Consider the following 55,708-nt stretch of genomic DNA (forward strand, 5'->3'; position numbering starts at 1 on the left):
CGACCGGGACCGACGCCATCGAAGTCGGCGGTACGATGGGAATTACTGAAGAGAACATGAGCGCCGTTATCGAAGCCTGTGCCGAACACGACGTCGCGCTCTATCAGGAGCCCTCGAGCCCCGATGTCGTCGTCGAGGACGACGCGCTGGACGGCTACCTCATTCCGACCGTTTTCAACGCCGGTTCGCCGTTCTGGATCACCGGTGCCCACAAGGAGTGGGTTCGGCTGGACACCGATCTCGACTGGGAAAAAACGGCGACGGAGGCCTACATCGTCTTGAACCCCGATGCGGACGTCGCGACCTACACGGAAGCAGACTGTGATCTTTCGGCGGAAGACGTCGCCTCCTACGCGGAGGTCGCCGAGCGAATGTTCGGACAGGAAATCGTCTACCTCGAGTACTCGGGAACGTTCGGCGAGCCGTCGATCGTCGAAGCGGCGGCTGAGGCGGTCGATGAGTCGACGCTCTTCTACGGCGGCGGAATCGACGGCTACGATTCCGCACACCGGATGGCGACGCACGCCGATGTCGTTGTGGTCGGCAACCTCGCCCACGAGGCGAGCGTCGAGGCGGTTCGTGAAACCGTCGAAGCCGCTAACGACGCGTAGCTCCGGTGTAACACCGCTGGTATCCGGTCGGTTCCGGGTGTTGTACTTACACCGAATCGGCTGGAAGAAGTATCATTGGCCTAAACTGTTTTGCGTGTCGGCCGGAGATGTGCAGTATGAGTCTCCTCGCCGAATTCGAAGTTTCGTCCCCAGACCTTACCCTGGGGCCGACACTCGAGTCGGTCCCGTCGCTCGACGTCGAACTCGAGCGCCAGTACGCGCTCGAACCGGATCAACCGATCCTGTTCTGTTGGATCCGATTCTCGGACGAGACGGACGTCGACCGAATGCTCGAGCGGGATCGAACGATCGCACAATTCTCCCAGCTCGAACGAACCGGTGGACGGGACTTGTACCGGCTCAAACGTAGTCGTGCGGAGCAGACGAAGGTCATCGAAAGCTATCGGCGCTGGGTGTCACTCGGTGCGGAGTTACTCACCGGTCAGACGATGGATGGCCGCTGGGAGCTCGAGATGCGGTTTCCGGACCGAGACTCGTTCACCGAGTACCACGAGTTTCTCGAGCGCCACGGCGTCGAGTTCGACTTGCAACGAATATCCGATGGGGGGCGCGCACGTAAATCTGACAAAACTCTCACGCGATCACAACGAGAAGCGCTGACGCTTGCGAACGAGTACGGGTTCTTTGCGGTTCCTCGCGAAGCGACGCTGAGTGATGTTGCTGGCTCACTCGATATCTCAGAACAGGCCGTCAGCGAACGAATCCGTCGGGGCCAGGCTCGGTTGATCGAGGAGTATCTCGTCTAGAAGCGGTCAGTTCGGCTCATTACAGTTGACCGCCGGTTTCCGGTCACACTGGGACGCGTCTGCGGGACTCACTGCGTTCTCTCGAGTACGTGCTCTCGGAGCGCTGGCAACGCCGCCGTGACGTCTTCGCGACACACGACCGTCGCGGCGTCGTCACACGGCGTCGACTCGAGGTTGACGATTCCGAGCGTTGCCCCGGTCGAACTGGCAGTTCGAGGGAGCGATGCGGCGGGTTCGACGATGAGCGACGAGCCGATTGAGAGAAACACGTCGCTGTCGCTCGCGAGCGTTCGGGCGCGTTGTATCGTCGAGCCTGGAAGCTGCTCGCCGAAGAGGACGACGTCGGGTTTGTACGTCCCGCCACAGTCGCACGTCGGCGGAAGCTCGCCGTCGTCGACTCGGCCGAACGCGTCGTCGCCATCTATACGGCGGTCACACATCGTACAAACCGCGCGCTGTGAATTGCCGTGAAGCTCGAGAAGCGTCGTCGTTTCAGTGCTTTCGGTGGACAATTCGCTGGCGTCGCCGCCGTCGTCTCGATTTGTTTCAGCCGACGAGAGCGCCCGCCCGTGTAGCCCGTCCGTATTTTGGGTGAGAATCGCGTCGAGATATCCCTCCGAACCGAGCGCTGCCAGCGCCTCGTGTGCGACGTTCGGCTCGTAGCCGTCGCCGAACATCACTTCCTGTAACTCGAGGCGGTCCGCCCAGAACCCCGCCGGATCCCGCTGAAATCGGCCGTAAGTAAACTGTCCCTCGTCGAAGTGTTCCCAGACACCGTCGTCGCCCCGAAACGTCGGGACGCCCGAGGGTGCGGAGATTCCGGCACCGGTCAAGGCGACGACCGTCGCGTCACGATCGATTTCGTCGGCGAGTCGCTCGAGGTCGTCCATACCCTGGTTTCACACCGAACGATGAAAATTCGGTCGGGTACGGTGAACAAGAGAGCAGACCGGCATCATCCTCGAGCGCGAACGATGGCGCTTAAGTTTCGGCTCCGAGAATCGGTGGGTATGCAGGACAGAACCTACACTGCCGACGCCGAGCCAGGTGACGACGTTACTGTCGCCGGCTGGGTCCACGAGATCCGAGATCTCGGCGGAATTGCCTTCTTGATCCTTCGGGATGCGACCGGAAAGATCCAGATCAAGTTCGAGAAAGACGAAATGGACGAGGACCTCGTCGAGACGGGCCTGGGCGTCGCTCGAGAGAGCGTCGTCGAGGTCTCCGGTGCCGTCGAAGAAGAGCCGCGCGCGCCGACGGGCGTTGAAGTGACGCCCGAGTCGATCGAGGTCGTTTCGGCCGCGGATCCGGAGCTTCCGCTCGATCCGTCGGGGAAGGTCGACGCCGAAATGTCGACCCGACTCGACAACAGGACCCTCGACCTGCGCAAAGACGAGGTGCAGGCAGTCTTCGAGATTCGCGCGGAGATCCTCCGTGCGACGCGCGAGCAGTTCCGCGAGTTCGACGCGACGGAGATCACCACGCCGAAAATCGTCGCGACGGGAACGGAAGGCGGCACCGAGCTCTTCCCGATCACGTACTTCGGCGAAGAGGCCTTTATGAACCAGTCGCCGCAGCTGTTCAAACAGCTCATCGCCGGCTCCAACGTTGAGCGCGTCTTCGAGATCGGTCCGATCTTCCGCGCCGAAGAGCACAACACGCCGCGGCACCTGAACGAAGCGACCTCGATCGACTTCGAGGGCGCGTTCTGCGACCAGAACGACGCGATGGACGTCGTCGAGGGCGTCGTCAAGGCGGCCTACGAAGCGATTGCAGAAAACTGTCAGGACGAACTCGAGGCGCTCGGTCTCGAAGACGAATTCGGTCTCTCTGACGACGCGTTCCCGCGCATCAGCTACGAGGACGCGATCGAACGGATCAACGCGACGGGCGAACTGGACGAGCAACTCGTCTGGGGAGACGACCTCTCGACGGCGGCCGAGGAGGCCCTCGGCGACGACGTCGGCGGTCACTACTTCATCACTGACTGGCCGAGCGAGATCAAGCCGTTCTACATCAAAGACCACGACGACGATCCGCAGCTCTCGACCGGTTTCGACCTGATGCATCCGCGGATGGAACTCGTATCGGGCGGTCAGCGCGAACACCGACACGAAAACCTCATCGAAGGCTTCGAACAGCAGGGACTCGACCCCGACCAGTTCGAGTACTACACGAAGATGTTCAAGTACGGCATGCCGCCCCACGCCGGCTTCGGCCTCGGCGGCGAGCGGCTGGTCATGACGATTCTGGGCCTCGAGAACATTCGAGAGGCTGTTCTCTTCCCGAGAGATCGCCAACGTCTGAGCCCGTAGGACGAACTCTCTGGGAGCGAACGAAGCAAAGCCCTCGTTCTAGCTGTTGTCGTCGAAGCTGTCGGCGAGGTCTTCCATCACATCCTTAGACTCGAGATAAACCATATGGTTGTCAACGTCATCGGTTACGTCGACACGAGTGAACGTCTCCGGCGGTGATCCGCCCCCGAAGAAGCCACCGCAGTCGGGCTCCATGGCATCCATCAATTCGACGGCGTCGTCGTCCTCGGAGACGAGAACGCGGAATTCCTCGGTAGCAGTAGCGATTCCGTCGTGGTAAATCCCATCCTCGCAGACTGTGGTGCTTGGCGTGCCGGTCCCGAGTGACGCGGCCGTATCGACTGCGTACCCGTCCTCGAGCACATTGAGGGTCTGCATCGTGAGAATTCCTCCAAGAGAGTAGCCCACGATCCGAATCGAGCCGTCCGTGGCGTCGTAGTAGTCTTCGACGAGGGCTGCCAAGTTTTCTGCCGCGTCGGAGGTTTCCGCGCCGATGCCGACCGACGTCGTGCTGAAGACGCCGGCGATAACGGTCGTCTCGTAGCCTGCGCTAGCGAGGCCGTCCTCGAGGCTCTGGCCCTGTTCATCGGCGGTTGAACTGACTCCGCCGCCGTGGAGGTAGATCACTAGTTCGGACTCATCGCTACTGGGAAGTTCGTCTGCGACGCCAAACCCGTCGAGATCGAATTCCTCGACGCCGTCAGAAAACCACTGGGCGGTAGCCGATCCACTCGTCGCCGCCAATCCAGCAACACCAGCGGCGGCCGCTCCAGCGAGTCGCAATGTCGCCCGTCGGTTTTTATCGATCGATTCGTCGGTCGGACTGGCGTGGTCGATTTCATCGGTCATCTCCGAGTGAATCGTCGTTCTGATCGAAAGTGTCTGATTCTACTCTATATTGAATTTTTTAATATACGGGTGATTATTTTCGGTCGACTTCGCTCGTGGGGTGATGACGAGAAGCGGTGCAAGCCGTCGCGGACAGAATGTCAAGAAATCTCAATACCGGATTATGGGACAATTGGTACGAAAAAGGTGTTCCGCGCGGATGGTTAGAAACAGGAGTCTGTAGGGGCTCGTTCGCGAGCTTACCACCAGCCCCAGCCGTTGTCGCCGTCGTCGACATCAACGCCGGCCGCATCGGCAAGGTCGGCACCGACCGCTTCGTCGCCCAGGAATCCAAGGTGACTGCCGACGCTGTCGGTCACGTCAACGTCCGTGTAGTTGTCCGCGATATCGTCGGGGCAGCCGGAACCGTCGGCACCCAGTGCCGCGCCGAAGAAGCCGCCGTAGGCTGTGCCGACGGTCGAATCGTTCTCAGAATGATAGTTCCGGACTTCGTCTGCGTTCTCTTCGATCCCGTCATACCAGTTGTCTCCGAACAGGCCACCGCCGCCGTTACAGACCATGTCACCGTCTGCCGCCGCGCCCAGCGGTGCGACGGTTTCGACCGAGTACCCATCGTCGATGTGGTTGACCGTTTCGAGGACGACCCGGCCGCCCAACGAGTGACCGATAAGCCGGACATCGCCGCCGCCGTCGTCGTAGAAGTCCTCGAGCAGTTCGGCGAGCTCCTCGCCCACTTCCTCGGTTTCACTCTCTGCGGCGGGGAAGTTGATCGTGGTCGCGTCCCACTCGATAGCGACGTATTCGTCCGCCTCGTAGCCGACATCCTCCATGGAGGTCGCGACGTTCGCTGCCTGGCTCGAGACTGTCGAGTCCCCGAACCACCCATGTACGAAGATGAATAGCTCGTCTTCGACGGGGAGAGGGTCGGGAGACCCGCCGCCCCAGATACCGCCGCCGATATCGATTACTTCGATATCCCAACTGGAGACTGCGGCTGCCGAGCCGGATGCGGCCGCGATCCCTGCACCCCCGACGAGCGCCGTTCCGCCGGCTTTGAGCATCGTTCGCCGGGTCGTCTGTCGGTCATCGGTCGATCGATTTCGTCCGTCGGATTCGTTGTCTACCATGAGACAGTTACTATCCCTCATGTTTATTGAATGGGTTTCCGTCTCTATACTGAATACATTTATATGGTGTCTGCTGTCATGCCACATATTGTGTCAATCCAGCGAATCGGCTCGCTCATCGTTCGAGTGCTACTCGATTCGTTCGCTCTCAACCGCATCTCGTAGGTGCTCGATCTTCCCCTCGAGCGCTCGTTCGACGTATCCTTCGAGGCGGTCCGCGGCTTCGAGGTCGGGAACCGCGACGTAGTCCGCGCCGGCGTCGTAGAACGTCTCGGCGTGCTCGCTGTGAATAGCGACGACAGCAACGGGTGCGTCCGTCTCGACGGCAGCGACGGATTCGTTGAGGTCGCGCTGGGGAAGCGTCGAAGCGATCAGTGCGGCCGACTCGAGTGACGCGTGCTCCCGCGTGTTCGGATCGACGACATCGCCGACGACGTACTCGCCACCGGCGTCCTCGACGGCTTCGGCGTGAACCGGATTATCGACGACCACGAGACAGTCGTGGCCGCGCTCGAGGCAGTGCTCGAACAGCACCCGACCGACGGTTTCGAAGCCGATAACCACGACGTGATCCTCGAAGGCCGCCGAGGTTTCGGCGCGGGCACCGCCGACTGTCGGATCGCCGGGAACGATTGCAGCGAGTCGCCGATAGATCGCTTCGTCGTGGTGTGTCGTGTACGACGAGACGAGCATCGTCACGAGCGCCGCCAGAACGATCGCCTCGAACACTGAAGGGGCGATCGTGCCGAGGATGGCGGCCTGAATCGCGATGACGAGGCTGAACTCGCTCAACTGGTCGAGGCGGAGTCCAGTGAGAACGGCGGTCCGCTCGGAAAACCCGCGCCAGCGGAGAATTCCTGCGGTGAGCAACGGATTCACGACGAGGACGACGACGAGTAAGAGCACCGTGTACGTAATCGTCGTGGCGTCCGGAAGCGAAACGAGCGCGCCGACCGTCACGAAGAATATCGGAACGAAAAAGTCCGTGAGATCGTCGACCGTGTCGACGAGTTCCAGCGAGTAGGGGTACTCGTCCGCCACCGCGAGTCCCGCGGCGAACGCGCCGACGGCGATAGAGACGCCGATAGCTTCTGAAACGCCGATTCCGAGTACGACGAACGTAATTCCGACGAGCATGAGCACCTCGGAATCTCCCTCGAACTGGGCAATCAACCGCGAGAATACCCATCGCCGTATCGCGAGTGCGGTCGCAAAGAGCGCGACCGTTCCGACGAGAAGGGTTTCGATTCCCGTCCCGATCACGACCGCCTCGTCCGTTTCTGGGAGATAGACGAACGCGGCGAGCGCGAGGAGAACGACGACGCCCAGAACGTCTTCGACGAAGTGGATCGACTCGCCGAGCCGGTCGGAGGTCGTCCGGAACTCGACGGCGCGCTCGAGATAGCTCACGCCGACGAGCGACGAACTCAACGCCGCGGCGACGGCGAGGTAACCGGCGTTCAACGCCGAAAGGTCGAGTACCACCGCCAGAAGGAACGTGATTCCGCCGACGAGGACCGCCTGTGCGATCGCGGCGAGCGTCCCCACTCTCCCCGTCGTCTCGAGCGTGTCGGCGTCGATCCGGACGCCGAAGAGAAAGACCAGGAAGGCGATTCCCCACTGGGCGAGTTCGAAGATCTGTGACTCGTCGATGAACGCGCCGACGAGGACGCCCGTAAGGAGGTACAGCGGAATCGCGGAGACCGGCAGTCGAGCCGCGAGCAAGACCACGATAGCGGCGACGACGAAGACGACCGTCAGTATCGAGATGAATTCAATCATCGTCCTCACCCCTGATCGACGCTGCGCGCGTCTCGAGACGATCCACGAACGCGTCGTCGTTCTCGAAGTAGTCCTCGAGCAACGAGATGAGGGCGTCTGAGACGAGACTCTGGGTCGCAACGACGTAGTCCGCCCCCTGTTCGTAGAGTCTCTCGACCGTTTCCGGATCGTTGGCCGTGACGATCGTTAGCGGATCCTCGATCGCTCCCCCTCTCGTTTCCTCGAGCAATCGTTTATTGACAGCCGGGCGTTCGGCGACGGAGACGAGGGCGGCCGCGTTTTCGAGGTCAAGTTCCTGTCTCACGTCGGCGTGACGAGCGTCGCCGAAGACGAACTCGATGTCGTCATTCTGATCGGCTTTACCGGTATCCGCGAACTCCTCGATGTACTCGACGGAGCGATCGACCAGAACCACTTCATCGCAGTGGTCTCTCAAGGTGGGTAGTAACCGGTCAGTGAGCGCGTCGACGCCGACGACGACGGCGTGGTTTTCGTGGACGCCGACGCTTGAGTCGATCGTTTCCTCGCGCTCGAATCGCTCGAGATAGGGTTCGACACGATCGTAGATATCCCGGTTGTAGATGATGACGTAGGTCGAGAGCGTCATGGTTACCAGCGCCATCAGACTGAAGAATCCGAGAATGTCGGCCTCGATGAACCCCTGATCGACAGCGAGCGCGCCGAGGACCAACGAGAACTCGCTGACCTGCAGCATCGAAATGGTCCCGAGAAACGAGGTTTCGCTGTCGAACCCCTGGCTCGCGAAGAGGCCGTAGACGATGACGAAGTTTCCGGCCAGCAAGACGGCGCAGGCGATCAGCGCCTCTTGCCAGTAGGCGAGCAGTTGGGCGGTCTCCATCTGGAGCCCGATACTGGCGAAGAAGATGACGATGAAAAAGTCCGTTATCGGCCGCATTCGTTCTTTAATCTCGAGGCTATAGGGAAGCTGTGCGAGCGCGAGCCCCGCGAAGAAGCCGCCGACTTCGACGGTGAGTCCGCCCACTTCGGCGACGTAGATGAACAGGAAAGCCCAGCCGACCGCGACGGTAAAGAGCGTCCGATCGTCGTCGGCGCTGGCTCGGAGAATCGCGGGAAGCACGTACTTGTACGAAAGGTACGTGACGACGCCCACGAGGATCATAAGTCCAGAGACGCGGCCGACGTTCAGGGCGATCGCCTGCGGATCACCCGCGGCCTCGACGCTGAGAATCGCGAGCGCGACGATGAGGTAGATATCCTGAAAGATGAGAACGCCGACGTCGACGCGACCGTATAGCGATTTCAGCTCGTTTTTGCTCGAGAGGACCTTGACGATGATCGGCGTCGCGCCGAAGGTGGTCGCCAGCGCGATGACGAGCGATTCGAACAGCGTAAAGCCGAGGCCGAGCGCGACCGCCGTTGAGAGACACGCCTGCAGGATCGCCTGTCCCACCGCGATCGCACCGACGGGTTTGAGGATATCCTTGACGTTCTCGAACGACATCTCGATCCCGAGCAAGAACAGCAAGAATCCGAGGCCGAGTTCGGCGACGACTTCGATCAACGCGTCTTCGGTTACGACGCCGAAGACGACGGGGCCGACGAGAAGGCCAGTCAGAATGTACGCGACGATCGTCGGCTGTTTGGCCACTCGTGCAACGGTGCTCAAGACCGCGGCTGCGAGCAACAGTATCGCGAAATCGGTCGCGAGTGCGATTGATTCTGCCGACATGCTCTGCAGAGCTCACTCGAGTTCGGGTTCGCGGACGGCGGTCACATCCGCCCCCGCGAAACGGCTCCTAACCCTTCGGCGTTCGCTTCCAAAATTCAATGTACCGACCGTTCGGGTAGCTGATGGAAAAGCCGAGAGCCTGAAGATGCAACCACCGCTCTCGGCACGAGGGAGAGAATCTTTAACGTTATACCTGCCGGGACGAAATCACGGGCATATGCGCGAGGAAGCGACGGCGTTCGTCCCGGGTCACATCACGGGATTTTTCAGCGCACACCCGGACGAAGACCCGACCAGGGCCGGCTCTCGAGGGGCCGGACTCACGCTGACGGACGGCGTCGAGGTAACGGTTACCTCGGCTTCGAAATCGCAGATCATCCTCGACGGCGAACCGATTACCATTGACCCGGTGACGACCGTGCTCGAACACCTCGACGCGTCGGCTCGAGTGGAGGCGCGATCCGATATCCCGCTCGGGTCGGGCTTCGGGGTTTCCGGTGCGATGGCGCTCGGAACCGCACTGGCCGCCAACCAGGTCTTCGACCGGAAGCGGTCTCGAAACGAGCTGGTGACGCTCGCCCACACAACTGAAGTACGGGCTGGAACCGGTCTGGGCGACGTCGTCGCACAGGCACAGGGCGGTATTCCGATTCGCCTCGAGCCGGGGGCACCGGGATCGAACGAGCTCGACGGGATTCCGGCTCGAGCACGCGTCGAATACGTTTCGTTCGGACAGCTATCGACCGCGGACGTCCTCTCTGGTGAGACGGAGACGCTCTCTGTGGCGGGGGAGAAGGCGCTCGAGCGCGTGATCGACGAACCGACGCTCGAGACGTTCATGGACGCCTCGAGCGGATTCGCTCGCGAAGCGGAGTTGCTCACACCGGCGGTGCTCGAGGCCATCGAGGCCGTCGCCGAACGAGGCGGCCGAGCCTCGATGGCGATGCTCGGTGAGACGGTGTTCGCACTCGGGACCGGCCTCTCGGACGCCGGATACGAACCCGACGCGTGTCACACGCACCCCGCGGGAGCAACGCTCAAATAAGACGGCTCATTCGCGGGAATCGGTCGGTTTTTTATCGCCGGTCGCCAGCGAATATTCGTGACCGATCACGAGACCGTCCCCGCCGAGGTCGAGGACGAGGAGGAAATTCCCGAGGATCATCCGAGATATCAGGATCTACTCACGCGCCATCGAATCGAAACGGGCGTCGAGAAGGGAATTACCCACCTGCAGGGAATGCACGCGGAAGGCCGCGGTAGTGCCTTCGATTACCTGCTCGGCGAGGAGACGATTCCGAGCGCCGAAGCCGCCGAGCGTGCGGCGGCCGCACGGCTACTGCTTGCGGATCATCCGGTGCTTTCGATCAACGGAAACGTCGCGGCGCTGGTTCCGGGAGAAATGGTCGACCTCGCGGCTGCCGTCGACGCTGACCTCGAGGTCAATCTGTTCAATCGAACGCCCGAACGGATCGACGCCATCGCGGAGCATCTTCGCGATCACGGTGGCACAGAAATCAAAGGGATCGACGCGGACGCTCGGATCCCGAATCTGGACCACAAACGCGCGAAAGTCGATTCGGACGGAATTTTCGAAGCCGACGTCGTCGTCGTTCCGCTCGAGGACGGCGACCGCGCCGAAGCGCTCGAGGCGATGGGAAAAACTGAGATCGTGATCGATCTCAATCCACTCTCACGTTCCCCACAGGTCGCGGAGATTCCCATCGTCGACAACATCATTCGAGCCGTTCCGAACGTGACCGAGCACGCTCGAGAACTCGAAGGCGCATCGGAGTCTAAACTTCGAGCGATACTCGAAGAGTTCGATCGTGACGCGGCGCTTGAGGCGGCGGAAGAACGGATTCGGTCCGGGTCGCTTTGAGTGTAGCGTGGGAGTACCGATCCCCTCACCGTCTATCGGTAACCGGCGTATCAAAGTACGTACAGATGTCTCCGGACAAGTGGGCCATACAGCGGACGAACCAACGGTTACTATCAGTTTTCACCGCGTATTCGAGCAAAAGCACGCGGTAACTAAGCGTCGGTAGCCGAGAACCGGAAGCATGTCGTTCGACGACCAATTATCGATTGGGGTACTGGTTGGGCCGTATCTCTACGAGTGGCAAGTCGACGCCCTCGAGCGACTTCGAATCGAAAATGGCGTGACGATCCCGTTAGTTGTAGGGGAGACGGGAACGAAGGGCGAAAACGATGCGGAGTCGTGGAACGAAAAAAACCGACTCCGAGTCGGAGATCTAAGACAGTTTCTCGAGGTACTTAAAACGGAAAAAGCGTGGTCACTGGTGCTTGCGGAGCGTAATGTCGCAAAGATAATCGGAACTGAAAAACCGACCTTCCGACGGCATACAGTCGAGGGTCTCGAGTGTTTCGACGACGCAGAATTCGTTCAGTGCTCGCCGGAGACCAACGACGGGTGGGCCGAGTTTCCAGAGGACGTCGTCGCTCGAATTCGTGACTGTTGTGACGTCGTCGTCCGGTTTGGATTCGGACTCGTTCGCGGCAGTATTCTGACGGCACCGCGGTACGGCGTTCTGAGCTTCCACCCCGCCGATATCAGACGGTTTCGGGGGATGGGACCACCGGCGGTCTTTCACGACGGACGGACCGTGACCGGCTCGACGCTGCAACGACTGGACGACTCGATCGACGGCGGGGAGATCGTCGCGTACGCCGATATCGACATCGCCGATTGCGACACGCTTTGGGACGTTTTCGATCGAGTCCTCAGTCGACAACGTGGGCTCCTGATCGAGGGGATTACCAACGTCCGCGATCCCGATTTCGAACCGACCCGACTCACCGACGACGAACTGGGCGAGTTTTACTATCGCAAACAGCGCCACGGACTGGCGTTCTCCGGCCGAGTTCTGTTAAAAAACGTCGTCGGTCGAATCAGGCGACGATTCGGAACGAAATCGCCGTCGGAAACCACAATCGAACAGCCCAGCGGATCTTCGGAGTGAGACCGGTTCCCGTTTCGCGGCGTTCGTTTCGCCGCCTACATGTCGTCCGTGATTCGGGGCGAAACACCGTCTCGTTCGCCGTCGCGATCGTCAACCTTCGACGAGCCGCCGTCGACGAAGGGGAGACGTGATCGGATCCCCGCCGCAAATTCCTCGACCTGGTAATACGAGAGCGAGAGGTACTCGCTGAGCCGGCGCTCGAGTGAGGTGTCGACCTCGTACTCGAGCCCGACGTCGTCTCCGCCGATATCCCCGTCGTACTGGTCGAGCCACTGGCGGGCAAGTTCGACGCCTTTCTCGGCGTCGTAGCCGCGAGCGACGTAGTGGTTGTAGGGATGGCGAATCCACGAGCACTCCCAGTGGGCGTAGACGTCAACGCCGGTCTCGTTCTCGAGATCGTGAAGGACGACGTGAAGCTGATACGAAGCCAGCGGTGACGACCGCCACACCCACGATCCCTCGGCCGTATTGCCGTCCGTGCGGACCTTCAGCGCGGCGATCGGGTTGCGTGAAAAGCCCAGTTCCGCCAGGATCTCCTCGAGGTCGGCCTCCGAACAGTCCGTCGTAAGGACGTACTCCTCAGCGGACGTGTGACTGACCGCGTACCCCCCGAAGGTTCCTTGCAGGAGGTAGTGAATCTGTGGGAGGAAGCTTCTGCGAAACGCGTTGACGACGTCTTCTCGGTACCCCATCTAGTTGCTCGTTCTTCGACGCCGCGGGGGATGAGCGTTGGGCCGGCAGATTCGGACCCGCGTACCGATTAGTTCGAAAAGACGACCTCGCGGATATCGTCGACGCTCGCGCGCCGAACCACGGCACGGACGATATCCTGCACGCCACCGAGGTTTCTCGAGTCGCCGTCGAGGACGAGGAATTTCCCCTTCTTCCCGGGCTCGAGAACGCCGTACTCGAGGTTGGCGATCTCGGCACCGTTGACAGTCGCCATGCGGAGAATCTCTCCTGCGGGAACGTCGGTAAGTTTCGAGAGAAACGCCATCTCGCGAAACATCGACGGCGAGTTGAGCATTACGTTGTCGGTACCGAGTGCCACGGTAGTCCGTTCTAGCAGTTCCGAAACGGGTGGGAGTCCGACTCCGGTCACCAGATTCGAACGCGGACAGACGACGATCGGGACCTCGCTGTCTTCGATCCGCTCGAGGTGAAGCGATCGCGGGTGGACGACGTGGACGAGGAAGTCCGGATCGAGATCGAGCGCCGGATTGATGTCGCTTTCGTCGACCTCGCCGGCGTGAATCCCGAACGGTTTGTCCGCGTTTCGCGTCGCGGTTCGTTCGTGATCGAAAACATCATCGTTCGCGCCGCTAGCGCCGAACCCGTCGCCGGCCTCCATCGCCTCGACGGAGCCGCGAGCGAACGCGAACGCGTCGATATCTGTTCCGGCTGTGGCTTCGCGGAACATCTCTACGCCCTCGACGTCTCCTTCGCGAAAGTCGAGAAATGCGGCGACTCCCGCTCGTTCCATGTACTGTACCGACTGGCTCATCGCGGAGACGAGTTCGTTCCGCGAGGCCTCGCGAAGCAGTTGGTGTTTCAGCCCGTCCGGGGGCGCGACAAGTTCCTCGAGCGACAGTCCGCCACCCGCCTCCTTCGCGATCGAGTCGCCGATGTGCGTGTGGGCGTTCACGAAGGCGGGTATGATGATGTCGTCGCTGTCGACGCGTTCCTGTTCGATCCGATCAATCCGTCCATCGCTATCGACGACGATCCGACCCTCGACGGGTTCGAACTCCCTCCCTCTGAGGATCGTGCCCGTACGTTCCATACCCCCTCTTTCGGTGTCTCCCTCTTGAACCGTTCGCTGACGGTCGAGAGTAAAGTTCAGCGCGTCAAACGCCGTTTGTGGTCGAATTGTCGGATTCAACCCTGTCCTAAAGGACGAGGCTTTCTCCTTGACTTTCCGCAAACAGAACGACCGACACCTTTTGTTCCCCGAATCGCTACGAAGGCGTATGAACCGACGGACGCTCCTGATCGGAGCGGCGACAGTTCCACTCGCCGGTTGTCTCGATTTCGGCGAGGGCGGCGGTTCCGGACTGCCGAGCAGCGGACAACCCGACCTGCTCGACGAACGCGGTGAAATCGAAATCGTCATCGACGGCTCGGAGTTCGATCTCTCACAGGACCGATTTCAGGCCGAACACTCGCAGAATCACTCGTTAGATTTCCACCTCCACGAGTTCGACGACTATTGGTATATTGAAGGTATCGAACGGGTTACGGTCGCTGAAGGAGTCGATCTCCTTCCGTACGTCGAATATACGCAGGAGAACGATAACCGTCGTCTCGTCATCGACGAAACGGAGTACGACGACCGCGAGTCCGACACCGAAATTACGTTTTTCGTCGAGGACGACGAAGTCGATCCGACCGAGTACGAACTCAAGGACGGAGACGAAATTCGCATCGAAATCACGACCGAGTAACTGCCTTTTTGCTCTGTCACTCGCTCGAGTCGCCGACGAACTGATCCAGCGTCGTGTAGATGCTGTTTCGAACGTCGCTGACGAGCGGTCCGTCGATGTCAAGCCCGAGCACGTTCAGCGCCGCGCGGCCGACCTGTTCGCTTGAGGCCGCGGGCGAGTAGACGCCGAGTCGCCATTGAGAGTACTGAGCCGATCGCAGTGCGTCCACGAGCGGCGACTGCTGGCCAAGCGGGCGCACCTCGCCGTTGACCATCACTCGAGACGTCGATTCGGTCATCGACGGCCGACTCGGAACGTCCAGAATGACCGCTTCGGGATCGACATCGGCGTTCTCCGCAACCTCGCGTTCGAACTCGCGGATCGCGTCGTGATCCGATTCGATGATTCCGCCGGGAACGTCGTCGATTTCGGCCCAGACCGCGCGTTTGTAGAGGTTGCGATGATCCAGCCTGCGGGAGAATTCGCTCGTTTCCGAACGCTTTCGCAGGGCGACGATCAGATCGTGATCGTCCATTCGCTGGAGGGTTGCGGCGTCGGTCTCGGTCTGTTCGAGGAGCTGCTCGCCCGCTCGTCTGAGCATTGCCTTGCTGATTCGTGCGACGCTGTGACTGTATACTGTTGGGTTCATTAGCGCGCGCGCGACGAGCAGGCTCTCTGCGGTCTGGACGTTACCTTCCGCGAGAACGAGTTCACCGTCGACGAAGGAGAGTTCGCGCACGAGTCGCCCGTGGTCGATCGTTCCGTACGGGACGCCGGTGTGGTGGGCGTCTCTGACGAGGTAGTCCATCCGGTCCACGTCGAGTTCACCCGAAACCAGTTGGCCGAACCGACCGTCGCCGGCGACGAGATCCGCCACGTTGTCGGGCTCGAGGTCGTGGTCTCGAAGCACGTCCCCGACCGCGCCGTCGGCGAGCAGGCCGTGAACGTCGTCGTGATATCTACCCGTTCGACGGTAGGTCAGCGACTCGAGGTTGTGACTGAACGGTCCGTGTCCAACGTCGTGTAACACCGCCGCGGCCTCGACGCGTTCGGCTTGCTTCCCTTCCACGCCGAGGTGTTCGAGGGCGTTACACGCGAGGTGGTAGACGCCGAGGCTGTGCTCGAAGCGGGTGTGGTTCGCCGAGGGATAGACCAGCGAGACGGTTCCGAGCTGTTTGATCCGTCGGAGCCGCTGGAGCGGCGGCGTATCGATCAGATCGCGTGCGACTCCGTCGATCTGAATGTGATCGTGCACGCTGTCCTTGATAACTTTCATTACCGACGTTTCGGCTGGATGCTACAAAAACTGTTGTACACCCGCGACACGGAAGAACCTGAGTTCTTCGATGCGGTGGCGTTTTGCGTTCGCTTCGGGTGGGGTACTTATCGATCACCACGTCATCTCGTCGGATTCTTCTGCGACGAACAACATCATAGATAATATTCAATACCGATTAAATAGCAAGAGTTAATATAAATTTGTCTAACGATAATAACATGGGCGGAGCTATAGACAGTACTCGGATCGATCGTCGGCGATCGGTTCAATCGGGGTGGATCGTTTCGAGGTGCAAACCCGAAGTTTTACAACTAACATTTCACTACATAAAATCGAATTGATGTCCGTGACGCCTCATCCCGGTTACCCACGGACCGACACGTCCCGTTCCGGGGCCGTCGACGCTCGTGTGCTAAATTCACAGTCGACATCGATGCCGATACGAGGAGTATGGATCCACCAGGGTGAAAACGCGTGATACGAGCCCTTCTCTCTCGGATTGGCTCGATGTCAGTCGTCCTCGTGGGCGTTTCGCTTATCACGTACGCGTTCGTGTTCCTCACGCCCGGCGATCCAGCGTACACGATCCTCAGAGAGCAACAACAGGGCCCCCCATCCGACGCACAGGTCGAAGCGTTTCGCGCCGAACAGGGCCTCGACGAGCCGTTCGTCGTCCAGTACGTATCCTGGCTCGGAGACGCCGTTCAGGGAGACCTCGGCACCTCTTATTACCGATCGGAACCCGTCACGTCGCTGTTGCTCGAGTACCTGCCGAACACGCTCGAGCTCGCCCTCGCCGCGGTGGCGGTTTCGTTGCTGCTGGCGATTCCGACGGGGGTTGCAAGCGCCGTCCACCGGGACACATGGATCGACCGAACCAGCCAAATCGTCGCGCTGACCGGCATTTCGATGCCGAACTTCTGGCTGGGATACCTGCTAATTCTCGTCTGCTCGCTCTGGTTGGGACTTACACCCGTTTCCGGCGCGGGAACGCTCGGTCACCTGGTGTTGCCCGCGATCACCCTCGGGACGGGGATGGCCGCGGTCGTCACACGACTGGTCCGCACGTCGATGCTCGAGGTGCTCGACGCCGAGTACGTCGATACGGCGCGGTCGAAGGGCGTCCGCGAACGCCTCGTGGTGTACAAACACGCCCTGCGAAACGCACTCATTCCGGTCGTGACCATCGTCGGACTGCAGTTCGGGTTTATTCTCAACGGCGCGGTCATCGTCGAAGTCGTCTTCCAGCGTCCCGGACTCGGCACCTTGCTCGTCGACTCCATCTTCATCCGCGACTATCCGATCGTACAGGGCGTTGTCCTGGTGACCGCGGTCGCGTTCGTGGTGACCAACCAACTCGTCGACCTCGCTTACGTCGCGCTCGACCCGCGAATCGAGCCGGGCGGCCGAGGGGTGAGCGCGAATGAGTGAACACACCGCGGGCCGGAGTCAGCCCACCTCGAGGATCTCGGCCGTTCTCGAGCGCGTGCGGCGGTTCGGTCGCTCTCGGGTCGGAACGGCGATGCGGACGAACGGACAGATTCGCCTCGGCGGCGGGATCGTCTGTCTGCTCGGACTCGTCGCGGTCGTCGGACCGATTCTCACACCGTACGATCCGGCGGCCCAGGCGCTCGAAACTCGCCTCCAGGGGCCGTCGCTCGCACACCCGCTCGGAACCGACTCGCTCGGGCGTGACGTTGCGACGCGGCTGGTCCACGGCGCGCGGATTTCGCTCGCGCTCGCCGTCGCAGCCACGGCCGTACGGGTCGTCCTCGGTACGACTATCGGACTGCTCGCGGCCGTCAGCGGCGGGCTAGTCGACACCGCGTTGATGCGACTCGCGGACATTCAGCTCGCGTTCCCGGGACTCGTTCTGGCGCTGGTGATCGCCGGGGCGCTCGGACCCAGCATCCAAAACGTCGTCATCGCCCTCTCGGTAGTCGGATGGGCGACGTACGCGCGGATCGTTCGCGCCAATGCACTCGCCGTCAAGGAGCGGCCGTTTGTGCAATCGGCTCGCCTCTATGGCACGCCGAAACGGCGGATCGTCAGGCGGCACCTGCTCCCGAACGTCGTCAACCCGGTGGTCGTCCTCGCAACGCTCAACCTCGGGACAGTCGTGCTCGCGGCCGCCGGCCTCTCGTTTCTCGGCCTCGGCGCACAACCGCCGACGGCAGAGTGGGGGACGATGATCGCCGGCGGGCGGGACTACCTGCGAGCCGCGCCGTGGCTGATCACGGCACCCGGCGTCGCGATCGCGTTTACCGTCATCGGGTTCAACCTCCTCGGCGACGGCCTACGGGATGCACTGGACACTGACCACATTGACGACGGCAAACGGAGGCGAACCTGAGATGACCGGAACGCTCTCGGTGGAGGACCTGCACGTCAGGTTCCGAACCGAATCCGGCGCAGTCCACGCAGTCAACGGCGCGAGCTTCGAGGTATCTCAGGGCGAGATCGTTGGCCTCGTCGGCGAGAGCGGCTGCGGCAAATCGGTCACCGCGCGCTCGCTCGTCCGCCTCGAGGATCCCGGAGAGATCGTCGACGGGCACGTACGCTTCGACGGACGCGAACTCACGACCGCCGATGAGCGGACGTTGCGAGGGCTTCGAAGCACCGAGCTGGCGATGGTCCCGCAGGATCCGTCGACGGCGCTCAATCCGGCCTACACCGTCGGCGAACAGATCGCCGAGGCGCTTCGAGTTCACCGGAGCCCGGATGACCAGCCGTTTTTCTCGGAACTCGCCATCGGTATCAGCTCGCGGCTTCGCTCTCGAGCGCTCCGGTCGCGGGTTCTCGAGTTGCTGGAGACAGTTGATATTCCCCGTCCCGAGGACCGGATCGACGACTACCCCCACCAGTTCAGCGGCGGCATGCGCCAGCGCGTGTTGCTCGCGATCGCTCTCGCCCGCGACCCGTCGTTGCTGATCGCCGACGAGCCGACGACGGGACTGGACACGACGACGCAAGCGGCGATTTTGGATCGACTGGCCGCCCTCAACGACGCCCGCGACATGGGCATGTTGCTCATCAGTCACGACTTCGGCGTCGTCTCGGAGCTGTGCGATCGCGTCGTCGTCATGTACAACGGAACGGTCGTCGAACGGGGACCGGTCGAGGCGGTCCGCTCGAATCCGACCCATCCCTACACGAAGGCGCTACTGGGTTGTCTGCCACACCGATCCGAACCGCAATCGCGACTGCCGACGGTCGGGGGGTCACCGCCGGATGGATCCGCGCCACCGGACGGCTGTGCCTTCGTCGACCGGTGTCCGTTCGCGACGGGAGATTGCCGCGGGACCGCTCCGCCGGTCGTTCACGTCGCGGACGACCACGACGTCCGGTGTGGCGTTGCCCAAGCGCGCGAGGCGACCCTCGAGTCGACGCTTGCGGCCGACGACGACGGTTCGTTGGACGACCCAGCACCGGCGGGAGATCCGGACGCGAGACAACCGACTCCGGCGACCGTCGTGGACGGCGGGGCCGTCCGAACTGACGAGACGGGCGGCGAGCGGACGGGTGCTCGAGCGGCGGAACCGACGATCGCGAGCGGTCCAGCGGCTACCGCCGAAAAACCGACGGCAACCGCCGGCTACGAAACGACGACGGCCGGAGACGGCGCGACGACGGCCGGAGACGACGCGACGGCCGCCCCCACCTCCGACTCCGGCGACACGTCACCGGTCGTCGAACTCGAGAACGTGCACAAATCCTTCCGCGAGTCCGACGCGCTCCTCGATCGAGTGTTGCCGTTCGGCGCAGACGAAACGGTCGACGCCGTCAGGGGTGTCTCGCTCCAACTTCGCGCGGGAGAGACTCTCGGGCTCGTCGGCGAGAGCGGCTGTGGAAAGTCGACGCTCGCGAAGCTGGTGACTGGCCTCGAGGCGCCGACGGACGGGAGCGTCCACATTCGCGGCGAGGCCGTCGACGGGGTCGACCGACGGACCAGCGAGCAACTCGCGGAGATCGGCGCCGTCTTCCAGAACCCCGGAGCCAGCCTCAACCCGAAGCGGACGGTCGGCGAATCGATCGCCGAGCCATTATTCGAAGCCGGCTGGGACAAACAGCGACGAGCCGATCGGATCGAAACGGTGCTCTCGCTCGTCGATCTCCCTCTCGAATGCGCCGATCGGTACCCGCGACGGCTTTCCGGCGGTCAGCAACAGCGAGTGGCGATCGCCCGTGCGCTCGCGCTCGAGCCGTCGGTGCTCGTCTTGGACGAGCCGACGGCCGCCCTCGACGTCTCGACCCAGGCGACGGTCCTCAATCTCCTTGCTGACCTGCAGGATGATCTCGGGCTCGCGTACCTGTTCATCTCTCACGACCTCGACGTCGTGCGTAACGCCGCCGATCGCGTCGCCGCGATGTACCTGGGACGACTCGTGGAGGTCGGACCGACCGGGCGAACGCTCTCCAAACCGACACATCCCTACACACAGGCGCTTCTGGACTCGATCCCCGGCGATCGATTCGGCGAGGGGTCGTCCGATCTCCGACTCACGGGCGAGCCGCCGAGTACGACCGACCCGCCCGATGGCTGTGCGTTCCACCCTCGCTGTCCCGCCGCCACGCCGGAGTGTTCGTGGATCGACCCCGACCTCGAGTCCGTCTCAGAAGGACAGTCGCGGTGTCTGTACGCACCCGATTGGCGGGACGGTGCGGGCGAGACCGACCAGCATCGAGTGACGGACGAACGGCGATCAACGAGCGAACGACAATCGATACCGCAATCGAGCGTCGATCAACTCTGACCTCGCGAGTACTCACACCGACGCGAAACGAACTCGAAATCGAATACGATGACAGAACGAACACGACCAACGATGAACCGACGTACCGCATTGCAAACGACGATCGGAACGGCCGCGCTCGCGGTCGCTGGCTGCCTCTCGAGCGAGCCGGACGAGGTCGACTTTCGAATCGGTTCCCCGTGGGACATCAACCGAGATCCCCTCGACGGCGGGAGTATGGTTCGGCGGCTCGGAATCGCAGAATCCTTACTCAGTGTCGACTACGAGGCAAACCCCGCACCGGGGATCGCGACCGAGTGGGATCGCCCAGACGACTACCACTGGGAGTTCTCGCTTCGCGAGGACGTAACCTTTCACGACGGCGACTCGCTCGACGTGGAGACCGCGGTCGAATCGCTCGAGCGCACGTTCGACGCGGCTTCGTTTACGGACTTGCCGGTCGAATCGATCGAAGCGACGGACGAGACCACCATCGAAATCGCGACCGAGACGCCGTTTTCGACGCTACCTGCGCATCTGGCCCGAAGCGACGCGTGCATCTTGAACCCCGCGACGTTCGACGATGAGGGGTCGGTTTCGGAACTGATCAGTACGGGACCGTTCGCCGTCGACGAGTTCCGGCCGGGCACCTCGGTAACGACCGTTCGCCACGAGGAGTACTACGGCGAGGTCCCCGAGATCGAATCTGTCCGCTGTGAGATCATCGAGGACGACCAGACTCGGCGGATGAACCTCGAGAACGGCGACATCGACATGGCGCGGATCATGCCCCTCGAGATGGTTGACTCGCTCGAGACGAACGACGATATCGAACTCTACATGCCCGAAATCCCGCGGATACGGTTTCTCACGTTCGACACCGAATCGGAGCCTTTCGACGATGCAGACGTTCGCCGGGCGGTGAACTACGCGATCGATCTCGAGGGGCTCACCGAGTCGATCCTCGCAGGGGTCGACGAGCCCGCAGTTGGACCGTTTTCCGAGGAGATAACCGAGTGGGCGAACCCCGACCTCGAGGGGTACGAACACGACCCAGAACGCGCCCGCGACCTGCTCGCCGATGCCGGGTGGACGGCGGCCGGTTCCGACGACGTTCGAACCCGAGACGGCGAGGCCCTCGAGATCGAGTTCGTCACGTTCGACTCGAGAAGCCTGCCGTTGATCGCGGAGGTGCTTCAGGACGATCTCGCGACGGTCGGATTCGACGTCGACGTCTCGACAGTCGAGTACAACGCGATGCTCGACGAGGTCGGACAGGGGTCGTTTGACGGCTACCTCACCTCGTGGGGAACCTTGCAGTACCCGGACCCGGACCGCATCGCCGAAATGTTCCACTCCACGGATGCCACCCTGTTTCACGGGTACGAAAACGAGCGGGTCGACGAACTCCTCGAGGAAGCGCGCGAACTGACCGACCGGGAGGAACGAGCGGAACGGTACCACGAAGTGCAATCGATCGTCCGCGATGAGGCCCCCGTCGCCTTCCTCACGAACTACACCAACGTCGTGGCGACGGTGCCCGAACTCGAGGGCTATGAACCGCATCCGACGGAAGCGAGCTACGGGCTCGAGACCGTCTCGATGAACGGGGAGTGAGGCCGCGCCGTCCTCGGCGAATGTCCCCTCGCTGTCTTCGGGTTGTGATCCCCGAACAGTCTCACTCGTTGACGAGCAGAAGCTTGCCCTGGAAGTCGCCCGCTTCTCCCGCGCGGTGTGCGTCGGCGACGTCTTCGAAGGCGAATCGCTCGTCGATGTGCGGTTCGACGACGCCGTCGTCGACCAGCGTCGCGATATCAGCGAGTTCGTCCCCGATTCGCTCCTGTCGCTCGCCGAGTAACACGGGAAGGATCACGAGCACGACGCCGAGCTCGAGCGAGCGTTGGTGCATCGCGGAGAGGTCCTGCGTCGAGCTCGATTCCGTCGTTACAACGGTTCCGAACGGCTCTACAGCGTCGAAAGCCGTCTGGAGGTGGTCGTCGCCGATCGGATCGAAGACAACGTCGAAGCCGTCGCCGCCCGCGTGTTCCTCGACGTACGACTCGACGTCGGTCGCGGTGTAGTCGACCGTCGTGTCGGCACCGAACTCTTCGGCGAGAGCGCGTTTTTCTTCGCTCGAGGCCGTCGCGGTCACGTCGGCCCCGAACCAGTCGGCTAACTGGACGCCGATGTGACCGACGCCGCCGGTCGCGCCGTAGACGAGCACCTCGTCCCCGAGATAGACGGTCGACTTGTCCACGAGCATCTCCCAGGCTGTGAGCCCGACGACCGGTAACGCCGCGGCGTCCTCAAGCGGGATCGACGCCGGCGCGTGGGCGAACGTCCCGACGTGGCCGACGACGTAGTCGGCGAGCGAGCCCTGTCGGCCCGCGCCGCCGGGCATGCCGTACACCTCGTCACCTTCTTTGAAGCGAGTGACGTTCGCGCCGACTTCGTCGACGACGCCCGACACGTCACAGTGAAGCGTCGCAGGAAACTCCGGCGCGAAATCGGGAATGGCTCCCTGTCGGATCTTGTAATCGACGGGATTGACGCTCGAGGCAACGACCTCGACGCGAATCTCGTCGGGGCCGGGTTCGGGAACGTCCGTCGTGGTCTTCGTGAAAACGTCCGGATCGCCGTACTCCTCGATCACGTGGGCGGTCATCTCGGAAGACATATCGATTCGACAGTCGGTCGTCGGTCGGGAATATGCGACGCTTGCGGCGATCGAGTGGGGGTGCTCACGACGATCCTACGGCGTCTAGTTGACCCGTTCGACGAACGAAACGAGCGCCTCGACCGCCGTCTCGAACACCGCCTCACCCTGTTCCGCTGTGGCACCGGTCGCGTCTCCGACCGCGCCGTTTTCGCTAAAGCCGTCGGTGAATCGGTGGAGGGTGCCGCCGTCGACCGTGTCGTCCCACTCGAGTGCGTCGCCGACGACGGGTTCGCCGACGTCGTCCGGGCACAGGTGGAGCAAGACGGCAGTCTCGAGTTCGCCCGCGTGACCGACGTGCTCGTCGACGGCGCGCATCCACTCCCAGCGATAGGCCTCGAGGCCGTTCGACGGCGATTCGCTGACCTCTCGAGCGAGGTGTGCGAGCGTGTCTCCGTTCCCGCCGTGGCCGTTGACGAACACGACGGTTTCGACGCTCGAGCCCGACAGCGACGCGACGATGTCCCGAACGTAGCTCCGGAGGGTTTCGGGCGAGACAGAGAGGGTGCCAGGGAAGTGTTCGTGATACGGGGCGACACCCACGGGAAGCGCCGGGAGCACGACCGAGTCGGTGTCGCCTGTCCGGTCTGCTTCGGCGGCAATTGCTCGCGCAACGATCGTATCGGTTCCAACGGGCGCATGCGGTCCGTGTTGTTCCGTGCTCCCGACGGGAAGCAGGGCTATCGTCGGCGCTTTCTCGTCGACCTCCGTCCAGGAACTCGTCTCGAGGTGCATGCGATCACCTTCTCGCGCTGAAACTAAGGGACTGCTATCTCGTCGTCGCACGATGAGCGAGGGTCGCTCCGAATGGTGGCTCTTGGGCCCTACTTGCGGCGTTCTCGAGGCCGCGAGAGGGGAAAAACAGGGAGTGTGTTTCGGAAACGTCGCTTTCGTTACTGCTCGAACCCGCCCTGGAACGTGATCTCCGAAAGTGGTTTGCGGTCGCTCGGATGCTCGCGTTCCTGCAGTTCCTCCGAGAGCGTCTCAGGCGGCGCGCGCTCGCCGACCGCGAACATGGCTTCGACTTCGAACTCCTCTGGGACATCGAGATCTTTGGCGGCCTGCTCGTAATCGAACCCGGCCATCCCGTGGACTGCAAGCCCTCGGCGCGCGCCCTCGAGCGCGAGGTTCTGCCAGGCGGCACCCGTATCGAAGGAGTGGACCGGCGCGGGTTCGCCGTTGTGATCGAACGTCGTCTTCGAGACGACGACGGCGAGGACGCCCGCCTCGGTGGCCCACTGGTTACCCTCGCTCAGGAGGTCGACGAAGGTGTCCCACTCATCGTCCTCTCGAGTCGCGTAGATGAACCGCCAGTGCTGGTTGTTGAACGCCGAGGGTGCCCACCGGGCGGCTTCGAACAGTGGGAGATACTGTGATTCTTCGAGCGTCTCGCCGGTCATCGCCCGCGGAGACCACCGGTTGACAAACAGCGGGTCGATCTCGTGGTCAGGGTCGCGGTGGTCGGCGACTTCGTCGTCGAGTTCTCGGTCAGTAGCAACTGTCTCTTGCATACTCCAGCGTTCGGTCCCCACGTATGTCTGTGTTTTTGGACGGTTGGGTTACCTGGTAACGCTCGTGTCGTCGGTTCGAGTCAACAACTGCCGTGAAATCCGTTCCCAGGCCACTACCAGAGCTCCGTTCGCGGGGATTCGCGGTCGGCGCGCTGACCGCTCGAGCGATGAACGCGCCAAGAAAAACGGGTTTGAACGCGGCGATAACACGCCGTCTAAAATCTAATCGTCCGCAGGCGCAGGCGTCTCGCGTTCAATGTCGATTTCGCCGGCATCGAGCTGTGCTTCGACGTTGCGAGCGGCCTCGACCATGTTCGCCATCTTGCCGTAGGCGACCTCGCGCGGAAGGAGCTTCACGCCGCAGTCCGGCGAGACGACGAGCTGTTCGGGCGGCACGATCTCGAGCCCTTTCTTTATGTTCTCCTCGATCTGCTCGACCGACTCGACTTCCGCAACGTGAACGTCGGTCACGCCGAGTGCGAGATCCGCGGTGAACTCGGGGTCCTTGAAGACATCGAGCTGGTCGTAGTCGCCGTTGGCGAGCTCGAGGTCGAACTCGTCGACGGGGAACTCAAGGATCTCGGGGTAGATCCGGGAGTAGTCGCCGTAACAGACGTGGAGGCCGATGCGAACCTCCTCGGGAATGTCGGCGACGATGTGTTCGAGCGCTTCGCCGACGATAGCGTGATCGTCAGGCGTCGTCGCGAGCGCGGGCTCGTCGATCTGGATGTAGCGAGCGCCGGCGTCGACGAGCTTTTCGATCTCCTCGTTGACGAGGTCGGCAAGCTCGAGCGTGAGATCGTCGTCGTCGTCGTAGGCCTCGTTGAACGACCAGTTCGCGAGGGTGTAGGGTCCCGTGATGGGGACCTTGACGGGGCGGTCGCTGGCCTCGGCGGTGAACTCGTACTCGTCGACGAGCCAGGTTTCGTCGTACTCGACCTCGCTGACGACGCTCGGCTTGTCGAAGTAGTTGTGTCCCCAGACCTTGACCGGACCGTTGAACTCGTAGCCCTCGATACGGTGGGCGAAGAATTCGACCATCTCGTTTCGGCGCATCTCGCCGTCGACGACAACGTCGAGTCCCGCTCGCTCGTGTTCGTTGGTGATGAGGCGGGCGGCGTCGTCTTTGGCTTCCTGATAGTCGCCCTCGTCGAATCCGTGGTCCGGGTCCTGATAGAGCTCTTTTGCGCGGTTGAGCCACTTCGGTTTGGCGTAGCTGCCGACGACCGTCGACAGCAGGAAGTGGTCGTTTTCGTGATCGTCCGGTCGGAACTGGTCTTTGTTCTCGTTCGTGCTCATGCTGCTTTCACCTCGGCGAGATCCGCGGCTTCGGCAAGGATCTCGAGTTTCGCTTCGTGTTTGTTATACGGCAGGTGGAACGTTCCCGTATTCGTGGTCAGGTAGACGGTCTCGAAGTCGGTGACGGGAATCTGGTCGAACACCCAGTCGGTTCGATCTCGAACCGCTTCCGGATCCTCGACGAGCGTGTTCTGGCCGTCGACGAGTCCGAGCGAGATCTCGTCCGTCGCGCCGTACTCCTGAATGTTGTAGAGGTTGTCCTCCTGTTCGGAGACGAAGTCGAAGCCGACCGCGTCGATGTCGGCATCGAGCAGGTGCGCGTAGGTTTTCTCCTCGAGTGCGCCCCAGTAGGGATGGGCGACGACGTTGGCGTCGGTCGCGGCGGCGACCGTGTCGATGGCCTCGCTGGCGCGTTCGTCGAGTCCGTCTTCGGGTGCATCTTCGACGAGCGACGGCTCGAGCAGGTACAGCGTCTCGACCTCCGGGAATGCCTCGACCTCGCCCGCGAGGAAGTCAGCAACCGCGCCGAGGAAGTCGGCTTCGTCGTCGTAGTGTTCGTCGGTCGCGAGCTCGGCCAGTGAGTACGGACCGGGGAGAACCGCCTGTAGATCCGCATCCGGCGCGAGTTCGCTGGTCGCCTCGAGCTCGGATGCGATGTCGCCGGAGAAATCGAGCTCGCCGGAGACGACGGGCTCTCGGTAGAAGTTGTTGTTGTCGTAGTATCGAACGATGCCCCGTGTTTCGACGGCATCGTGGACGGCAAGGGGATGGGCGAGCATATCGTCCCAGCGCAGTTGCCCTTCAACGATGCGGTCGAGCCCGGCATCCTGTTGGGCGTCGACTACTTCGTCTCGAGCGCTTTCGTAAACCGAGGTAACCTCCTCGCTTTCGTCACCGCCGATGAGGTCGTGCTTCTGGTGTCCCTTCAGATCCGAAAGGTCGTCTTTCGCCCAATCGGGGAGCGCAAAGAGCCCCGCCGTGGTCGAAACGTATTCGGTCATGCGTATAGCCGGCTAGGCTATGCCGACGCTTAATATTTTCCATCCACGTTAATACACCACAGTAATTATACAGTGGAAGCCGTCCGAAGCTCGACGCCGTCGGGACAGACAGAAATCGGTGACGAAGGACCTAAGAGGTGAACGCAGACAATGTGAGTCAATGGAGACGACCCATCGGTTGTTCGTCGGCGACTCGCGGGACCTGACCGCCGTCGCTGACGATTCTGTCGAACTCGTCGTCACGTCTCCGCCGTATCCGATGATCGAGATGTGGGACGATCTCTTTACCGACCTCGATCCGGACGTCTCGAGCGCGCTGGATGCGGGTGACGGACAGGCGGCGTTCGATGCGATGCACGCCCAACTCGATCGCGTCTGGGACGAACTCGAGCGGGTGCTCGTCGACGGCGGAATCGCCTGTATCAACGTCGGCGACGCGACCCGCTCGCTCGAGGACAGCTTTCGCGTCTATCCGAATCACGCGCGAGTGACGGAGGCGTTCGAAGAGCGAGGGTTCGACCCGCTCCCCGACGTGCTCTGGCGGAAGCCGGCTAACAGCGCCGCGAAGTTCATGGGAAGCGGCATGATCCCGCCGAACGCGTACGTCACGCTCGAACACGAGTACGTCCTGATCTTTCGCAACGGCGGCGACCGCCGGTCGTTTGAACCCGGCGCGGATCGGCGGTACGAAGCGGCCTACTTCTGGGAGGAACGCAACCGCTGGTTCACCGACGTCTGGACGGAAGTCCGGGGTGAGTTACAGGACCTCGAGAACGTGCCCGAGGACGTTCGAGAACGCTCCGGCGCGTATCCGCTCGAGATACCGTATCGCCTAATATCGATGTATTCGACGTACGGCGACACCGTTCTCGATCCGTTCTGGGGGACCGGAACGACCTCCCTGGCCGCGATCTGTGCCGGCCGTAACTCCGTCGGCTACGAACTCGAGGACGGCTTCCTCGACGTCTTCGACGAACGGGTCGCCGAAATCGGATCCCTCTCGAGGGATATCGGTCGAACGCGCCTTGAACGACACCACGAGTTCGTCGAGCAACGCCGACGAGACGGGGATGACCTTTCCTACGAAGCCGCCAACTACGACGTCCCCGTCATGACGAAGATGGAATCCGAGATTCTGTTCAGAGAGGCCGAGGCGGTACGAGAAACTGACGCGGGGTATCGCGTCGAACACGTTCCGCTCGAAGAATCCGAGTAAGCGCCGGAGCGTTCTCGTCAGCGTTTCACGCTGTGACGACGGCCCCACACTACCGCGACGCGGACTTTTTATACGGTCTCGAGCAAACCACGGCTATGGATATCGACCTGGACCGGTACGACTCGAGGCGATCGACGGTCTACGCGGATCGCGGAATGGTTGCCACGAGCCAACCGTTGGCGGCGCAGGCGGGAGTTTCAGTTCTCCAAGACGGCGGGAACGCGTTCGACGCCGCCGTCGCGACGGCGGCCGCGCTCAACGTCGTCGAGCCCACTTCAACGGGTCTGGGCGGCGACGTCTTCGCGCTCTATCGGACCGCCGACGGGGAGGTCGGCGGCATGCGTTCCTGCGGCGGTGCGCCTGCTGATGCGACCATCGAGAACGTCCGGGCCTCGCTCGAGGAGACGGACGATCGGTCGGCGTACTATCCCGAGTCGAGAGGGTATGCGGTCGACGCGGGCGAGGAGACCGACGACCTCGAGATGCCGTTTCTCGGCCCCCACGCCGTCACTGTTCCCGGGACGGCGCGAGGCTGGGAGGCGACGATCGAGGAGTTCGGCGAGACGTCGCTCGCTCGCGCGCTCGAGCCGGCCATCCACTACGCGACGGAAGGGTACCCCGTCTCCGAAGTGATCTCGTACTACTGGAAGGGTGCCGACGAACTCTTCACTGACGATAACGCTCGCGAAGCGTACCTTTTCGACGGGGAAACGCCCGACGCGGGTCAGACCGTGACGCTCCCGCGTCTCGGCAAGTCGATGCGAACTATCGCGACGGAAGGGGCCGACGCGGTCTATGAGGGCGAGATAGCCGGCGAAATTGCCGAAGAGATACAGCGCCAGGGCGGGTTCATGACTCGCGAGGATCTCGCAGGTTTCGAGCCGGAGTTCGTCGACCCCGTGAGCACGACCTACAACGGCGCGGAGATCTTCGAACTGCCGCCGAACAACCAGGGGCTGATCGCCCTCGAGGCGTTAAATATCGCCGAAGAAATCGGCGCGGGCGAGCACGCCTACGATTCGCCCGAGCGGGTGCACGCGTTCGCCGAAGCGATGAAACTCGCGTTCGTCGATGGTCACCACTACATCACGGATCCGGAATACGAGAAGGTGCCCCCGCTGGCGTCGAAAGCCTACGCCAGCGAGCGCGCCGAAGCCATCCGCGACGACGGGTCGCCGATTCAGGACCCGGCGGTGGGCGTTCCGACTCGAGCGGCCGAAGACGCCGACACCGTTCTGCTGACCGTCGGCGACGAGGACGGAAACCTGGTTTCGTTCATCAACTCCCGCTTCGCCGGCTTCGGGAGCGGAATCGTCGCTGGCGACACCGGCATCGCCCTCCAGAACCGCGGCGCATCGTTCTCGCTCGATAGCGACGATCCGAACAGTCTCGAGCCCGGCAAGCGCCCGTTTCACACGCTGGTTCCGGCTATCGCGAGGCTCGACGAAGACGACTGGGCGGCCTTCGGCGTAATGGGTGGATACATGCAACCACAGGGCCACGTTCAGGTGATTTCGAACGTCGTCGACTACGGGATGACACCGCAACAGGCCCTCGATGCGCCGCGATGGCGATACCGCGAAGACGGCGCGCTCGGCGTCGAGGAACGGTTGCCGAACGGATCGAAACTGGCACGAATCGGCCACGACGTTCGCGTCCTCCCGCCGACGCTGTTCGGCGGCGGACAGGTCGTCAGGTTACGAAACGGGACCCTCGAGGGCGGTACCGAACCGAGAAAGGACGGCGATGTCGCTGGGTATTGATTCCGCTCGGCCGTTCGCATCAACGAGAAACGTGTAGATCTATTGAAAATACGCGAAGCTTTTACTTCCAGAGCACTGACCGCCTGCATGAACAGCGGTCCCGAGGTGGCCAGTCTTTCGCCGATCCGCGTTCTCGTCGTTGGCACACCGGCGTGGACGGAGTCCGTCGCGTCGTCGCTCGAATTCGGTGACGTTTCCGTCGAGGGACCAGTCAGCGACCTCGACGATTCCGACCTAACGGATGTGAACTGCCTACTCACGGACGACCACTCGCTCTTCCCGAACGGAAACGTGCAGTGTCCAACCGTCGTCGCTATCGACGGCGGCGACACCGATCAGGCCGAACGCCTGCTCGAAAGCGGGGCGACAGACGTGATTCGAGGGGATGAAGCGCAGAACGCGGAGCTGTTAGAACATCGAATCCGCCAGGCAATCGACTCTTCGGCGGCGTCATCGCCGTCGGTCGACCGAAATAGATTATGTCGGGAACTGCTCGCTTATACGCGGGAGCCGGTGTTGGTTCTGAACAGGGAACGGCGTCAGATTTTCGTGAGTCCAGCGATCGAGCGGTTCACCGGTACCGGCCCCGAAGCGTGTCGCGGTGAAACGGTCGACGACGTTATCCATCCGGCGGACGTCTCCGACTTCGTCGGCGCCTTCGAGGACGTCCGTGCTGGTGGTCCCGAAACCACGACGACTTGCGAATACCGCTTTTGTCACGCGGACGGATCGTGGCACGTCCACGAGGCCGTCCTCACGAACAAATTCGAGGACGAAACCATCGGCGGCGTCGTCGTGTCGATACGAGACGTCACGGAGAATACGAAAATCGAACAGGAACTCCGCGAATCCTTTGAACGAGTAACGGACGCGTTTTTCGCACTTGACTCGAGCAACAGATTTTCCTACGTGAACGATCGCGCCGAAGAGTTCTTCCAGCGCAACAGGTCCGAAATCGTCGGACGACACTTCCTCGACGTGTTCCCGGAACTCACAAACACCGAGTTCGAAGCACAGGCGCTCGACGTACTCGAGTGTCAAGAGCCGCGGACGGTCGAGGGCTACATCGAACGATATCAGCGGTGGATCGAAGCCCGATTTTACCCCTCCGAATCCGGCCTCTCGGTGTACTTTCAAGATATCACCGAGCGAGTTGACCGCGAACAGACCCTCCTCGAGCGAACCGAGCGACTCGAGACGCTCCTCGAAAACGTCCCGCTAATCGTTTCCGTTCTCGATGACGACGGGAAGTTCACGTTTGCGGAGGGAAGAGCACTCAAAAACCTCGGATTCGACTCCGGCGAAGTTGTCGGCGAATCGTTTTTCGAGACGTTCGAGGAGTATCCGGAGGTCCGTGCGGACGCAAACCAGGCACTCGACGGCAACCCCGTCCATTCGCGAAGAACAGTCGGGGAACGGGTCCTCGAAACGTGGTACCGTCCCGTTTTTGACGAGGAGGAATTGGATCGAGTCATCACCGTCTCGGTCGACGTGACTGAGCGTGCACAGTACGAAGAGACGTTGAGTACCCTGCAGGAGGCGACGAGACACTTGCTCTCCGTCGATTCGAAACAGGAGGCCTGCGAGTACATCGTCGACGTCGCCGACGACGTACTCGACCTCGATACCGTCGTCTTTCGCTTCGACGAACGCGCGAACGAACTTGTCCCCGCAGCGTACGCCTCGGATATCGAAGACTCGGTCGGGATTCCGACACGATTCAAACCGAACGAGAGCATCACCTGGGAAACGTTCGTGACGGGCGAGCCACGATGGTTCGACGACGTTCGAGACTCGCCAGTGGTGTACAACGAATCGACGAACATCAGAAGCGGCCTCTACGTCCCATTCGGCGAGCACGGCGTTCTGGCTGCCGTCTCGACAGAGCACGGTCAGTACGACGAGGAGACGTTCGAACTCGCAAAATTGTTCGGTGCGACCGCCGAAGCCGCACTGGACCGCATCGGTCGAACCCACCGCCTTCGAGAACGCGAACAGGAACTCAAACAGCAGAACATGCGCCTCGAGCGAATAAACCGTGTGAGTCAGTTGCGAGAGGAGATCGAAGAGCACCTGTTACGTTCGAACACGCGAACCGAGATCGAACGCGGAATCTGCGAGCAACTTGTCGAGATGACGGAGTGTTCGTTCGCCTGGATCGGCGAACCCGACCCCGGCGGAAATCACATCGTCCCCCGGACGAACGCCGGACGTGGGGCGGAGTATCTTGAGGAGGTTTCCGCCACGACCGTCGATGATTCGGCGACTGAACCGGCTGGACGGACGGTCCGTTCGGAAACACCGACATACATCGAAAACGTCGCCAGCGAACTCCGGAACGGCGAGTGGCGAACGGCCGCACTGTCTCGCAACTTTCAGTCGGTCTACTCGGTCCCGCTCGTGTACGACGATTTCATGTACGGGGTGTTGACCCTCTACGGAACCCAGTTCGAGGCGTTCGACGAGACGATCAGATCGATGCTCGAAGAACTTAGGGAAACGATCGCATACGCGATCGATACCGTCAAACGAACGAATCCGCTGACCGAAAGCGGCCGAACCGAGATCGAACTCGAGATCGAGGACGGCTCGGTTCTGAACGAGATAGCCGAAACGTTCGACACCAGTGTTTGGCTCGAAGGAGCGATTCCACAGTCCGACGGATCGACGATCGTCTTCGCACGGACGACCAACGTAACCGACCCCGATTGGACGTCCCTCGAGGGAATCAGCGACGTGTCGGTAATTGCGGACGGTGATGATAGTTCGACGATTCAGCTCCGACTGGATACGGAGTTTTTCGGTTCCGTCGTCGAAACGAACGGCGGCGTGTTACGAGAATTCTTCACCGACGAATCGGGAACCCGAGCGACGGTCGATGTCCCCCACTCGGTCGACGTTCGCGAAGTGATATCCGGAATCAATCGACGCGGCTTCGACTCGAGGATGATCGCGAGACACGAGAAGTCTTCGGAGACGCAGCCAGTTCTCGGCGCGAGTTCGCGAAATCTCCTCCTCGAGGAGTTCACCGAGCGACAGCGGGAAGTCGTCCAGACCGCGTACCACGGCGGGTTCTTCGAGTGGCCCCGCCGAACTACCGGCGAAGAAGTCGCGAACTCGCTCGACATTTCATCGCCGGCGTTTCATAAACACGTTCGGTCGACTCAGCAGAAGGTGTTCTCGTCACTATTTGATTCGGAAATTACCTCCGAAGACGGTTAATCAGTTAACCCCCAGCTGAATGAGTCATTATACAGTTAACGGCCAGACTCTTTACGACCACTACCAAAGATGGCGCTGTCTCCGAACAGCGTATGGGGATACGCATATACCATGACCGAAATGACTACACAATCTTCGTTCACAGCAACTGATGAGGAGTACTCCGTACAGTATGATAGACTCGATAACGAACCGCTGAGTGTTGCCGTTGCCGAAGCGGTCGCAACGTTCTGCGGTGAAGATGTCACCGAACTCGAGCCGCTACATTACACTATCAACGCCGACGCACTCGAACGATTGTTCGAGCCACGAGCGGACGGTCTCCGATCGGGCGGATCGGTTACGTTCGAATATAACGGTTGCGTGGTTACAGTAACCGCTGCCGGCGAGATCGCCGTCGAATCGGACACGCTCGAGTGACTCGATTCGGCGCAACTACGCCTTTTCGGGCCAGTCGCTAACCGGTGGCTCGCTCGCCGAAATACATATTTAGTGTGGCGTGGTAACACAGGCCATGACAGAGCGAGAATCACCGACCACGATGAAAGAGATCAGCCACACGCCGCCGACCGGGAACTCGGTTACGAACGTCTGGAAACGAGGGAGCGACAAGTGAATTACTCCTTTCTAGGGCTTCCTGTACCGAACTGACGGGCAATATTTATCCCTCTCAATCACCAAAACAGACATATGAAAGGCGAGATCAAACGTCGACTGAGCCGTGCGCGATACGCAGCGATGGGAGCCGCGGCCGGCGCGGCAATTGGTGGACTGGTAAGCCGGAACGGAGCGAGCACCGGCGGCGCTATCGGCGGCATCGTGGGCGCTGTCGTCGGCGAAAAACGCGTCGCCGCCAGTTCGTTCGTCAACCGGGTCAAAGACCGAAATCAAGAGCAAGTCACGGACTCGAACTGAGCCGATAATCACCGCGTCGACCGCCCATTCGAATCGTTGCTATTCGACCCGTTCCAATCCAGGCGGATCGACGGGCGTGACTCCCTTTTCGTCGACGAATTCCTGCAGAAACGGCGTTCGATTTTCGACCTCGATCGGCGCGTGACTATCAGAGCCGATCGTAAACGCAACGCCATGATCGAGTAGAATCTCGAGAAGCCCCGGACGGGGGTGGACGATCGCGCGATCTCTCAGTGCTCGGCCGGCGTTGATCTCCGGAACCGTTCGAGAGTCGTCGAACGCGCGTGCGATCCGCTCGTACTGATTAATCGTCGCGCGCCCGGCCAGCGGACTGGTTCGCTCGAACAGGTCCAGATGGGCCGCAACGTCGAAAAGCTCCGATTCGATCAACTGGACGAGCGACTCGACGTACTGCTCGACGAGGTCGTCGAGTCCGGCGTCCGACTCGTCGCTGAAGTGAGACGGAACCTGCACGTTTCGACCGGCAAGCTCGTGGACGCTTCCGATCGCATAGTCGAAGTTCGCTTCCTCGAGGAACGATCGAATCTCCGCTTCGTCGTCCGGATGGTAGTCCATCTCGACCGCGTCGTAGACCGCAATCTCTGTCTGTTCTCGCACTCGCTCGATACCACGCCGCCGACGCTCGTAGGTCAAATCGAGGTTGAAGCCGTGTGTCGCACGCATCGACTGCGGACGGTCGCGGGTCGAGATGGTACAGTGATCCGTTACGCCGATTCCCTCGAGACCCGCCGATTCCGCGGCTCGGACCATTTGCAGCAGAAAGGTGCCGTCGGAATAGTTCGAATGCAGATGGAAATCGTGCATACGCCTTCCATCAGCGGCTGGATGTTAGTTCCTTCGTCGTCGTGGATGTGTTGTAGAGTGCTCGAAGCCGATTGTGACACTCGAGTCGAACTCTACGACCTCGATCCGAAGCGGCCGGAACGCTCGTCTCCTCTGCGTCGTCGAAACGCCGTCGATCTATACCAACTCGCCGAGCGCTTCCATCGTCGTCTCGATGTCCTCCTCGGTCGCCCCTCGGACCGATCCGACTCGAACGGCGTCGACGCCGTCGATCTCGCCATACTCCTCGACCCACTCGCGGACCTCTTCCGGTGTTCCTGCGGGCGCGAGTTCGTCGAGCAGGTCGTCGGGAAGCGCCGCCGCCATCGCGTCGGTATCGCGCTCGGCCCAGGCGTCGCGGATATTCGAAACGGCCTCCGAGTAGCCCTGTTCGGCGACGGAATCACCGTAGTACGGGCCGTAGGCACCGAGCATGAACGCGATCGTCGACCGTGCGAGGTGACGTGCGCGCTCGCGATCTTCCGAGGCGATGGCGCGAACGAGCGGGCTCACTCTAATATCCGAGAGAGCTTTCCCGCCGAGTTCAGCGCCGCGTTCGAGGTCCTCGAGTCGGTCCTCGAGCCCGTCGGCAGTGAACATCTGCGGGGCCCAGCCGTCGCCGAATCGACCGGCCATCTCGGTCGCCTTCGGACCGAGCGTCGCGACGTCGATCGGCGGCGGATTTTCGGGCAGGTCGCGCTCGTATTCCAGTCCGCCAATATCGAAAATCTCGCCCTCGTACGCCGGCGTTCCGTTCTCGTAGACCGCCCGGATAATCTCGATCGTTTCGCGGGTGCGCCGGAGCGGCCGGTCGAACTCGACGCCGTGCCATCGTTCGGTGATCGCCGGCGAACTCGGGCCGAGTCCGATTCGGTACCGTCCGTTCGAAACCTCCTGCAGGGTGAGGGCGGTCTGGGCTAACATCGCCGGCGAGCGACCGAACGGGGAGATGACGTCGTTCGTGACGCCGATTTCGTCCGTTCGATCGGCGATGAGCGTCAGCACGGGGACGATATTCCAGCCCGTCGTCTCGCCCATCGTCACGCGGCTGAATCCGAGTTCCTCCGCGAACCGTGCGCGATCGGCTGCGGAACCGGGGTCCTCGTGGTTGCTGAGGATCATCAGGTGGTCGAGTTCCGCGTTCACGGTTCTTCCCTCCGGCCGGCGTTCGCAACTGCTGTTGCCATCATCCGCATTGACATGTTGAATCATTATAAATCTCTCCGTCGGGGAAATATCCTCGTCGGAAAGACCACTGGTACCGGCCGAACGGTTCGACCGGCTCGGTACTGTCGGTTCTTCGGTAGGGCTGAGCGCTAATCATCCCGAGAACGCCGACCGCCGGTTACTGATCGTCCAGAACGTCGTCGCAGATTTGCTTCGCCGCCTCGAGGTGGTTGTAGAGCGCGGTTACCTGCGATTCAATCGAATTCGATCGATCCGGAAGATTCGACACGAGTCGACGGACGGCTTCGATCACCGTGAGAGTTCGCCTCCCGGTACATTCGATCCTGCGAGCAGATATCGAACCCGACCACCTCGCACGAGACGGTGGAAACGTTGATATCGGTCGTGGCCAATGATGGCCTATGTCATACGACTGCTCGTTCCTCGCGGACCTCCGGCTCGAGGACGGCCAGTTCTCGTCCGACGAAAGTCGCCTCGAGAGCCACGCGGCCGATTGGGGTACCCAGGAAACTGATCGCGCGGTTGTTCCCGATGCGGTCGTCTATCCCCGCTCCACCGCCGACGTCTCCGCAGTCCTCGCGGCGGCGTCCGATCGGGGCGTTCCAGTGACCCCATACGCGGCCGGAACCGGTCTCGAGGGCGGTGCCGTTCCCGCGTCGGCCGGGATCAGCCTCGATCTGACGGAAATGGATCGAGTGGCGGACTACCGACCCGAAGATTTTCAGATCGACGTCGAACCGGGGATCATCGGGTCGGCCGTGAACGAGCACGTCGCCGAGGACGGGCTCTTCTTCCCGCCGCTTCCCTCCTCCGGCGACATTTCGACAATCGGCGGCATGATCTCGACCGACGCGAGCGGTATGAAGACCGTCAAGTACGGCGAGATAGCGGACTGGGTGCTCCACCTCGAGGCGGTGCTGGCCGACGGAACCGTGATCGAAGCCGGCTCGAGGGCGGTCAAGACCTCGAGCGGCTACAACTTGAAGGACCTTCTCGTCGGAAGCGAAGGAACCCTAGCCGTGATCACGCAAGCGACGCTCGAACTCGCCGGGCGGCCGGCCCAGGTCCGCGGCGGCCGGGCCATCTTCGAAACGCTCGAGGATGCCACCAGAGCGGTTTCGGACTGCGTTCAGGCGGGCGTCGACGTGGCGAAGATCGAAGTCGTCGACGGGCTGAGCGCGACGATGGCCAACGAGTACTTCGGAACCGAACTCCCCGACGCGCCGATGGTCTTTCTCGAGTTCCACGCGAATCACGGCATCGACGAGGAGGTCGAATTCTGCCGGGCGATCTTCGAAGATCACGACGTGTCCCGTTTCGAGATGAGCGACGACGATGACGAGATGGACGAACTGTGGCAAGTGCGTCGGGAACTTGCCTACGCCGTCGCGACGTACGATCCGGGCCTCGAACCGATCCAGTCAGGGGATGTGACGGTCCCCATCAGCAAGTATCCGGAGATCGTCCGGACGGTCAAACGCCTCGCGGCGGAACACGATCTCCTCGCCCCGTGTTTCGGACACGCTGGCGACGGGAACCTCCACTACACAGTGCTCGTCGATTACGACGATCCGGTCCACCTCGAAACTTGCAAGGACCTCTACGCGGAAGTCGTCAATCGTGCGATCGGCCTCGGCGGCACCGCGACGGGCGAACACGGCGTCGGACTCGGCAAACGAGACTACCTCGAGGACGAACACGGCGGTGCAGCCGTCGACGCGATGAAAGCGATCAAGCGGACGCTCGATCCGGACGGGATCCTTAACCCAGGGAAGATCTTTCCTGACGACGAGAGCCGTCGAGCCGACGATTAATCGGCTCGGAGGCGGCCGTGATTCGGACGCCGAGAACGGGCTGTCAACCCAGCACCTCCCCGAACCAGGTACGTCATCTCGCAGTGGACGGAGACGGCAGTGCAGCTTTGCTGTGGACCTCCCTCGTTACACACTAGAGCTCGGACACCGAAATTTGGCTGCGGTATTATAGGTTCCTCTCTCGTTACTCGTGCTATGGAACTGGCACGACACGGGTCCGGCCTCGAGGCGACGACTCGAGCCTATCTGTCACAAGTCCATCCCGTGTTCATGTTGCCGCCGCTCGCCGCCTCGGTATTCGGCGCGCTTCTCGCCCAGCAGGTCGATCCGGCGCTGGCGGCGATCCACGTGCTCGCAATATTTGCTGCGGTGTACACTGCCCACGTCAAGGACGGCTACGTCGATTTCCACCAGCGGGGTGAAGACGACGACCACCCGCTCACCGAGACGGGGTGTCGGCTCGGACTCGTGGCCTCGACGTCGGTCTTCGTCGGTTGTTGTGTCCTCCTCTGGCTGTTCGTCGGGCCGGTAGCCGTCGCGCTCACCGCACCGACGTGGGTAATCGCGTACCACCACGCCCCGCAACTCGATACGAACCCCGTGACGGCGACGACGGGGTATCCACTGGGAATCGCACTCGCCATCGTCGGCGGGTTCTACGTCCAGACCGCGACGCTAACTCCCGTCGTGGTGGCGTTCGCGCTCGTCTTTCTCACGCTTCTGTCCGGCGTCAAGGTGATCGACGACTCGCAGGACTACGACTATGACCGATCGATTCGGAAACGAACCGTCGCGGTCGTACTCGGCCCCGAACGGGCAACGGCGGTCGCGTACGGACTGATGCTAACGGCACTGCTTGCGGTCGTCGGGTTCGCCGTCGCTCGAGTGTTTCCCCCGACCGCCGTCCTCGCCTCGCTGGCGTTCGGCGTCGTCGCGCTCTTTGCCCGCCGTAGCGGACCGGAAATCGCGACGATGCTCCTCGTTCGCGGTTCCTACGTCTTTCTCGCCGTTCTCGTGGCGGCCGTCTGGTTCGAACCGCTGGCCCGGTTTCTTTGACAGCAGTTCGCTCCGGAAACCGGGTATCTGTTTAGAAAACGACCAGCGCGTACAGGACCGATAGCGAGATACTGAACAGTCCGAGTCCAGCGAGCAGGTAACCGACCCAGCTTCGGCGCATCACTGTCGACAGTTTGTAGCCGAAGTAGGCCGCGAGAAACCCCACGATCGGAATCATGAGCGAGCCGAACGCCGAAAGCGCCGCGCCCCACAGATAGGCCGTGTTTTCCTCGTGTGCACGCTCTAAGTCGTCCATCAGCGATGGCGTTGTGGTTGTCATGTCTCTCGAGGGCCAGTACGATTCCGCCGGATTTAAACTGACCGGTCAGTCAGCAGATCACTGGGTAATGAACGGAACGGAATGTTAACTGAACAGCATCTCGTCGTGGAGAATCCAGGACTCTCCAGTCGGACTCAGTCGGCTGGAATGTTCACGGGGCTATCAAAGCGATTTGATGACTACTCACGGGTCATGACTTTGTACACAACTTAAATGCTGTCTACGAAAGAAACACTCCACTCAATAGACTTATTTATAATTGACATTAATCGACAACCGGAATACATGTCCCTAGTGGCCCCGTTCAGTGCGGTAGTTGTACTGCTTCTGGTGTTCGTCCCGGCGTTTTGGATTATTTCGCGTCTTTTCTTGCGAACGAGCACACCGACTGTCTGGCTCCGAGGATTGCTCGTTGGCCTTTGGGGAGTTGCTGGTGTGTCCTATGCTGTCCTGCTCGCTGTTGGGGCTGGTGATCTTGCGCAGAGCACCGTCGGAACGTACACGCCTATTCCTTCGAAGTCAATCATCGGTGATTTCGTATCCCAACTCGCGATCACTCTCGGTGCTTCCGGAGTAACGCTTGGAACGTACGCCTCGCTCGTTCCAGCGATCCGAGACGTTCGCGAGATTGACCTTCCAATCAGCACCGCACTTCTCCGCCTCGGACGGTATACTATTGCGTTCGCTGTGTTATTCTCAACGGTACTCGTTCTCCTCTTGGGGGCACTCTCGGCCGGAGGGAGCACGATATACTGGGTGTTTCTATTCGCGTTAATTGGTATCGTTCCGTTGACCAACACCTATTTAATCCATCTGTTTCGTCAGACACGTCCGCCCGAGACAGCCGAACGCCAGCGATTGAGCCGTCTATCCGAACAAGCCGGGCTATCCGTCAAAGATGTCGTGATTCTTGATGATGCAGACGAGACGGCAGAAATTCATGTCCGTGGAATACCGACTCGCCGGCAATTATTCGTCTCCGAGCACCTACTAGAGGCGTTCGACGACGAGACGCTTCAAACGATATTCGCAATTCAGGCAGGGAAACTCCGAGTCAATCATCGTGGCATTACGGTGTATCCCCTCCTTGGGTTTCTCGTGGTCGCTGTCGGTGCGCTCCTCTGGGGCTCAGCGAGTGCCGTCACGGCTGTAATACTGTTGGCTCTTCTCATCCCACTCCCGACGCTTTGGGTTGCGCGGCGCGCACTCTATCGCGCCGACGACTACGCAAGCGAAATCGCCGGGACGAAGACGGTCGTAGAATCTCTCGAACGGGTAGCAGACGAACAGAACATCGATATCGTTCGTGGAGGGGTGTTACGCGTAGTCAAATCCCGCCCGCCGCTTGGACGGCGTATCTCTCGGCTGAGGGGCAAATCGTAACATGATACGGTCACTGATGATCCCATCCGCCATGAGCTCAATGAGCTGGTCGGGGATTCGTCTAGTCCGAACGATTAACCGCAGTCGGGACGACACTCCAACTATGGCGACCGAGGAAGGTACAGAGTTCGGTTCCCCGCCCGATGAAGTGATGGACGACATTCGACGAGAACTCGTCCAGCGAGTGGCAGCGGCAGACCGGGACGCGAATCGAGACATATACGACGCGCTCGAAAACGAGTAGGGTGCCACGGTCGCGGTTTTGCGGTCATGGTTTTCGGATTTCTGTATGACGACCTCATGAATCTCTTATAGAGCAAATGAGGAGTATGACAAAAAAACAACATACAGACCGAAGCCTGAAGAACGAGCGTTGAGGTATCCCGGTATGGAGCTCGTGGAAGCTACCGCGAACGACCTTGATGCGCTCGTCAACCGTTGGTACGACCTCGCAAAGGGGATGGAAGAGTACTCCGAAATGAACGAACTCGCCTACTCGGACGTTCACGAGGTCCCCGACGACGGCTTCCGCGCACACTTCGATAGCGAGGACATCACGGACTACCTCATCGTTCACGAAGGCGAGACTATCGGCTTCGTCACTCTCCGCGAGGGTCGTCACCCTTCCCGACAGTACTCAAAGTACCTTCGTATTGTGAACATCGCTATCGACGAAGAAAATCGGAGTCAAGGCCACGGCACGGCGGTAATCGAGCGGGCGAAAGAAGTAGCTCGAGAGGGAGGATGTGATCATCTCAAAGTCTCCTGCGAGTGGCAAAACGAGGGCGCACGCCGGCTCTATCGCAACGCGGACTTCCAGCCGAAGCAAGTCGACTACGCACACCCGCTGGAGTAAATCGAAATGTGCCGATCTATCTGACCGCTCCAAACACTGCTGAAAATAGAGAGGGGGTGGCAACATATTGATGATTAGATCTCACGATCATAAGATGTACAACTGAGTACGCACAGTGTACACAACCTATAATACCCTATTTTGATCTGCCTCGATTTCGCGGTCACTACACGTGCAGATTGATCAAATCGGTGTTTGAGCTTCCCGAAGACATATAGTGATTTACATCAAATATTTGAGTATGAAGCGACGGAAATTCCTTGCTGTCGGTGGTCTCGGTATTGGGTTGGGGTATGCATGGAATAGGTCTCGATCTCCGTCAATCCCCAGTGGTATGACTGTAGATACGCTATACTACGAAGGGAATGTTTTCGATGCGCGTGATGTATTTGGGCCGAGAGAAGAGTCATACACGATCATAGCAGATGAAGAAACGGCGGCCAGCGAATTTAGAGATGTTGAAAAACTATCTAATTTTGCCGAAGCGACCAACTTTGATGAATCATATATTCTTGTTGTTCAAAACGGAATGCGATCAGAAGACGATCTCGAATTAGATTCGATTGAACGCATTGAAGACGGCCTTCAGGTTGCTATTTCTATAGACAAGCCACTTCTCTCCGATCATGATGACCACATTAGACATTCGCTTCTTATTCGTATTGCTGATGAAAAAAGCGTGCCCGATTCAATCGATATCAATATAGACGGCTATTGATGATCGGATTACCCTGCCAAAATCCAATACACTCTGTTAGTCCCTGTATTGTGTCGGACAAATAGTAGATCTTTCCACCCAACTAAAACGAGGTGGCGACTGATTGGAAGGTATTAATTAGTGCTCACGGTCTTGATTAGTGCCTTTGAGTCATGACATTGGACACAACTTATAAATTATATCTTGATCCGAACTGATTTCGCGGTCACTACAGATATGTAATATCCATTTTAGCTTTTCCCCCTTCTCTCGTGTGTAGTTCGTGCCGTTCTAAATGTAAGAATAGTTGGAATAGATGCATTATTATGTATTTTGACTTCTTTATGGCGAGTAATGGGTGACAGCACGGACAGTGAGTCAGAACGGATATTCGGGTATCCACGCCAAACTGTGATACTTGAAGCATTCAGAATCTCCTATGTAATAGGGATTACTGGTGTGACAATAATTCTAGTTTCATTTGGCCTCTACTGGCTTGACTTAGGGGTGCTGGAAGGAATTGACCCAGTGATCAGGGGTACATTGTCGGTGATTATCCCGACAGTACTCGCCTTTGGCTTGTACGTTTATGATCGCCAGCACAAACGGGACTTAATCATCGCTGACGCGGCGTTGCGTGTGGTCCGCCCCATCGCCGCGTTGATTCGTTTTCTCCGGGGAGGGGGACCATAAACAACCAGACTCGATAGCGCTGTTATCTGGTTCCAAAAAATGAGAGGAGTCGTGGAAACTGGCTCACCTGTACTGATTACCGCGCCAAGCTAAAACGCAGAGTATTATTTGTCACAATATCATTAATTAGTAGACACGATCTTAATCACGTCGCCCTCCTCGAGTTCGTGCGTATCCCCAACCTCCCGGCTCGATTTCGCGTCGACGGCGTGGAGGTAGCCGTCGCCGATATCGGAGTGGACCGCGTAGGCGAGGTCGACCGGTGTCGATCCGTCGGGGAGCAAGAACGCGTCGGGTAACACGTTCCCGCTTCCGTCCGACCACTTCGAGGCGTCCTCGACCGGATACGTGGTAAAGTACTCGAGCAGGTCGTAGACCGCGTAGTTCAGGGCACCCTGTACGCCCGTACCGTCCCAGTTGGTCATCGTCTCCGAGAGTTCCTCGAGCGCCTCGCGCTGTGGCTCGTTCGCGTCGTCGCTGATCTCGACCGTCTCGTCACCCGGGTCGTATTCTGCGAGCCCGCCATCGGCGGCCCGTCTGAGTGCGAGTTCGCCCTCCGCGGTCGTCGGTATGACGGGCTTGTCGAGCTCGAGCAGTCGCTCGACGTTTTCTTCGGGCGCGATATCGATCTTGTTCGCCGCGACGACGATCGGTTTCGTGCGCTGGCGAACGTCTCGAGCGAGCGCCTCCCGGTGTTCGTCGGTCCACTGGATCGGGTCGTTGGGATACTCGAGATCGCGGAGAACTCGAGCGACGTCCGTCGGCGTCGCTCCGAAGCCGGTTAGCATGTCGGCGAGTACGTCGTCGATGTCGAAATCCGGCGAGCGGGACTTTCGCTCGACAGACTCCCAGTTTCGGTCGACGATATCCGCCAGCCACAGGTCCATTTCCTCCTCGACGAAGTCGATGTCCTCGAGCGGGTCGTGGTCGCCGATGTCGACCGGTTCGCCCTTCTCGTTCGTGCCGCCGGAGGCGTCGACCACATTGACGATGACGTCGGCGTTCGTCAGCTCGTCGAGGAACTGGTTACCGAGCCCCTTCCCCTCGTGAGCGCCCGGAACCAGCCCGGCGACGTCGAGCAGTTCGATCGGGACGTAGCGCTTGCCGTCCTCGCAGTTGTCGGCGTTACAGCGCTCGTCGCGCTCGAGACACGGACATTGGGTTCGCACGTAGCTCACACCCCGGTTGGCGTCGATAGTCGTAAACGGATAGTTAGCGACGTCGACCTCCGCCATGGTCGCCGCGGTGTAGAACGTGGACTTGCCGGCGTTCGGTTTTCCGGCAAGCGCAATCGAGAGCATACCTACCCGTCGTTCGGTCCGGAAAACTGTCTTTCGGTTCGGGGAGTCGAGCACTGACGTTCGCTCGACGGGGTGCTCCGGCCGGACGAATTCGGCTTCAGATCCACTTTCAGTTGAAGACTCCGAACTCATCACCGTTCCCGCTGAATTGCCAAATATGCAGTACGAAGCGTTCACTGGGAACGTACAGAACCGAGCCCAGCTCGACTCTCGAGAGGCCGCCCTGAGCATCTCGCGAGCGACGTTGACGACGCTCTCCGAACGGATTCAACCCGGCGAAGCGGAGAACCTGGCCGCACAGCTTCCCGAGGAGCTCGGCCGGTTCCTCGAGAAAGTCGACGACGTCGAGCGGTTCGATTTCGACGAGTTCGTCGACCGCGTCGACGAGCGGGACGAAATCGGCGAGGAAGATCCATCGGAGGCGACGTTCCACGCGCAGGTCGTGGTCGACGTCCTCGCAGAAGCGGTGCAAGGAGGCGCACTCGAAGACGTTCGCATGCAACTCCCCGAAGACGACAGCTAGACGCGCTCTTCGAGATCGCCGAGAGCGAGGAGACCCCCGCCTGAGCATCGTCTCTCGAGCGTTCAAAATCGACGAGCCGGTTTACTCGAGGAATCGAGTCTGCGGGTTTCCGTCAGTATCGGGCATCGCACATCGATCTTTCTTTCCGAACCACCGATAACGGCGATCCGCAACGAAATCGTAGGCGAAATCTCGAAGCGCGCGGGGGAGGTATCGAAACGGCGAGAGGAGTCTGTAGACGCCGCCGAGTTTTGCGGCGATCCGGATAACGGCTCCCGATTTTACGAAGGCCTCGTTCCCCTCGATCAGTACCACCGACTCGAGTTCGTCCGTCGGAAGGTCGTGTTCGGCGAGCAAGGTTTTGCCGACATCGGACTGGAGCGACGCGAAATAGAACTGCTCGTCCGTATCTCGAGGCAGGATAAACTGGACGAATTCGTTGCAGAGATTGCAGACGCCGTCGAAGAGGACGATCGGTGCGTCGTCCGGAATCTCCTCACTCATCGGATGGTTGTGATAGCGTTCGGCCGCAATTCAGGATTTCGGTTGGCCGTACCGAGAAAGGGAGTCGAAATGTCGTCGCTCAAGGCACCGCTCGCCGTAGCAGTTCGGTGTTCAGTGACTCGTGGCAGTTCGGTGTTCAGTGACTCGTGGTCGACAACCGACAGCTTGGTCGCTGCTACAGTTCGATCGCCATCATCACTTCGTCGGTGTACTCGCCGTTGAGCTTGTAGTGGTCCTTTCGAATAGCCTCCGTCCCCCAGCCGTGGGACTCGAGGAACTCGATGGCATCTTCGTTGACCGACGGAACGCTCTGATAGACCTTTTCGTAGCCGTTAGCGCCGGCCCACTCGAGACCTCTCGAGAGGAGGTGGGAACCGAGTCCGTGCCCACGGTACTCCTCGAGGACCCCGACGGTGAGCTCTGCGGTGTGGCTCAGTTTGTCCAACTCGGGCGCGTTGAGGTGGACCCAGCCAACGACCTCGTTCTCGACCGTCGCGACGAAGAACATCCGCGACTCGAGTTCGTTGTATCGGAGTAATGCGCTCTCGTGATCGATCTCGTCGGCGACGCTCTCGGCGACGATGTACGTTCGTTCCTCCGCAACCTGACGGATCGCGCCGACGATGCCGGTCAGATCCTCCTGTCTCGCTGGCCGGATGTGGAACTCGAGATCCTCCGTGACGTACTCCTCTCTCGCGCCCGCGTCGATCGTTACCCTGAGCTTGTCGTTGTCGGACTGGAGACGACCGTCCCGTTTCAGTATCGCCACGTGATGGCGAAACCCACCAGCGTCGATGCGAAGCTGGGTACGAACCGTCTCGGGATCGACGGCACCTTTGCGCTCGACGTACTCGTAGATGCGTTTTCGGTCCTCGTGGCCGAACTCGAGTTCTTCACTGAAAGCCATGTTACGCTATAACATCCCAAACTACTTAATGCTTGGTCGACCACTACCAGCGTTATTCTCGGCGGCGAGTGGGTTCGAGGGTGCTTTCAAGTCGAAATCGTTCCCGAGAGACAGCCGTCGTCGGCGCTAGACGTTCTCGGACTCGAGATCGGCGGACCGCTCGTCAGCGACGTCCAGATACTATCGAGGCCCGCGTCGTCCGCCGCCTCTTCGATGTCAATAGTTCGTCGTCAATCTCGACGAGCGAACGATCGCCGTCCGGACGCTTTTGTGCCGTCAGCGATCCAATTCCGACGTCCGTGGACCATGAAACAGGAGTGAGAAGAGAAAACGCCACGACGACGTTCCCGACTGGCAACCAACGGATTGATAATCGCATCGTCGGGACCAGATAGCAATTCAGGCGTGTTATGATCGGAATCGAAGTCGCCGTCGCTGGGTGTGTTCTCGTCGCAACGGTCGGGATCGGGTTGGTCGCCCACGAGTTGTCACACGCGTTGATTTTGCGTCTCGGCAACGTCGAGTACGAGATTTCCTACTTCCCCGCACGGTCGGGAGGGGTTGTCGGTGCGCTGGCCAGTTATCCATGGGCCGTCGTCGAACCGAGCGACGCACCAACCGTGTCGACGCGGGTACTCCGGATCGCCGCACTGTCTCCGTTGGCACTTACGGTTCCAGCAATCGCGCTCACCTCGAGCGGAATCTCCCCGGCCGACGATCCCTTCGTCGCGGCGTTCACCATCGGCGTACTCGCGTGTGCGCTCCCCAGTCCGCAAGATTTCTCCGTCGCCTTCTACGCTCATCGACACGAGCACAAATCCTCGGAAAACCACGGCTCCGACTCCGATATCGAGCCTCCGTACTCGAGGGACCCCGGTCACGGTCAGCGGTCACGATAGGACGGATTCCCGATCCAACTCACCGCGATTTGACCGCCAGTGAGCGACCGCGACGAGTCCGACCGCCGCGAGAACGAGTAGAGTGAGCCAGAACGGTGACGAGAACTCGCCCAGAACTATCGCACCTCCCGAGAGGACACCACAGAGAAGAACGACAGTCCCGTACCGCCGGGGCCACGGGTCCCGAACTGGTTGTTGGCTCTGGACGTCCAGATATGACTCGAGTTGACTCGCGCGGGGACACCGTTCGACAAGTCCACGGTCTTTGTTGTAATCGACAATCTCGTGTTCGTCGAGTTTCGGCAGGTGCGTCTGGTACAACGAGATATACACCCGCTGGCGTTCAGAGGACGTGAGCGACTCGATAGTCGTCTCCTGTTCCCAGGCGGCAACCTGTTCGGCGAGGTTGCGAAGTTCGATCGGACCGTTGCGATCCTGCAGATATCGAAGCACATCACGACGCCGTTGGGTCTGGAGAAGATGAAAGATATCGTCCTTCGGTAACACTGTAGGCTTGTCGTCCGAACCAACCGGCGATACTGGTTCGACCGTCTGCCGTTGTCGACTTTCGTTTTCGCAACCAACACCCATCGGTTATGGTATATGTAGCCTCACCACATAAAACCGCGACTTGTCATATCCTCCAGGAAACGGGGGACGAACGGACGGGTGAGACAACCGCCTGGCGGCGACTCTCGACGGTCTGTATAGCGGTGAAAGACCCAGCGGACCCGTGTTGTTCGGGTCCACAGGGCTTGACAGTGGGGTCGGCCACACAGCCACGAGTGGCCATAAAACGCTGATTGAGCATGAGTGATCCACAGGACACAGGGGATGTGTCCTTCGTCCGCGGCTGGGAACCGCGGTCCACCAGCACTCACAGGGATAGTCGGTAGCCAATACGTTGCATCACGTCGTCGGGGTCACACCGACATGACTACTGTTGTACCGTCCAATATTAAAGCTAACTATGAGGGCAATATGCAACTGATCTCGCTAATAAGTACAGATATTGCAAAATATTCCCAAATAGAAGTCCAAACGCCAAAATACCAACTCATGGAGGGGAGAAACTTGTCCGAGCCGGAAACGATCGACATCCGATCGAGAGTGATCGGTAGCGTGTGAGCCGAGCTATCGTGTCCTGTCCCGACGCCCCCCTACGAGTCAACGACGCTCGATGTACTCGTCGCTCCGAGGAGGCGGTGGCCTCCTCACCACTTTCGGATGGAGAATCAATCAGCAATACTCACCGGTCCATCCCGACCGGAGCCATTCGGTTGGATAATTCAGCGCTGACGAGCGCGGAATGGCTCCGCCGTAACCGTTCAGAGAGGGCCTGATGCGAGATATCGAGTTCCGAAGCCAACTCCTCGAGTGTAACCTGGCGCGGAACATCGAAGTATCCGAGTTCGTGCGCCTTCAGAATCGTCTCGTACTGGATTTCGGTCAACGGTGTCTGGCCGTTCGACGTATCGTTCATGGAGCTGACGCGCGTGACGGTGGCCGCAAACTCGTGTTGTTCGAACAGTGAGTGACACTCCGAGACAGCCTCCCGGTCGTGAAAGAGCAACTTGACGGACCACGTGCCGTCCTGTCCGCTCGCCTCGAGAATCGCGCCGTCGTTTTCCGAGACGATCTTCTGGAACGTCTTGATTCCCTGATTGAACTCGAGTCGGAGTAACCACCGTCCGTCGCTCGCGTCGTCTAACGTTGCGATTACGTCGACCGACGGATCCCGTTCGAGCGCCGATTCGACCCGTTCACGCTCCGGTCCCGAAACGTATACGAGCGGCGGTCCTTCCCCGATCAATCCGCTTACCTGAAACTCGAATGTCTGGACGCGATCGAACGTTCGAGCGAGTCCGAGGCGTTCCGCCGGGACCTCGAGTTCCACCACTGTGGTCATCATCGAAATCCACCACAAACACGTATAGACGAGTTGTGTTAGCGGTAGCCTTGCCCGCCACCATTGCCGACAGACAGTCCCGAGTTGATGAGGCTCAGTTCCAGTGATCAGTCGTGATTCGGAACGGTCAGTTCGCATGACGAAAGCTGGGGACGTGAAGAGTCAGCGCAAGCATAGTCAAGCCAGTTGTATTTGATCGGAGCGAACGAATGTTCAGTTGAGATGTACGATACTATCCTGATCCCGACCGATGGAAGCGACGAGTCGAAAGCGGCCATCGAGCACGGAGTCGCGCTTGCCGATCGACTCGGTGCGACGGTCCACGGCGTGTCGATCGTTCCGGACGGGCCACACGGAGCGATGAAACGGGACGAGATGCGTGCAGACCCCGAAGAAGAGGCACAGGAAGCCATTCAGAACGTCGAAACGACGGCAAAACGCCACGGTGTCGACGTGACGAGTAGCGTCCGTGAAGGCGTCCCCCAGGACGCCGTCCTCGAGTTTGCAGACGAGATCGCGGCTGATATGGTCGTCATCGGAACCGTCGGCCGAACCGGCATTGATCACGTGTTACTCGGGAGCGTGGCGGAAGAAATCGTCCGCAACTCGCCCGTCCCCGTCGTAACGGTTCGACCTGAAGAGTGATCCTCGAGGACGCCGATAGCTTTCTGAACGATGGCAAATTCTCTTTTGTAGGGACGAATACATCCACTGGAAAGCGGCGGACAAACAGCACCAAAGATGGAACACCTACACGTATACGAGTTGGTGAATGTCCGTAACGATGTTCGCTACAGGGGCATAACCATCAATGACAGGCGAATGACGGGCGTCTGGTTATCCCACTCGAAGCCCGATACTTGACTTGATGACCCCTAAGGATTCACTATCACGACGACGAATGATCCAGTATACAGGTGTTGCCGCCGCAACAGCCCTCGTTGCTGGGTGTAACGGCAACGGGAATGGAAATGGGAACGACAACGGGAACGGAAATGGGAACGACAACGGGAACGGAGACGACGTCGCCGAGTGGGAAGGCGTCGACGAAATCGAACTCGAGGGCCATACGTCCGGCTGGGTCGGCGTCTCGCCCGATCCGATCGCCGACGAAGAGAATCCGACGCTGATCCTCTTCGAGGGCCAGGAGTACGACATCACCTGGGAGAACGCCGACGGCGACGAGCACAACCTCGAGCTACGAGACGACGGCGGCGAGGTGGTCGACGACTACGAGACCGACTTCAACTCGAGCGAGGGCGAGTCGGAGACGCTCGAGGGCGTCGAGCCGACCGACGAGATGACGAACTACGTCTGTGAACCCCACGAGAGCACGATGGACGGGGAGATACAGATTGAGCAGAACGGCGGCAACGGCGACGAGGGGAACGGTGACGAAGAAAACGGCGACGAAGAAAACGACCAGTAGCGTTTTCGGTGTTGGGTGCTACCGCCAATCCGACGGTTGCTGTCAATATTTTGGTAGAAGTTAGATCCATAGATAGCCGTTCGTCTCGGAACTGACTACCGTCGACCACGGGTTCCTCCTCGAGAAGCGGTCGCCTTCCATTTAGACTGCACTCTCGCGTGTACATCACCAGAGCGTATCGGCGACTACACGATCTGCTCCGAACACAAGAGTAAGGCCGCCACAGCGTGATCTCGAGACGATGCACTTCGATCACGCGGGGATCGCAACCGACGATGCACAGTCGCTTGCCCAGCTGTACGCTGACCTTTTCGGCCTCGAGATCGCTCACGAAGAGGAGTTCGACGGGTTGAGAGTTATCTTTCTCGAATGTGGTGCCGGTTACTTCGAGCTTCTCGAACCGCTCGAAGAGGGGACGATCGCTCGATACCTCGAGAATCAGGGCTCCGGAATTCATCATCTGGCACTCGAAACCGCCGATCTGGAGGGAGCTCTCGACACCGCGCGCGAGAACGGCGTTACGCTGATCGACGAGGACCCCAGACCGGGTGCGTGGGGGCATTCGGTTGCGTTCCTCCATCCGTCTGATACGGGTGGAATTCTGATCGAACTCGTCGAACACTGACCTCGAGGCACCCCCACGCGAGTAATCGGACTGAACCGAGACTCGTTCGAGAGCGAATCGGAAGAGAGTACTATTATCCGAAGTTTTCGATCAGCGCGTCGTCAGAATCACCGCCCACTTCGTCGATACGTTCCGCGACTGTCGTCACGAAATCGCTGAAGCCGAACACGTAGAACCGTCCGTCATCGAGGTGATCCGCCACGGCTTCTTCGAGTTCCTCGTTGCTATCAGCGTCGACGATACTGACCGCCGCACCCTCCGCTTCGAGCGCCTCGAGTCGATCTCGGTGGGCCGGCTCGTTGTCTTGATAGATCACGCTCGCGTCCTGATCGTGTTTGTGTGCAAATTCGGCGATGGCAACTGCGGGCCCGACACCGGGACCGCCTGCGACCGCGACGACATCCTCGGCCCCTTCGTAGGTTATAGCGCCCATCGGTCCCTCGACGTGTACCGTTTCCCCGCCCTCGAGGTCTGCAAGCCATGGCGAGAGGTCGCCGTCGGGATCGATTCCGACCGTGATTTCGAAGGTGTCGGTGACGGTCGCAGACGACAGCGTGTAATGACGCGCCAGTTCCTCCCCTTCGGGAGCCGCCCGAAGGAGGACGAACTGTCCCGGGAGCGCATCGAACGATTCGGGCGTCTCGAGTTCGATGGCTACCGTCTCGGGTCCGACCTCGCGAACTGCTTCGACACGAACTTCAGTTCCTTCCATGTGAACTTGTTCGATTGTCACCCGAAAAGTCGTTCCGTTCTGCGAGTGTCAATCCGTTCTTGGCGAAAAAATCTTCACTACAATAATCCACAATACTCGCGCAAAAACGGCCTGTAAACCGGTACTACCGGCAACATATCAACGTCAGCTATGGTTAGGCGGTTGGGGTTTCAGAAGGCTTTTCATTTGGTGGGGGCAAGGTGCGACATAACATGGCTGAGGACCTTAATTGGGCAATCGGAGGTGAGGCCGGGGATGGGATCGACTCCACCGGGAAGATCTTTGCTCAGGCGCTCTCCAGGGCAGGACGACACGTGTTCACATCCAAAGACTTCGCGTCCCGAATCCGGGGCGGCTACACCGCCTACAAGATCCGGACGTCAGTCGACCAAGTCCAGAGTGTTGTCGATCGTCTCGATATTCTGGTCGCGTTAACCCAGCGGACCATCGACGAAAACCTCGACGAACTCCACGACGGGAGCGCAGTCATCTACGACGGCGAACGCTCGTGGGACGCGGAGATTCCCGACGACATTACGGCCGTCGACGTGCCGCTCAAGTCGATCGCCGAAGACGCCGGTGGTGCGATCATGCGCAACATCGTCGCGCTCGGTGCCGCGTGTGAAATCACCAACTTCGACGTCGAATACCTCGACGAATCCCTCGAGAAGCGTTTCGGCGGCAAGGGCTCGAAGATCGTCGAGAACAACAAGAAGGCTGCCCGCCTCGGTCAAGAATACGTTCAAGAGAATTACGACTTCGAGGACCTTGAGTACGACCTCGAGACGACGGACAACGACTACGTCCTGCTCAACGGCGACGAAGCCATTGGTATGGGCGCGCTCGCCGCTGGCTGTCGGTTCTACGCGGGATATCCGATCACGCCGGCGACGAACGTTATGGAGTATCTCACCGGACGAATCGAAGAGTACGGGGGTCACGTCGTTCAGGCCGAAGACGAACTCTCGGCCATCAACATGGCGCTTGGAGGGGCTCGAGCCGGCGCGCGATCGATGACGGCAACGTCCGGTCCGGGTATCGACCTCATGACCGAAACGTTCGGGCTAATCGCGACCAGCGAAACGCCGCTCGTCATCGTCGACGTCATGCGCTCCGGTCCCTCGACCGGGATGCCGACCAAACAGGAGCAGGGCGACCTGAACATGACGCTGTACGGCGGCCACGGCGAGATCCCACGGTTCGTCGTCGCACCGACGACGATCGCGGAGTGTTTCTGGAAGACCGTCGAGGCGTTCAACTACGCCGAACAGTACCAGACGCCCGTCTACGTCGTTTCGGATCTGGCGCTTGCAGTCACCGAACAGACGTTCCCGCCTGAGGCCTTCGACATGGACGAGGTCGAGATTGACCGCGGCAAACTCGTCGAGCAGGACGAGGTCGATCAGTGGCTCGACGACGAAGGTCGATTCCGCGCCCACGCCGTCACCGACGACGGCGTCAGCCCGCGGGCCATCCCGGGAACGATCGACGGCGCGCACATGAGTACCGGCCTCGAGCACGACGAACTCGGTCGTCGAACCGAAGAGGAGGGCGAGCGCGTCGAGCAAGTCGATAAGCGAAACCGGAAGGTCGAGACGGCAAAAGAGCAAGAGGAGTGGAACTACCGAGAGTTCGGCGATTCGGATTCGGACAACCTGGTCATCTCCTGGGGCTCGAACGAAGGCGCGCTCGTCGAAGCGCTCGAGTACCTCGAGGAGGAGGGGACCAGCGTCCGAGTCATCTCCGTTCCGTACATTTTCCCGCGGCCGGACCTGACCGAAGAAGTCGAAGCCGCCGACGAGGCAATCGTCGTCGAGTGTAACGCGACGGGACAGTTCGCGGACGTAATCGAACACGACACGCTCACCCGCCTCAAGCGGATAAACAAGTACACGGGCGTGCGCTTCAAGGCGGACGAACTCGCAACAGAGATCACCGACAAACTCTCAGAGGAGGTTCCAGCACAATGAGCTCCGACGTACGATTCACTGACTTTAAATCCGACAAGCAGCCGACGTGGTGTCCCGGATGCGGTGACTTCGGGACGATGAACGGCATGATGAAAGCGCTGGCGAACACCGGCAACGACCCCGACAACACGTTCGTCGTGGCGGGGATCGGCTGTTCGGGCAAGATCGGGACCTACATGCACAGCTACGCGCTGCATGGAGTCCACGGCCGCGCCCTGCCGGTCGGAACCGGCGTCAAGATGGCCCGCCCCGATATTGAAGTAATGGTCGCTGGCGGCGACGGCGACGGCTACTCGATCGGTGCCGGTCACTTCGTCCACGCCGTTCGCCGAAACGTCGACATGACCTACGTGGTCATGGACAACCGCATCTATGGGCTGACGAAGGGCCAGGCCTCGCCGACCTCGCGGTCGGACTTCGAAACGTCGACGACGCCGGAAGGGCCACAACAGCCGCCGGTCAACCCGCTCGCACTCGCACTCGCCTCCGGCGCGACGTTCATCGCCCAATCGTTCAGTTCGGACGCGATGCGCCACGCCGAGATCATCGAGAAGGCGATCGAACACGACGGCTTCGGCTTCGTCAACGTCTTCAGCCCGTGTGTCACCTTCAACGACGTCGACACCTACGACTACTTCCGCGATACGCTCGTCGACCTCAAGGAAGAAGGCCACGACCCAACCGACTACGAAGACGCCAAGGAAGTCATCACCGACGGCGAAAAGGAGTATCAGGGCGTCATGTACCAGAACGATGAGGCGTTACCGTACCACGAACAACACGGCGTCACCGAGGACATGTCCGAGATTCCTGACGGCGCACCCGAGGACGCGATGGATCTCGTTCGCGAGTTCTACTAAGCAACGGACTCGCCGCGAAGCGTCTCAATATTCTTCAATTTCTTTCCCATGATTTCGCTTTTCGGAGCGAAGTGAGCCGATTCGGACGTCCCCCCGGGACGAATAATGTCTGCTATCAGCGATAGTCAAGCAGTCCAGTATCGCAGACGAACGGCGGAAAAGACCGTCCCCTAGACGGGGTGTTCGACCGACTCGAGTAACGACTCGACGTCGTCGCCTTCGTCCTGGAACATCTCAGGATACGTTCCGACGAGGACGATGTAGTCGTCTTCGTGGGAAAACGACGACACCACGAGGTCGATATCGATCTGTTCGTCCTGGTATTCGGTTTGGCCTCGAAGGAGGTCGACATCACGCCCCTCGCCGAGAATCGAGACTGAGAACGTCTCCTCGTGGTCGATATCGTCGATGTTCGCCTGGTCGCTTTCCATTTCGTCCATAAACTCGTCGAGCAACTCTTCGCTGTCCATATCGTCGATCGGGTTAAACGACCGGCCAGCGACGCTCATGTCGGGAATCGAGACGGCGACGAACGCCGTCGCGTCCTCGGATTGACCACGAATATCGACCTCCTTGGAGTAACTCGAGATCCACAGCGACGCCCGAATCTCTCGTTCGACGCCGATCTCGACGGTCTCTTCGAACGTCTCCTCTTCGATTTCGAGTTCCTCGAATCCAGTCTCTTCTAGCGTTTCGTCCGACGGCCCAACCCGTTCGGCGTCGAACTCGAGCGGTCCCTCGCCGCGGACGAAGTCTACACAGCCAGCCGATAGTGCGACCGCACCTGTCACTCCAGTTGCAAGAAAGGCCCTGCGTGAGGAAGTCATTATAGCGAGTATTCGGCAGGAACGCCATATTCGTTACGGCTTGTTCATTCGTGTAGACAATATTGTATTGACACGAAGGGGGTGGACAGGCGACTCGGCAGGCATTCGAGAGAGACACATCAAGAGTTATCGGGATTGGCCCCTCTCTAAGAGACATGACGGAGTTCTCAGACCGGGTCGAGCAGGTGTCGATTAGCGGTATCCGCGA

At 60.4% G+C, this 55,708-nt stretch carries 56 protein-coding genes (2 of these 56 running past the window's edge); 32 read left to right on the forward strand and 24 right to left on the reverse strand.

Annotation, left to right across the window (positions count from 1 at the left end):
- Both ACYQ14_RS17690 and ACYQ14_RS17695 read left to right on the forward strand, forming a co-directional pair.
- On the forward strand, window positions 1–611 hold the 3' portion of the coding sequence (locus tag ACYQ14_RS17690; RefSeq protein ID WP_459889841.1) for a phosphoglycerol geranylgeranyltransferase. It extends 91 nt beyond the left edge of the window; 611 of the gene's 702 nt are visible here — the last part of the coding sequence; the start codon falls outside the window, past its left edge; its stop codon occupies window positions 609–611.
- A gap of 116 nt (window positions 612–727) precedes the next feature.
- Window positions 728–1,378: a helix-turn-helix domain-containing protein gene (locus tag ACYQ14_RS17695; protein WP_459889843.1), complete on the forward strand. Its 651-nt coding sequence runs from the start codon at window positions 728–730 to the stop codon at window positions 1,376–1,378.
- A 68-nt stretch (window positions 1,379–1,446) separates the two neighbouring features.
- Here ACYQ14_RS17695 and ACYQ14_RS17700 read toward each other — a convergent pair whose 3' ends face one another.
- Window positions 1,447–2,268, reverse strand: a complete 822-nt coding sequence (locus ACYQ14_RS17700; protein ID WP_459889845.1) for an SIR2 family NAD-dependent protein deacylase — start codon at window positions 2,266–2,268, stop codon at window positions 1,447–1,449.
- A gap of 120 nt (window positions 2,269–2,388) precedes the next feature.
- Between ACYQ14_RS17700 and aspS the strand changes: the two genes are divergently transcribed.
- Window positions 2,389–3,693 carry an aspartate--tRNA(Asn) ligase gene (gene aspS, locus ACYQ14_RS17705; protein WP_459889847.1) on the forward strand — a complete coding sequence of 435 codons (1,305 nt, stop codon included), beginning with the start codon at window positions 2,389–2,391 and terminating at the stop codon, window positions 3,691–3,693.
- A 39-nt stretch (window positions 3,694–3,732) separates the two neighbouring features.
- On the opposite strand, the gene ACYQ14_RS17710 is transcribed toward aspS, so the two are convergent.
- The 4 genes from ACYQ14_RS17710 to ACYQ14_RS17725 all read right to left on the reverse strand — a co-directional run bounded on the left by ACYQ14_RS17710 (window position 3,733) and on the right by ACYQ14_RS17725 (window position 9,162).
- Window positions 3,733–4,542: a lipase family protein gene (locus ACYQ14_RS17710; protein ID WP_459889849.1), complete on the reverse strand. Its 810-nt coding sequence runs from the start codon at window positions 4,540–4,542 to the stop codon at window positions 3,733–3,735.
- Window positions 4,543–4,781: 239 nt separating this feature from the next.
- Complete coding sequence (locus tag ACYQ14_RS17715) at window positions 4,782–5,669, reverse strand: lipase/acyltransferase domain-containing protein (protein WP_459889851.1); 888 nt, start codon at window positions 5,667–5,669, stop codon at window positions 4,782–4,784.
- A 129-nt stretch (window positions 5,670–5,798) separates the two neighbouring features.
- Window positions 5,799–7,451, reverse strand: coding sequence for a cation:proton antiporter domain-containing protein (locus ACYQ14_RS17720; RefSeq protein WP_459889853.1), 1,653 nt, complete (start codon window positions 7,449–7,451; stop codon window positions 5,799–5,801).
- The gene (locus ACYQ14_RS17725) at window positions 7,444–9,162 is read right to left on the reverse strand and encodes a cation:proton antiporter domain-containing protein (RefSeq protein WP_459889855.1); all 1,719 of its coding nucleotides are present in this window, start codon (window positions 9,160–9,162) and stop codon (window positions 7,444–7,446) included. The genes ACYQ14_RS17720 and ACYQ14_RS17725 overlap by 8 nt, the downstream gene beginning before the upstream one ends.
- Window positions 9,163–9,379: 217 nt before the next feature.
- Between ACYQ14_RS17725 and ACYQ14_RS17730 the strand changes: the two genes are divergently transcribed.
- The 3 genes from ACYQ14_RS17730 to ACYQ14_RS17740 all read left to right on the forward strand — a co-directional run bounded on the left by ACYQ14_RS17730 (window position 9,380) and on the right by ACYQ14_RS17740 (window position 12,146).
- The gene (locus tag ACYQ14_RS17730; RefSeq protein ID WP_459889857.1) at window positions 9,380–10,207 is read left to right on the forward strand and encodes a pantoate kinase; all 828 of its coding nucleotides are present in this window, start codon (window positions 9,380–9,382) and stop codon (window positions 10,205–10,207) included.
- 57 nt (window positions 10,208–10,264) lie between these two features.
- Window positions 10,265–11,044 carry a 4-phosphopantoate--beta-alanine ligase gene (locus ACYQ14_RS17735; protein WP_459889859.1) on the forward strand — a complete coding sequence of 260 codons (780 nt, stop codon included), beginning with the start codon at window positions 10,265–10,267 and terminating at the stop codon, window positions 11,042–11,044.
- A 181-nt stretch (window positions 11,045–11,225) separates the two neighbouring features.
- Window positions 11,226–12,146 carry a formyltransferase family protein gene (locus ACYQ14_RS17740; protein ID WP_459889861.1) on the forward strand — a complete coding sequence of 307 codons (921 nt, stop codon included), beginning with the start codon at window positions 11,226–11,228 and terminating at the stop codon, window positions 12,144–12,146.
- Window positions 12,147–12,181: 35 nt separating this feature from the next.
- Here the strand turns inward: ACYQ14_RS17740 and ACYQ14_RS17745 are convergent, their stop codons facing one another.
- Both ACYQ14_RS17745 and ACYQ14_RS17750 read right to left on the reverse strand, forming a co-directional pair.
- On the reverse strand, window positions 12,182–12,838 hold the full coding sequence (locus tag ACYQ14_RS17745) for a hypothetical protein (protein WP_459889863.1): 657 nt from the start codon (window positions 12,836–12,838) through the stop codon (window positions 12,182–12,184).
- Window positions 12,839–12,906: 68 nt separating this feature from the next.
- Window positions 12,907–13,929, reverse strand: a complete 1,023-nt coding sequence (locus ACYQ14_RS17750) for an amidohydrolase family protein (RefSeq protein ID WP_459889865.1) — start codon at window positions 13,927–13,929, stop codon at window positions 12,907–12,909.
- Window positions 13,930–14,116: 187 nt separating this feature from the next.
- On the opposite strand from ACYQ14_RS17750, the gene ACYQ14_RS17755 reads away from it, so the two are divergent.
- Complete coding sequence (locus ACYQ14_RS17755; protein WP_459889867.1) at window positions 14,117–14,590, forward strand: hypothetical protein; 474 nt, start codon at window positions 14,117–14,119, stop codon at window positions 14,588–14,590.
- A gap of 16 nt (window positions 14,591–14,606) precedes the next feature.
- On the opposite strand, the gene ACYQ14_RS17760 is transcribed toward ACYQ14_RS17755, so the two are convergent.
- On the reverse strand, window positions 14,607–15,845 hold the full coding sequence (locus ACYQ14_RS17760) for an HD domain-containing protein (RefSeq protein WP_459889869.1): 1,239 nt from the start codon (window positions 15,843–15,845) through the stop codon (window positions 14,607–14,609).
- Window positions 15,846–16,322: 477 nt separating this feature from the next.
- Between ACYQ14_RS17760 and nikB the strand changes: the two genes are divergently transcribed.
- The 4 genes from nikB (at window position 16,323) to ACYQ14_RS17780 (ending at window position 22,198) form a co-directional block, all read left to right on the forward strand.
- Window positions 16,323–17,279 carry a nickel ABC transporter permease gene (gene nikB, locus ACYQ14_RS17765; RefSeq protein WP_459889871.1) on the forward strand — a complete coding sequence of 319 codons (957 nt, stop codon included), beginning with the start codon at window positions 16,323–16,325 and terminating at the stop codon, window positions 17,277–17,279.
- Window positions 17,272–18,201, forward strand: a complete 930-nt coding sequence (nikC, locus tag ACYQ14_RS17770; RefSeq protein ID WP_459889873.1) for a nickel transporter permease — start codon at window positions 17,272–17,274, stop codon at window positions 18,199–18,201. Before nikB ends, nikC begins: the two co-directional genes overlap by 8 nt.
- 1 nt (window position 18,202) lies before the next feature.
- Window positions 18,203–20,602, forward strand: coding sequence for a dipeptide ABC transporter ATP-binding protein (locus ACYQ14_RS17775; protein WP_459889875.1), 2,400 nt, complete (start codon window positions 18,203–18,205; stop codon window positions 20,600–20,602).
- A gap of 72 nt (window positions 20,603–20,674) precedes the next feature.
- Complete coding sequence (locus ACYQ14_RS17780) at window positions 20,675–22,198, forward strand: ABC transporter substrate-binding protein (protein WP_459889877.1); 1,524 nt, start codon at window positions 20,675–20,677, stop codon at window positions 22,196–22,198.
- A gap of 61 nt (window positions 22,199–22,259) precedes the next feature.
- Here the strand turns inward: ACYQ14_RS17780 and ACYQ14_RS17785 are convergent, their stop codons facing one another.
- The 5 genes from ACYQ14_RS17785 to ACYQ14_RS17805 all read right to left on the reverse strand — a co-directional run bounded on the left by ACYQ14_RS17785 (window position 22,260) and on the right by ACYQ14_RS17805 (window position 27,108).
- The gene (locus tag ACYQ14_RS17785) at window positions 22,260–23,258 is read right to left on the reverse strand and encodes a zinc-binding dehydrogenase (RefSeq protein ID WP_459889879.1); all 999 of its coding nucleotides are present in this window, start codon (window positions 23,256–23,258) and stop codon (window positions 22,260–22,262) included.
- Window positions 23,259–23,342: 84 nt separating this feature from the next.
- Window positions 23,343–24,032, reverse strand: a complete 690-nt coding sequence (locus tag ACYQ14_RS17790; protein ID WP_459889881.1) for a creatininase family protein — start codon at window positions 24,030–24,032, stop codon at window positions 23,343–23,345.
- 158 nt (window positions 24,033–24,190) lie between these two features.
- On the reverse strand, window positions 24,191–24,808 hold the full coding sequence (locus ACYQ14_RS17795; RefSeq protein WP_459889883.1) for a nitroreductase family protein: 618 nt from the start codon (window positions 24,806–24,808) through the stop codon (window positions 24,191–24,193).
- 222 nt (window positions 24,809–25,030) lie between these two features.
- Window positions 25,031–26,107 (reverse strand): methionine synthase, encoded by a 1,077-nt coding sequence (locus tag ACYQ14_RS17800; protein ID WP_459889886.1) that lies wholly within the window; start codon window positions 26,105–26,107, stop codon window positions 25,031–25,033.
- A complete protein-coding gene (locus ACYQ14_RS17805) occupies window positions 26,104–27,108 on the reverse strand; it encodes a 5-methyltetrahydropteroyltriglutamate--homocysteine methyltransferase (protein ID WP_459889888.1) in 1,005 nt (334 codons plus the stop codon). The genes ACYQ14_RS17800 and ACYQ14_RS17805 overlap by 4 nt, the downstream gene beginning before the upstream one ends.
- A gap of 160 nt (window positions 27,109–27,268) precedes the next feature.
- Here ACYQ14_RS17805 and ACYQ14_RS17810 point away from each other — a divergent pair, with 160 nt between their 5' ends.
- The 6 genes from ACYQ14_RS17810 to ACYQ14_RS17830 all read left to right on the forward strand — a co-directional run bounded on the left by ACYQ14_RS17810 (window position 27,269) and on the right by ACYQ14_RS17830 (window position 34,224).
- The gene (locus tag ACYQ14_RS17810) at window positions 27,269–28,324 is read left to right on the forward strand and encodes a DNA-methyltransferase (RefSeq protein WP_459889890.1); all 1,056 of its coding nucleotides are present in this window, start codon (window positions 27,269–27,271) and stop codon (window positions 28,322–28,324) included.
- Window positions 28,325–28,419: 95 nt separating this feature from the next.
- The gene (locus ACYQ14_RS17815; protein ID WP_459889892.1) at window positions 28,420–30,087 is read left to right on the forward strand and encodes a gamma-glutamyltransferase family protein; all 1,668 of its coding nucleotides are present in this window, start codon (window positions 28,420–28,422) and stop codon (window positions 30,085–30,087) included.
- An 87-nt stretch (window positions 30,088–30,174) separates the two neighbouring features.
- Entirely contained in the window at window positions 30,175–33,309 is a 3,135-nt protein-coding gene (locus ACYQ14_RS17820; protein WP_459889894.1) for a PAS domain S-box protein, read from the forward strand.
- A 111-nt stretch (window positions 33,310–33,420) separates the two neighbouring features.
- Entirely contained in the window at window positions 33,421–33,729 is a 309-nt protein-coding gene (gene ddfA, locus ACYQ14_RS17825; protein ID WP_459889896.1) for a DdfA family disk-determining factor, read from the forward strand.
- 94 nt (window positions 33,730–33,823) lie between these two features.
- Window positions 33,824–33,925, forward strand: coding sequence for a DUF7989 family protein (locus ACYQ14_RS22100; RefSeq protein ID WP_488193332.1), 102 nt, complete (start codon window positions 33,824–33,826; stop codon window positions 33,923–33,925).
- A 74-nt stretch (window positions 33,926–33,999) separates the two neighbouring features.
- Entirely contained in the window at window positions 34,000–34,224 is a 225-nt protein-coding gene (locus ACYQ14_RS17830) for a YMGG-like glycine zipper-containing protein (protein WP_459889898.1), read from the forward strand.
- A gap of 39 nt (window positions 34,225–34,263) precedes the next feature.
- On the opposite strand, the gene ACYQ14_RS17835 is transcribed toward ACYQ14_RS17830, so the two are convergent.
- From ACYQ14_RS17835 to ACYQ14_RS17845, 3 genes are all read right to left on the reverse strand, one after another.
- On the reverse strand, window positions 34,264–35,049 hold the full coding sequence (locus ACYQ14_RS17835; protein WP_459889900.1) for a PHP domain-containing protein: 786 nt from the start codon (window positions 35,047–35,049) through the stop codon (window positions 34,264–34,266).
- A gap of 156 nt (window positions 35,050–35,205) precedes the next feature.
- A complete protein-coding gene (locus tag ACYQ14_RS17840) occupies window positions 35,206–36,213 on the reverse strand; it encodes a TIGR04024 family LLM class F420-dependent oxidoreductase (protein ID WP_459889902.1) in 1,008 nt (335 codons plus the stop codon).
- 199 nt (window positions 36,214–36,412) lie between these two features.
- Window positions 36,413–36,547 carry a hypothetical protein gene (locus ACYQ14_RS17845; RefSeq protein ID WP_459889904.1) on the reverse strand — a complete coding sequence of 45 codons (135 nt, stop codon included), beginning with the start codon at window positions 36,545–36,547 and terminating at the stop codon, window positions 36,413–36,415.
- Between the two features lie 109 nt (window positions 36,548–36,656).
- On the opposite strand from ACYQ14_RS17845, the gene ACYQ14_RS17850 reads away from it, so the two are divergent.
- On the forward strand, window positions 36,657–38,069 hold the full coding sequence (locus ACYQ14_RS17850) for an FAD-binding oxidoreductase (RefSeq protein WP_459889906.1): 1,413 nt from the start codon (window positions 36,657–36,659) through the stop codon (window positions 38,067–38,069).
- 195 nt (window positions 38,070–38,264) lie between these two features.
- The gene (locus ACYQ14_RS17855) at window positions 38,265–39,125 is read left to right on the forward strand and encodes a UbiA family prenyltransferase (protein WP_459889908.1); all 861 of its coding nucleotides are present in this window, start codon (window positions 38,265–38,267) and stop codon (window positions 39,123–39,125) included.
- Between the two features lie 31 nt (window positions 39,126–39,156).
- Here the strand turns inward: ACYQ14_RS17855 and ACYQ14_RS17860 are convergent, their stop codons facing one another.
- Entirely contained in the window at window positions 39,157–39,405 is a 249-nt protein-coding gene (locus ACYQ14_RS17860; protein ID WP_459889910.1) for a hypothetical protein, read from the reverse strand.
- A 435-nt stretch (window positions 39,406–39,840) separates the two neighbouring features.
- On the opposite strand from ACYQ14_RS17860, the gene ACYQ14_RS17865 reads away from it, so the two are divergent.
- The 5 genes from ACYQ14_RS17865 to ACYQ14_RS17885 all read left to right on the forward strand — a co-directional run bounded on the left by ACYQ14_RS17865 (window position 39,841) and on the right by ACYQ14_RS17885 (window position 43,034).
- Window positions 39,841–40,788 carry a M48 family metalloprotease gene (locus tag ACYQ14_RS17865; RefSeq protein ID WP_459889912.1) on the forward strand — a complete coding sequence of 316 codons (948 nt, stop codon included), beginning with the start codon at window positions 39,841–39,843 and terminating at the stop codon, window positions 40,786–40,788.
- A gap of 103 nt (window positions 40,789–40,891) precedes the next feature.
- On the forward strand, window positions 40,892–41,032 hold the full coding sequence (locus tag ACYQ14_RS17870) for a hypothetical protein (RefSeq protein ID WP_459889914.1): 141 nt from the start codon (window positions 40,892–40,894) through the stop codon (window positions 41,030–41,032).
- Between the two features lie 144 nt (window positions 41,033–41,176).
- Window positions 41,177–41,644, forward strand: a complete 468-nt coding sequence (locus ACYQ14_RS17875; RefSeq protein WP_459889916.1) for a GNAT family N-acetyltransferase — start codon at window positions 41,177–41,179, stop codon at window positions 41,642–41,644.
- A gap of 241 nt (window positions 41,645–41,885) precedes the next feature.
- Window positions 41,886–42,362, forward strand: coding sequence for a hypothetical protein (locus tag ACYQ14_RS17880; protein ID WP_459889918.1), 477 nt, complete (start codon window positions 41,886–41,888; stop codon window positions 42,360–42,362).
- A 333-nt stretch (window positions 42,363–42,695) separates the two neighbouring features.
- The gene (locus ACYQ14_RS17885) at window positions 42,696–43,034 is read left to right on the forward strand and encodes a hypothetical protein (RefSeq protein WP_459889920.1); all 339 of its coding nucleotides are present in this window, start codon (window positions 42,696–42,698) and stop codon (window positions 43,032–43,034) included.
- 122 nt (window positions 43,035–43,156) lie between these two features.
- Here ACYQ14_RS17885 and ACYQ14_RS17890 read toward each other — a convergent pair whose 3' ends face one another.
- The gene (locus tag ACYQ14_RS17890; RefSeq protein ID WP_459889922.1) at window positions 43,157–44,335 is read right to left on the reverse strand and encodes a redox-regulated ATPase YchF; all 1,179 of its coding nucleotides are present in this window, start codon (window positions 44,333–44,335) and stop codon (window positions 43,157–43,159) included.
- 157 nt (window positions 44,336–44,492) lie between these two features.
- Here ACYQ14_RS17890 and ACYQ14_RS17895 point away from each other — a divergent pair, with 157 nt between their 5' ends.
- On the forward strand, window positions 44,493–44,858 hold the full coding sequence (locus ACYQ14_RS17895) for a DUF2267 domain-containing protein (protein ID WP_459889924.1): 366 nt from the start codon (window positions 44,493–44,495) through the stop codon (window positions 44,856–44,858).
- A gap of 81 nt (window positions 44,859–44,939) precedes the next feature.
- On the opposite strand, the gene ACYQ14_RS17900 is transcribed toward ACYQ14_RS17895, so the two are convergent.
- Window positions 44,940–45,362 (reverse strand): thiol-disulfide oxidoreductase DCC family protein, encoded by a 423-nt coding sequence (locus ACYQ14_RS17900; RefSeq protein WP_459889926.1) that lies wholly within the window; start codon window positions 45,360–45,362, stop codon window positions 44,940–44,942.
- A 175-nt stretch (window positions 45,363–45,537) separates the two neighbouring features.
- The gene (locus ACYQ14_RS17905) at window positions 45,538–46,269 is read right to left on the reverse strand and encodes a GNAT family N-acetyltransferase (RefSeq protein ID WP_459889928.1); all 732 of its coding nucleotides are present in this window, start codon (window positions 46,267–46,269) and stop codon (window positions 45,538–45,540) included.
- A 410-nt stretch (window positions 46,270–46,679) separates the two neighbouring features.
- Between ACYQ14_RS17905 and ACYQ14_RS17910 the strand changes: the two genes are divergently transcribed.
- Window positions 46,680–47,168 carry a zinc metalloprotease gene (locus ACYQ14_RS17910; RefSeq protein ID WP_459889930.1) on the forward strand — a complete coding sequence of 163 codons (489 nt, stop codon included), beginning with the start codon at window positions 46,680–46,682 and terminating at the stop codon, window positions 47,166–47,168.
- Here ACYQ14_RS17910 and ACYQ14_RS17915 read toward each other — a convergent pair.
- Complete coding sequence (locus ACYQ14_RS17915) at window positions 47,160–47,675, reverse strand: DUF7344 domain-containing protein (RefSeq protein ID WP_459889932.1); 516 nt, start codon at window positions 47,673–47,675, stop codon at window positions 47,160–47,162. The genes ACYQ14_RS17910 and ACYQ14_RS17915 overlap by 9 nt on opposite strands.
- Before the next feature lie 742 nt (window positions 47,676–48,417).
- Entirely contained in the window at window positions 48,418–49,077 is a 660-nt protein-coding gene (locus tag ACYQ14_RS17920; RefSeq protein WP_459889934.1) for a helix-turn-helix domain-containing protein, read from the reverse strand.
- 222 nt (window positions 49,078–49,299) lie between these two features.
- On the opposite strand from ACYQ14_RS17920, the gene ACYQ14_RS17925 reads away from it, so the two are divergent.
- The 3 genes from ACYQ14_RS17925 (at window position 49,300) to mce (ending at window position 51,131) form a co-directional block, all read left to right on the forward strand.
- On the forward strand, window positions 49,300–49,722 hold the full coding sequence (locus ACYQ14_RS17925) for a universal stress protein (protein WP_459889936.1): 423 nt from the start codon (window positions 49,300–49,302) through the stop codon (window positions 49,720–49,722).
- 256 nt (window positions 49,723–49,978) lie between these two features.
- Window positions 49,979–50,506: a cupredoxin domain-containing protein gene (locus ACYQ14_RS17930; protein WP_459889938.1), complete on the forward strand. Its 528-nt coding sequence runs from the start codon at window positions 49,979–49,981 to the stop codon at window positions 50,504–50,506.
- Window positions 50,507–50,747: 241 nt separating this feature from the next.
- A complete protein-coding gene (mce, locus tag ACYQ14_RS17935; RefSeq protein ID WP_459889940.1) occupies window positions 50,748–51,131 on the forward strand; it encodes a methylmalonyl-CoA epimerase in 384 nt (127 codons plus the stop codon).
- Between the two features lie 73 nt (window positions 51,132–51,204).
- On the opposite strand, the gene ACYQ14_RS17940 is transcribed toward mce, so the two are convergent.
- Window positions 51,205–51,843, reverse strand: coding sequence for a ferredoxin--NADP reductase (locus ACYQ14_RS17940; RefSeq protein WP_459889942.1), 639 nt, complete (start codon window positions 51,841–51,843; stop codon window positions 51,205–51,207).
- Between the two features lie 212 nt (window positions 51,844–52,055).
- On the opposite strand from ACYQ14_RS17940, the gene ACYQ14_RS17945 reads away from it, so the two are divergent.
- Window positions 52,056–53,813 carry a 2-oxoacid:acceptor oxidoreductase subunit alpha gene (locus ACYQ14_RS17945; protein ID WP_459889944.1) on the forward strand — a complete coding sequence of 586 codons (1,758 nt, stop codon included), beginning with the start codon at window positions 52,056–52,058 and terminating at the stop codon, window positions 53,811–53,813.
- Window positions 53,810–54,673 (forward strand): 2-oxoacid:ferredoxin oxidoreductase subunit beta, encoded by an 864-nt coding sequence (locus ACYQ14_RS17950; RefSeq protein ID WP_283838714.1) that lies wholly within the window; start codon window positions 53,810–53,812, stop codon window positions 54,671–54,673. The genes ACYQ14_RS17945 and ACYQ14_RS17950 overlap by 4 nt, the downstream gene beginning before the upstream one ends.
- A 170-nt stretch (window positions 54,674–54,843) precedes the next feature.
- Here ACYQ14_RS17950 and ACYQ14_RS17955 read toward each other — a convergent pair whose 3' ends face one another.
- Entirely contained in the window at window positions 54,844–55,500 is a 657-nt protein-coding gene (locus ACYQ14_RS17955) for a DUF6517 family protein (protein ID WP_459889946.1), read from the reverse strand.
- A 155-nt stretch (window positions 55,501–55,655) separates the two neighbouring features.
- Between ACYQ14_RS17955 and ACYQ14_RS17960 the strand changes: the two genes are divergently transcribed.
- On the forward strand, window positions 55,656–55,708 hold the 5' end (the start) of the coding sequence (locus ACYQ14_RS17960) for a pyridoxal phosphate-dependent aminotransferase (RefSeq protein WP_459889948.1). 1,120 nt of this gene lie beyond the right edge of the window; the window shows 53 of its 1,173 coding nt (coding positions 1–53); it begins with the start codon at window positions 55,656–55,658; its stop codon lies off the right edge, out of view.

Source organism: Halostagnicola bangensis, from assembly GCF_054653435.1.

Excerpts from the sequence above, each read along its gene's own strand:
- ACYQ14_RS17695 (WP_459889843.1), top strand. The coding sequence starts at position 728 with ATGAGTCTCCTCGCCGAATTCGAAGTTTCGTCCCCAGACCTTACCCTG.
- ACYQ14_RS17700 (WP_459889845.1), bottom strand. The coding sequence starts at position 2,268 with ATGGACGACCTCGAGCGACTCGCCGACGAAATCGATCGTGACGCGACG.
- aspS (WP_459889847.1), top strand. The coding sequence starts at position 2,389 with ATGCAGGACAGAACCTACACTGCCGACGCCGAGCCAGGTGACGACGTT.
- ACYQ14_RS17710 (WP_459889849.1), bottom strand. The coding sequence starts at position 4,542 with ATGACCGATGAAATCGACCACGCCAGTCCGACCGACGAATCGATCGAT.
- ACYQ14_RS17715 (WP_459889851.1), bottom strand. The coding sequence starts at position 5,669 with ATGGTAGACAACGAATCCGACGGACGAAATCGATCGACCGATGACCGA.
- ACYQ14_RS17720 (WP_459889853.1), bottom strand. The coding sequence starts at position 7,451 with ATGATTGAATTCATCTCGATACTGACGGTCGTCTTCGTCGTCGCCGCT.
- ACYQ14_RS17725 (WP_459889855.1), bottom strand. The coding sequence starts at position 9,162 with ATGTCGGCAGAATCAATCGCACTCGCGACCGATTTCGCGATACTGTTG.
- ACYQ14_RS17730 (WP_459889857.1), top strand. The coding sequence starts at position 9,380 with ATGCGCGAGGAAGCGACGGCGTTCGTCCCGGGTCACATCACGGGATTT.
- ACYQ14_RS17740 (WP_459889861.1), top strand. The coding sequence starts at position 11,226 with ATGTCGTTCGACGACCAATTATCGATTGGGGTACTGGTTGGGCCGTAT.
- ACYQ14_RS17745 (WP_459889863.1), bottom strand. The coding sequence starts at position 12,838 with ATGGGGTACCGAGAAGACGTCGTCAACGCGTTTCGCAGAAGCTTCCTC.
- ACYQ14_RS17750 (WP_459889865.1), bottom strand. The coding sequence starts at position 13,929 with ATGGAACGTACGGGCACGATCCTCAGAGGGAGGGAGTTCGAACCCGTC.
- ACYQ14_RS17755 (WP_459889867.1), top strand. The coding sequence starts at position 14,117 with ATGAACCGACGGACGCTCCTGATCGGAGCGGCGACAGTTCCACTCGCC.
- ACYQ14_RS17760 (WP_459889869.1), bottom strand. The coding sequence starts at position 15,845 with ATGAAAGTTATCAAGGACAGCGTGCACGATCACATTCAGATCGACGGA.
- nikC (WP_459889873.1), top strand. The coding sequence starts at position 17,272 with ATGAGTGAACACACCGCGGGCCGGAGTCAGCCCACCTCGAGGATCTCG.
- ACYQ14_RS17775 (WP_459889875.1), top strand. The coding sequence starts at position 18,203 with ATGACCGGAACGCTCTCGGTGGAGGACCTGCACGTCAGGTTCCGAACC.
- ACYQ14_RS17780 (WP_459889877.1), top strand. The coding sequence starts at position 20,675 with ATGAACCGACGTACCGCATTGCAAACGACGATCGGAACGGCCGCGCTC.
- ACYQ14_RS17785 (WP_459889879.1), bottom strand. The coding sequence starts at position 23,258 with ATGTCTTCCGAGATGACCGCCCACGTGATCGAGGAGTACGGCGATCCG.
- ACYQ14_RS17790 (WP_459889881.1), bottom strand. The coding sequence starts at position 24,032 with ATGCACCTCGAGACGAGTTCCTGGACGGAGGTCGACGAGAAAGCGCCG.
- ACYQ14_RS17795 (WP_459889883.1), bottom strand. The coding sequence starts at position 24,808 with ATGCAAGAGACAGTTGCTACTGACCGAGAACTCGACGACGAAGTCGCC.
- ACYQ14_RS17800 (WP_459889886.1), bottom strand. The coding sequence starts at position 26,107 with ATGAGCACGAACGAGAACAAAGACCAGTTCCGACCGGACGATCACGAA.
- ACYQ14_RS17805 (WP_459889888.1), bottom strand. The coding sequence starts at position 27,108 with ATGACCGAATACGTTTCGACCACGGCGGGGCTCTTTGCGCTCCCCGAT.
- ACYQ14_RS17810 (WP_459889890.1), top strand. The coding sequence starts at position 27,269 with ATGGAGACGACCCATCGGTTGTTCGTCGGCGACTCGCGGGACCTGACC.
- ACYQ14_RS17815 (WP_459889892.1), top strand. The coding sequence starts at position 28,420 with ATGGATATCGACCTGGACCGGTACGACTCGAGGCGATCGACGGTCTAC.
- ACYQ14_RS17820 (WP_459889894.1), top strand. The coding sequence starts at position 30,175 with ATGAACAGCGGTCCCGAGGTGGCCAGTCTTTCGCCGATCCGCGTTCTC.
- ddfA (WP_459889896.1), top strand. The coding sequence starts at position 33,421 with ATGACCGAAATGACTACACAATCTTCGTTCACAGCAACTGATGAGGAG.
- ACYQ14_RS22100 (WP_488193332.1), top strand. The coding sequence starts at position 33,824 with ATGACAGAGCGAGAATCACCGACCACGATGAAAGAGATCAGCCACACG.
- ACYQ14_RS17830 (WP_459889898.1), top strand. The coding sequence starts at position 34,000 with ATGAAAGGCGAGATCAAACGTCGACTGAGCCGTGCGCGATACGCAGCG.
- ACYQ14_RS17835 (WP_459889900.1), bottom strand. The coding sequence starts at position 35,049 with ATGCACGATTTCCATCTGCATTCGAACTATTCCGACGGCACCTTTCTG.
- ACYQ14_RS17850 (WP_459889906.1), top strand. The coding sequence starts at position 36,657 with ATGTCATACGACTGCTCGTTCCTCGCGGACCTCCGGCTCGAGGACGGC.
- ACYQ14_RS17855 (WP_459889908.1), top strand. The coding sequence starts at position 38,265 with ATGGAACTGGCACGACACGGGTCCGGCCTCGAGGCGACGACTCGAGCC.
- ACYQ14_RS17860 (WP_459889910.1), bottom strand. The coding sequence starts at position 39,405 with ATGACAACCACAACGCCATCGCTGATGGACGACTTAGAGCGTGCACAC.
- ACYQ14_RS17870 (WP_459889914.1), top strand. The coding sequence starts at position 40,892 with ATGGCGACCGAGGAAGGTACAGAGTTCGGTTCCCCGCCCGATGAAGTG.
- ACYQ14_RS17875 (WP_459889916.1), top strand. The coding sequence starts at position 41,177 with ATGGAGCTCGTGGAAGCTACCGCGAACGACCTTGATGCGCTCGTCAAC.
- ACYQ14_RS17880 (WP_459889918.1), top strand. The coding sequence starts at position 41,886 with ATGAAGCGACGGAAATTCCTTGCTGTCGGTGGTCTCGGTATTGGGTTG.
- ACYQ14_RS17885 (WP_459889920.1), top strand. The coding sequence starts at position 42,696 with ATGGGTGACAGCACGGACAGTGAGTCAGAACGGATATTCGGGTATCCA.
- ACYQ14_RS17890 (WP_459889922.1), bottom strand. The coding sequence starts at position 44,335 with ATGCTCTCGATTGCGCTTGCCGGAAAACCGAACGCCGGCAAGTCCACG.
- ACYQ14_RS17895 (WP_459889924.1), top strand. The coding sequence starts at position 44,493 with ATGCAGTACGAAGCGTTCACTGGGAACGTACAGAACCGAGCCCAGCTC.
- ACYQ14_RS17900 (WP_459889926.1), bottom strand. The coding sequence starts at position 45,362 with ATGAGTGAGGAGATTCCGGACGACGCACCGATCGTCCTCTTCGACGGC.
- ACYQ14_RS17905 (WP_459889928.1), bottom strand. The coding sequence starts at position 46,269 with ATGGCTTTCAGTGAAGAACTCGAGTTCGGCCACGAGGACCGAAAACGC.
- ACYQ14_RS17910 (WP_459889930.1), top strand. The coding sequence starts at position 46,680 with ATGATCGGAATCGAAGTCGCCGTCGCTGGGTGTGTTCTCGTCGCAACG.
- ACYQ14_RS17920 (WP_459889934.1), bottom strand. The coding sequence starts at position 49,077 with ATGACCACAGTGGTGGAACTCGAGGTCCCGGCGGAACGCCTCGGACTC.
- ACYQ14_RS17925 (WP_459889936.1), top strand. The coding sequence starts at position 49,300 with ATGTACGATACTATCCTGATCCCGACCGATGGAAGCGACGAGTCGAAA.
- ACYQ14_RS17930 (WP_459889938.1), top strand. The coding sequence starts at position 49,979 with ATGATCCAGTATACAGGTGTTGCCGCCGCAACAGCCCTCGTTGCTGGG.
- mce (WP_459889940.1), top strand. The coding sequence starts at position 50,748 with ATGCACTTCGATCACGCGGGGATCGCAACCGACGATGCACAGTCGCTT.
- ACYQ14_RS17940 (WP_459889942.1), bottom strand. The coding sequence starts at position 51,843 with ATGGAAGGAACTGAAGTTCGTGTCGAAGCAGTTCGCGAGGTCGGACCC.
- ACYQ14_RS17945 (WP_459889944.1), top strand. The coding sequence starts at position 52,056 with ATGGCTGAGGACCTTAATTGGGCAATCGGAGGTGAGGCCGGGGATGGG.
- ACYQ14_RS17950 (WP_283838714.1), top strand. The coding sequence starts at position 53,810 with ATGAGCTCCGACGTACGATTCACTGACTTTAAATCCGACAAGCAGCCG.
- ACYQ14_RS17955 (WP_459889946.1), bottom strand. The coding sequence starts at position 55,500 with ATGACTTCCTCACGCAGGGCCTTTCTTGCAACTGGAGTGACAGGTGCG.